General features: G+C 72.9%; 57 protein-coding genes and 2 pseudogenes (2 of these 59 running past the window's edge). 31 read left to right on the forward strand and 28 right to left on the reverse strand.

Annotation, left to right across the window (positions count from 1 at the left end):
- The 3 genes from ACJ6WD_RS08810 to ACJ6WD_RS08820 form a co-directional block, all read left to right on the forward strand.
- Window positions 1-82, forward strand: partial view of a TetR/AcrR family transcriptional regulator gene (locus ACJ6WD_RS08810; protein WP_233655546.1) — the final stretch only. 485 nt of this gene lie to the left of the window's left edge; 82 of the gene's 567 nt are visible here — the last part of the coding sequence; its start codon lies beyond the left edge, outside the window; its stop codon occupies window positions 80-82.
- 358 nt (window positions 83-440) lie between these two features.
- Window positions 441-683 (forward strand): hypothetical protein, encoded by a 243-nt coding sequence (locus ACJ6WD_RS08815; RefSeq protein ID WP_233655545.1) that lies wholly within the window; start codon window positions 441-443, stop codon window positions 681-683.
- A complete protein-coding gene (locus ACJ6WD_RS08820; RefSeq protein WP_233655544.1) occupies window positions 676-1773 on the forward strand; it encodes a PleD family two-component system response regulator in 1098 nt (365 codons plus the stop codon). The genes ACJ6WD_RS08815 and ACJ6WD_RS08820 overlap by 8 nt, the downstream gene beginning before the upstream one ends.
- Window positions 1774-1913: 140 nt before the next feature.
- On the opposite strand, the gene ACJ6WD_RS08825 is transcribed toward ACJ6WD_RS08820, so the two are convergent.
- The 3 genes from ACJ6WD_RS08825 to ACJ6WD_RS08835 all read right to left on the reverse strand — a co-directional run bounded on the left by ACJ6WD_RS08825 (window position 1914) and on the right by ACJ6WD_RS08835 (window position 8577).
- Window positions 1914-3077 carry a ferritin-like protein gene (locus tag ACJ6WD_RS08825; RefSeq protein WP_331248256.1) on the reverse strand — a complete coding sequence of 388 codons (1164 nt, stop codon included), beginning with the start codon at window positions 3075-3077 and terminating at the stop codon, window positions 1914-1916.
- A gap of 496 nt (window positions 3078-3573) precedes the next feature.
- A complete protein-coding gene (locus ACJ6WD_RS08830) occupies window positions 3574-6513 on the reverse strand; it encodes an AfsR/SARP family transcriptional regulator (RefSeq protein ID WP_407615446.1) in 2940 nt (979 codons plus the stop codon).
- 192 nt (window positions 6514-6705) lie between these two features.
- Window positions 6706-8577 carry a transketolase gene (locus ACJ6WD_RS08835; RefSeq protein WP_407615447.1) on the reverse strand — a complete coding sequence of 624 codons (1872 nt, stop codon included), beginning with the start codon at window positions 8575-8577 and terminating at the stop codon, window positions 6706-6708.
- Here ACJ6WD_RS08835 and ACJ6WD_RS08840 point away from each other — a divergent pair.
- Window positions 8576-9031 (forward strand): annotated as a pseudogene (locus tag ACJ6WD_RS08840) (acetate--CoA ligase family protein); the annotation flags it as partial. The gene ACJ6WD_RS08835 and the pseudogene ACJ6WD_RS08840 overlap by 2 nt on opposite strands.
- A 16-nt stretch (window positions 9032-9047) precedes the next feature.
- Here the strand turns inward: ACJ6WD_RS08840 and ACJ6WD_RS08845 are convergent.
- The 3 genes and pseudogenes from ACJ6WD_RS08845 to ACJ6WD_RS08855 all read right to left on the reverse strand — a co-directional run bounded on the left by ACJ6WD_RS08845 (window position 9048) and on the right by ACJ6WD_RS08855 (window position 10731).
- Window positions 9048-9577 (reverse strand): annotated as a pseudogene (locus tag ACJ6WD_RS08845) (universal stress protein).
- Between the two features lie 213 nt (window positions 9578-9790).
- Window positions 9791-10576: a GNAT family N-acetyltransferase gene (locus tag ACJ6WD_RS08850; protein ID WP_407615448.1), complete on the reverse strand. Its 786-nt coding sequence runs from the start codon at window positions 10574-10576 to the stop codon at window positions 9791-9793.
- Window positions 10573-10731 (reverse strand): hypothetical protein, encoded by a 159-nt coding sequence (locus tag ACJ6WD_RS08855; RefSeq protein WP_407615449.1) that lies wholly within the window; start codon window positions 10729-10731, stop codon window positions 10573-10575. The genes ACJ6WD_RS08850 and ACJ6WD_RS08855 overlap by 4 nt, the downstream gene beginning before the upstream one ends.
- 509 nt (window positions 10732-11240) lie before the next feature.
- Between ACJ6WD_RS08855 and ACJ6WD_RS08860 the strand changes: the two genes are divergently transcribed.
- The 4 genes from ACJ6WD_RS08860 to ACJ6WD_RS08875 all read left to right on the forward strand — a co-directional run bounded on the left by ACJ6WD_RS08860 (window position 11241) and on the right by ACJ6WD_RS08875 (window position 15366).
- Complete coding sequence (locus ACJ6WD_RS08860; RefSeq protein ID WP_407615450.1) at window positions 11241-12524, forward strand: cytochrome P450; 1284 nt, start codon at window positions 11241-11243, stop codon at window positions 12522-12524.
- Window positions 12525-12775: 251 nt separating this feature from the next.
- Window positions 12776-13450, forward strand: a complete 675-nt coding sequence (locus tag ACJ6WD_RS08865) for an HdeD family acid-resistance protein (protein WP_233655537.1) — start codon at window positions 12776-12778, stop codon at window positions 13448-13450.
- Between the two features lie 266 nt (window positions 13451-13716).
- Window positions 13717-14382 (forward strand): endonuclease, encoded by a 666-nt coding sequence (locus tag ACJ6WD_RS08870; protein ID WP_407615451.1) that lies wholly within the window; start codon window positions 13717-13719, stop codon window positions 14380-14382.
- A 213-nt stretch (window positions 14383-14595) separates the two neighbouring features.
- Complete coding sequence (locus ACJ6WD_RS08875; protein WP_407615452.1) at window positions 14596-15366, forward strand: maleylpyruvate isomerase N-terminal domain-containing protein; 771 nt, start codon at window positions 14596-14598, stop codon at window positions 15364-15366.
- 43 nt (window positions 15367-15409) lie between these two features.
- Here ACJ6WD_RS08875 and ACJ6WD_RS08880 read toward each other — a convergent pair whose 3' ends face one another.
- Window positions 15410-16030, reverse strand: coding sequence for a DNA polymerase ligase N-terminal domain-containing protein (locus tag ACJ6WD_RS08880; protein WP_233655534.1), 621 nt, complete (start codon window positions 16028-16030; stop codon window positions 15410-15412).
- 103 nt (window positions 16031-16133) lie between these two features.
- A complete protein-coding gene (locus tag ACJ6WD_RS08885) occupies window positions 16134-16646 on the reverse strand; it encodes a MarR family transcriptional regulator (protein WP_331248248.1) in 513 nt (170 codons plus the stop codon).
- A gap of 63 nt (window positions 16647-16709) precedes the next feature.
- Between ACJ6WD_RS08885 and ACJ6WD_RS08890 the strand changes: the two genes are divergently transcribed.
- Entirely contained in the window at window positions 16710-17717 is a 1008-nt protein-coding gene (locus tag ACJ6WD_RS08890) for an amidohydrolase family protein (RefSeq protein WP_407615453.1), read from the forward strand.
- 54 nt (window positions 17718-17771) lie between these two features.
- Here the strand turns inward: ACJ6WD_RS08890 and ACJ6WD_RS08895 are convergent, their stop codons facing one another.
- Window positions 17772-18092: a hypothetical protein gene (locus tag ACJ6WD_RS08895; protein WP_044371826.1), complete on the reverse strand. Its 321-nt coding sequence runs from the start codon at window positions 18090-18092 to the stop codon at window positions 17772-17774.
- Between the two features lie 271 nt (window positions 18093-18363).
- On the opposite strand from ACJ6WD_RS08895, the gene ACJ6WD_RS08900 reads away from it, so the two are divergent.
- From ACJ6WD_RS08900 to ACJ6WD_RS08925, 6 genes are all read left to right on the forward strand, one after another.
- Window positions 18364-18726 (forward strand): VOC family protein, encoded by a 363-nt coding sequence (locus ACJ6WD_RS08900; protein WP_376436942.1) that lies wholly within the window; start codon window positions 18364-18366, stop codon window positions 18724-18726.
- 259 nt (window positions 18727-18985) lie between these two features.
- Window positions 18986-19312, forward strand: a complete 327-nt coding sequence (locus ACJ6WD_RS08905) for a plasmid stabilization protein (protein ID WP_331248246.1) — start codon at window positions 18986-18988, stop codon at window positions 19310-19312.
- A gap of 357 nt (window positions 19313-19669) precedes the next feature.
- A complete protein-coding gene (locus ACJ6WD_RS08910) occupies window positions 19670-20365 on the forward strand; it encodes a response regulator (protein WP_407615454.1) in 696 nt (231 codons plus the stop codon).
- A gap of 46 nt (window positions 20366-20411) precedes the next feature.
- Complete coding sequence (locus ACJ6WD_RS08915; protein ID WP_407615455.1) at window positions 20412-21473, forward strand: sensor histidine kinase; 1062 nt, start codon at window positions 20412-20414, stop codon at window positions 21471-21473.
- A gap of 203 nt (window positions 21474-21676) precedes the next feature.
- Window positions 21677-22270, forward strand: coding sequence for a hypothetical protein (locus ACJ6WD_RS08920; protein ID WP_331248244.1), 594 nt, complete (start codon window positions 21677-21679; stop codon window positions 22268-22270).
- 36 nt (window positions 22271-22306) lie between these two features.
- Window positions 22307-22702, forward strand: a complete 396-nt coding sequence (locus ACJ6WD_RS08925; RefSeq protein ID WP_016576121.1) for a hypothetical protein — start codon at window positions 22307-22309, stop codon at window positions 22700-22702.
- 233 nt (window positions 22703-22935) lie between these two features.
- Here the strand turns inward: ACJ6WD_RS08925 and ACJ6WD_RS08930 are convergent, their stop codons facing one another.
- The gene (locus ACJ6WD_RS08930; RefSeq protein ID WP_233655525.1) at window positions 22936-24084 is read right to left on the reverse strand and encodes an MFS transporter; all 1149 of its coding nucleotides are present in this window, start codon (window positions 24082-24084) and stop codon (window positions 22936-22938) included.
- 364 nt (window positions 24085-24448) lie between these two features.
- Here ACJ6WD_RS08930 and ACJ6WD_RS08935 point away from each other — a divergent pair, with 364 nt between their 5' ends.
- On the forward strand, window positions 24449-25372 hold the full coding sequence (locus tag ACJ6WD_RS08935) for a LysR family transcriptional regulator (protein WP_407615456.1): 924 nt from the start codon (window positions 24449-24451) through the stop codon (window positions 25370-25372).
- A 143-nt stretch (window positions 25373-25515) separates the two neighbouring features.
- Here the strand turns inward: ACJ6WD_RS08935 and ACJ6WD_RS08940 are convergent, their stop codons facing one another.
- The 4 genes from ACJ6WD_RS08940 to ACJ6WD_RS08955 form a co-directional block, all read right to left on the reverse strand.
- On the reverse strand, window positions 25516-25755 hold the full coding sequence (locus ACJ6WD_RS08940; RefSeq protein WP_233655523.1) for a hypothetical protein: 240 nt from the start codon (window positions 25753-25755) through the stop codon (window positions 25516-25518).
- 454 nt (window positions 25756-26209) lie between these two features.
- Entirely contained in the window at window positions 26210-26914 is a 705-nt protein-coding gene (locus tag ACJ6WD_RS08945; protein ID WP_233655522.1) for a nucleotidyltransferase domain-containing protein, read from the reverse strand.
- Window positions 26915-27062: 148 nt separating this feature from the next.
- Window positions 27063-27824, reverse strand: a complete 762-nt coding sequence (locus tag ACJ6WD_RS08950; RefSeq protein WP_233655521.1) for a pirin-like bicupin family protein — start codon at window positions 27822-27824, stop codon at window positions 27063-27065.
- 291 nt (window positions 27825-28115) lie between these two features.
- Window positions 28116-29051, reverse strand: a complete 936-nt coding sequence (locus ACJ6WD_RS08955; RefSeq protein WP_233655520.1) for a pentapeptide repeat-containing protein — start codon at window positions 29049-29051, stop codon at window positions 28116-28118.
- A gap of 309 nt (window positions 29052-29360) precedes the next feature.
- On the opposite strand from ACJ6WD_RS08955, the gene ACJ6WD_RS08960 reads away from it, so the two are divergent.
- Window positions 29361-30053 (forward strand): haloacid dehalogenase type II, encoded by a 693-nt coding sequence (locus ACJ6WD_RS08960; RefSeq protein WP_331248239.1) that lies wholly within the window; start codon window positions 29361-29363, stop codon window positions 30051-30053.
- A gap of 54 nt (window positions 30054-30107) precedes the next feature.
- Here the strand turns inward: ACJ6WD_RS08960 and ACJ6WD_RS08965 are convergent, their stop codons facing one another.
- Window positions 30108-31124 (reverse strand): hypothetical protein, encoded by a 1017-nt coding sequence (locus ACJ6WD_RS08965; protein WP_331248238.1) that lies wholly within the window; start codon window positions 31122-31124, stop codon window positions 30108-30110.
- A 294-nt stretch (window positions 31125-31418) separates the two neighbouring features.
- Between ACJ6WD_RS08965 and ACJ6WD_RS08970 the strand changes: the two genes are divergently transcribed.
- Entirely contained in the window at window positions 31419-32345 is a 927-nt protein-coding gene (locus ACJ6WD_RS08970; RefSeq protein WP_233655517.1) for a D-alanyl-D-alanine carboxypeptidase family protein, read from the forward strand.
- A 339-nt stretch (window positions 32346-32684) separates the two neighbouring features.
- Here ACJ6WD_RS08970 and ACJ6WD_RS08975 read toward each other — a convergent pair whose 3' ends face one another.
- The 6 genes from ACJ6WD_RS08975 to ACJ6WD_RS09000 form a co-directional block, all read right to left on the reverse strand.
- Complete coding sequence (locus ACJ6WD_RS08975; RefSeq protein WP_331248236.1) at window positions 32685-33263, reverse strand: fasciclin domain-containing protein; 579 nt, start codon at window positions 33261-33263, stop codon at window positions 32685-32687.
- 445 nt (window positions 33264-33708) lie between these two features.
- Window positions 33709-34071 carry a hypothetical protein gene (locus tag ACJ6WD_RS08980; RefSeq protein ID WP_016573249.1) on the reverse strand — a complete coding sequence of 121 codons (363 nt, stop codon included), beginning with the start codon at window positions 34069-34071 and terminating at the stop codon, window positions 33709-33711.
- A 74-nt stretch (window positions 34072-34145) separates the two neighbouring features.
- Window positions 34146-34724, reverse strand: coding sequence for a hypothetical protein (locus ACJ6WD_RS08985; protein ID WP_407615457.1), 579 nt, complete (start codon window positions 34722-34724; stop codon window positions 34146-34148).
- Window positions 34708-35652, reverse strand: a complete 945-nt coding sequence (locus tag ACJ6WD_RS08990; protein ID WP_407615458.1) for a DUF6286 domain-containing protein — start codon at window positions 35650-35652, stop codon at window positions 34708-34710. The genes ACJ6WD_RS08985 and ACJ6WD_RS08990 overlap by 17 nt, the downstream gene beginning before the upstream one ends.
- The gene (locus tag ACJ6WD_RS08995; RefSeq protein ID WP_038516319.1) at window positions 35649-35834 is read right to left on the reverse strand and encodes a hypothetical protein; all 186 of its coding nucleotides are present in this window, start codon (window positions 35832-35834) and stop codon (window positions 35649-35651) included. Before ACJ6WD_RS08995 ends, ACJ6WD_RS08990 begins: the two co-directional genes overlap by 4 nt.
- A 60-nt stretch (window positions 35835-35894) precedes the next feature.
- The gene (locus ACJ6WD_RS09000) at window positions 35895-36389 is read right to left on the reverse strand and encodes an Asp23/Gls24 family envelope stress response protein (RefSeq protein ID WP_016573245.1); all 495 of its coding nucleotides are present in this window, start codon (window positions 36387-36389) and stop codon (window positions 35895-35897) included.
- 172 nt (window positions 36390-36561) lie between these two features.
- Here ACJ6WD_RS09000 and ACJ6WD_RS09005 point away from each other — a divergent pair, with 172 nt between their 5' ends.
- The 6 genes from ACJ6WD_RS09005 to ACJ6WD_RS09030 all read left to right on the forward strand — a co-directional run bounded on the left by ACJ6WD_RS09005 (window position 36562) and on the right by ACJ6WD_RS09030 (window position 42175).
- Entirely contained in the window at window positions 36562-37143 is a 582-nt protein-coding gene (locus tag ACJ6WD_RS09005; RefSeq protein ID WP_407615459.1) for an RNA polymerase sigma factor, read from the forward strand.
- A complete protein-coding gene (locus ACJ6WD_RS09010) occupies window positions 37134-37787 on the forward strand; it encodes an Asp23/Gls24 family envelope stress response protein (protein WP_331248232.1) in 654 nt (217 codons plus the stop codon). The genes ACJ6WD_RS09005 and ACJ6WD_RS09010 overlap by 10 nt, the downstream gene beginning before the upstream one ends.
- The gene (locus ACJ6WD_RS09015) at window positions 37784-38125 is read left to right on the forward strand and encodes a hypothetical protein (protein ID WP_038516312.1); all 342 of its coding nucleotides are present in this window, start codon (window positions 37784-37786) and stop codon (window positions 38123-38125) included. The genes ACJ6WD_RS09010 and ACJ6WD_RS09015 overlap by 4 nt, the downstream gene beginning before the upstream one ends.
- A 556-nt stretch (window positions 38126-38681) precedes the next feature.
- Entirely contained in the window at window positions 38682-39518 is an 837-nt protein-coding gene (locus ACJ6WD_RS09020; protein WP_376436913.1) for a tRNA-dependent cyclodipeptide synthase, read from the forward strand.
- Window positions 39515-40813 carry a cytochrome P450 gene (locus tag ACJ6WD_RS09025; RefSeq protein WP_407615460.1) on the forward strand — a complete coding sequence of 433 codons (1299 nt, stop codon included), beginning with the start codon at window positions 39515-39517 and terminating at the stop codon, window positions 40811-40813. Before ACJ6WD_RS09020 ends, ACJ6WD_RS09025 begins: the two co-directional genes overlap by 4 nt.
- A 237-nt stretch (window positions 40814-41050) precedes the next feature.
- Window positions 41051-42175: an MFS transporter gene (locus ACJ6WD_RS09030; protein ID WP_233656212.1), complete on the forward strand. Its 1125-nt coding sequence runs from the start codon at window positions 41051-41053 to the stop codon at window positions 42173-42175.
- A gap of 66 nt (window positions 42176-42241) precedes the next feature.
- On the opposite strand, the gene ACJ6WD_RS09035 is transcribed toward ACJ6WD_RS09030, so the two are convergent.
- A complete protein-coding gene (locus ACJ6WD_RS09035; protein WP_407615461.1) occupies window positions 42242-42826 on the reverse strand; it encodes a helix-turn-helix domain-containing protein in 585 nt (194 codons plus the stop codon).
- A 118-nt stretch (window positions 42827-42944) separates the two neighbouring features.
- Between ACJ6WD_RS09035 and ACJ6WD_RS09040 the strand changes: the two genes are divergently transcribed.
- The 3 genes from ACJ6WD_RS09040 to ACJ6WD_RS09050 all read left to right on the forward strand — a co-directional run bounded on the left by ACJ6WD_RS09040 (window position 42945) and on the right by ACJ6WD_RS09050 (window position 46077).
- Window positions 42945-43781 carry an EamA family transporter gene (locus ACJ6WD_RS09040; protein ID WP_376446455.1) on the forward strand — a complete coding sequence of 279 codons (837 nt, stop codon included), beginning with the start codon at window positions 42945-42947 and terminating at the stop codon, window positions 43779-43781.
- Between the two features lie 75 nt (window positions 43782-43856).
- Window positions 43857-44567, forward strand: coding sequence for a B3/4 domain-containing protein (locus ACJ6WD_RS09045; RefSeq protein ID WP_407615462.1), 711 nt, complete (start codon window positions 43857-43859; stop codon window positions 44565-44567).
- Between the two features lie 370 nt (window positions 44568-44937).
- Window positions 44938-46077, forward strand: a complete 1140-nt coding sequence (locus tag ACJ6WD_RS09050; RefSeq protein ID WP_407615463.1) for an aromatic acid exporter family protein — start codon at window positions 44938-44940, stop codon at window positions 46075-46077.
- A 38-nt stretch (window positions 46078-46115) separates the two neighbouring features.
- Here the strand turns inward: ACJ6WD_RS09050 and ACJ6WD_RS09055 are convergent, their stop codons facing one another.
- Both ACJ6WD_RS09055 and ACJ6WD_RS09060 read right to left on the reverse strand, forming a co-directional pair.
- Window positions 46116-47561 carry a carboxylesterase/lipase family protein gene (locus ACJ6WD_RS09055; RefSeq protein ID WP_407615464.1) on the reverse strand — a complete coding sequence of 482 codons (1446 nt, stop codon included), beginning with the start codon at window positions 47559-47561 and terminating at the stop codon, window positions 46116-46118.
- A 55-nt stretch (window positions 47562-47616) separates the two neighbouring features.
- The gene (locus ACJ6WD_RS09060) at window positions 47617-48519 is read right to left on the reverse strand and encodes an MBL fold metallo-hydrolase (protein ID WP_376436892.1); all 903 of its coding nucleotides are present in this window, start codon (window positions 48517-48519) and stop codon (window positions 47617-47619) included.
- Window positions 48520-48676: 157 nt separating this feature from the next.
- Here ACJ6WD_RS09060 and ACJ6WD_RS09065 point away from each other — a divergent pair, with 157 nt between their 5' ends.
- Window positions 48677-49522, forward strand: a complete 846-nt coding sequence (locus ACJ6WD_RS09065; RefSeq protein WP_407615465.1) for a helix-turn-helix domain-containing protein — start codon at window positions 48677-48679, stop codon at window positions 49520-49522.
- 96 nt (window positions 49523-49618) lie between these two features.
- On the opposite strand, the gene ACJ6WD_RS09070 is transcribed toward ACJ6WD_RS09065, so the two are convergent.
- On the reverse strand, window positions 49619-50401 hold the full coding sequence (locus ACJ6WD_RS09070) for a DUF899 family protein (RefSeq protein ID WP_407615466.1): 783 nt from the start codon (window positions 50399-50401) through the stop codon (window positions 49619-49621).
- 241 nt (window positions 50402-50642) lie between these two features.
- On the opposite strand from ACJ6WD_RS09070, the gene ACJ6WD_RS09075 reads away from it, so the two are divergent.
- On the forward strand, window positions 50643-50981 hold the full coding sequence (locus ACJ6WD_RS09075) for a DUF4333 domain-containing protein (RefSeq protein WP_376436883.1): 339 nt from the start codon (window positions 50643-50645) through the stop codon (window positions 50979-50981).
- Window positions 50982-51084: 103 nt separating this feature from the next.
- On the opposite strand, the gene mdlC is transcribed toward ACJ6WD_RS09075, so the two are convergent.
- Window positions 51085-52683, reverse strand: coding sequence for a benzoylformate decarboxylase (mdlC, locus tag ACJ6WD_RS09080; protein ID WP_407615467.1), 1599 nt, complete (start codon window positions 52681-52683; stop codon window positions 51085-51087).
- Window positions 52684-52879: 196 nt separating this feature from the next.
- On the reverse strand, window positions 52880-53635 hold the full coding sequence (locus tag ACJ6WD_RS09085; protein WP_407615468.1) for an alpha/beta fold hydrolase: 756 nt from the start codon (window positions 53633-53635) through the stop codon (window positions 52880-52882).
- Between the two features lie 228 nt (window positions 53636-53863).
- Here ACJ6WD_RS09085 and ACJ6WD_RS09090 point away from each other — a divergent pair, with 228 nt between their 5' ends.
- The gene (locus ACJ6WD_RS09090; RefSeq protein ID WP_407615469.1) at window positions 53864-54379 is read left to right on the forward strand and encodes a 2,4'-dihydroxyacetophenone dioxygenase family protein; all 516 of its coding nucleotides are present in this window, start codon (window positions 53864-53866) and stop codon (window positions 54377-54379) included.
- A 28-nt stretch (window positions 54380-54407) separates the two neighbouring features.
- Complete coding sequence (locus ACJ6WD_RS09095; protein WP_407615470.1) at window positions 54408-54692, forward strand: VOC family protein; 285 nt, start codon at window positions 54408-54410, stop codon at window positions 54690-54692.
- A gap of 72 nt (window positions 54693-54764) precedes the next feature.
- On the opposite strand, the gene ACJ6WD_RS09100 is transcribed toward ACJ6WD_RS09095, so the two are convergent.
- Window positions 54765-54794, reverse strand: the final stretch of a protein-coding gene (locus tag ACJ6WD_RS09100; protein ID WP_407615471.1) for a PIG-L deacetylase family protein. Its footprint extends 747 nt past the window's final position; only the last 30 of its 777 coding nucleotides appear in the window; the start codon falls outside the window, past its right edge — the gene reads right to left on this strand; the stop codon is at window positions 54765-54767.

Below are 54794 nucleotides of genomic sequence, written 5' to 3' on the forward strand. Positions count from 1 at the left end.
CGAAGAGGGCGGCGAAGAAGACTTGACGCACCTCATCCGCGAGTTGCTCGCCGAACTCAAGGCCGTGACCGCGGGCGCCTGACCCCGCCGTCGCGTCGAAGTTCCCCCGCGCCGCCCGGTCGTGGAGCGGCCCCCGCGCTCCACGACGCCGGACGCCGTCGACGCGGACGCGCGGCGCGGGCCCGCAGCGAGCGTCAACACCGCGCCCACCGCCACCTGGGCGTTGCCGCAACGCCACCACCGGCAGGGCGCCCCCGATCTGCGCAGGTGACGCGTTGCGGGGGGTGTCGTACGACACCGCAACGGGGACCGGCCGTTGCCGTTTCTTCGGTTGCCTGGCGCAACGGGTTCACCGGGCGCCATTGTGTGGCGCAGGGCGAGGCGGCCCACCCCGGGCCCGCCGCCCCCGACCGCCCTGTGGCGGATGAAGGAGGGCAGGCATGGATCGTTCGCTTGTGTCGGTGCGGGCGGCACTGGTGCTGTTGCTCGCGGCGCTGGCCGGAGTCGGCGTCGGCCTGTTATCGGTGCTGGCCGGCGACGGAACGGCGCGCGGCATCCTCGCCGGGCTCGCCGCCGCCGGAACGGCCCTGCCGCTGTGCAACCGGGTCATCGCCCCGGATGCCGCCACCGGGCGACCGGTGGCGGGCACGGAACGGGTGAACGGCGGAAGCATCCGTGGGTGAGCTGCGCCCGCTCGGTGAGCACCTGACGCCGGAGTCCCGGGCGTTGGCCGTCGCACTGCGGGAGCTGTTCGAGGGCCTGGAGGTCTCGGTGCGCCGCTATGCCGCCCGCCGGGTGCGCGACGCCGGCACGTTCTCCCGCTACCTCGGCGGTTCCCGCATCCCGCCGTGGGAGGTGGTGATGGACCTCTTCACCGACGTCGCCGAGCACCGCGGTATGGCCGCCACCCCGGACGCCATCGAACTGGTGAGGCGGCTGCACCGGACGGCGGTGGAAACCAACGGTTCGCCCCGGCACGCGGTCGAGGTGCTCGAACAGCAGCTCGCCGAGGCCGACCGCGTCTCGCGCCGCTCGACCGCCCGCGGCGACGCGCTGGGTGACGCCCTGCTGGACCGCAAGCACCGCATCGCCGACCTGGAGGTGCGCCTGAACCAACTGGAAGCCGAATGGAGCGCGGAACGACAGCGGGCCGAACGCCTGGCCGCGGCCAACCCCGACGTCACGGAGCTGCTGCACGAACGCGACCAGCTGCACGACGAGGTGACCCGGCTGTCCGCCCAGTTGCACGAGGCGCAAAAGCGGCGCGACGAGGCCGAACAACGCTGCGCCCTCCTGGAACGCCAGTTGGACGCGGTCGAAAACGTGCAACAGGCCGCCGTCGCCGTCTCACCCGTGGTGCCTCGGGCCATGCCCAAGGTCCTCATCGTCGATGACCAGCCCGACAACCTGCTGGCCATGACGGCCGTCCTGTCCACCCTCGACCAGGAACTGGTCGCCGTCCCCTCGGGCCGCGAAGCCCTCAAGGCCCTGCTCGACCACGACGACTTCGCCGTGATCATCATGGACGTCCAGATGCCGGACATGGACGGCTACGAAACCGCCGCCCACATCAAACGACGCCCCCGCACCCACGACGTGCCCATCGTCTTCCTCACCGCCATGGGCACCGACCCCGAGCACTCCGCGCGCGGATACGCCGCCGGCGCCGTCGACTACATCGGCAAGCCCTTCGACCCGTGGGTCCTGCGCGCCAAGGTCGCCGTCTTCACCGGCATCTACCTCGAACAGCGACGCCTCGCCGGCGGCCGGTGACGGCCGAGCGGACCGCCGAGCGGACCGCCGAGCGGACCGCCGAGCGGACCGCCGAGCGGACCGCCGGGCCGGCGCCCCGCCCTCCGCACGGCAACGCCCGGTGCCGCAGCCGGTGCGACACGGGCGCTGCGCGACACCGGTCAGAGGGCGCGCCGGTCCGGGAACGGCCGGAACTCGGGACCGTAGGTACCCGGGGCGTCGGGACGCTCGATCTCCATCAGCTCCACCGCGGGAGTCCCCAGCCCGTGCATGGCGTGCACCGCCGTGCCCAGGGCACGGTGGCCGCCGCCGTCCCAGGCGCGTTCCAGGGAGCTGAGCACGGCGTGGAAGTTGGCGTCGAAGCGGTGCAGCAGGCGCCGCACGTGCTCCGGCGGACGGTGCCAGCCCCCCTCCGGCACCCGCGCCATGGGGCGGGTCTCCGGGAACGGTACGGGCGCGCCGGTGAACCGCCACCTGCCCCGGTCCTTGCGCAACCGCCGGCCGTGGTAGATCTCGCCGAAGGCGTAGTAGTGGGCCGGATGGTCGTCCTCGAACGTGTCGGACGGGGAACTGGCGGTGCCCTCGCCCTGTTCCTTGATCATCTCCATGGCCCACTCGACGTCGTCGAGGTTCGCGACGGGCCGCAGCACGTCCGATCCGATGTGCTTGGACAGCTGCCCCCGCGTGGACAGTTCGGGATCCACGCTGCGGAACGCCCTCTGCAGCTCGCTGTAGAAGACCCCCACGCTGAGGGAGTTGTCCAGACGTTGCGCGAGCGGGGCCTCCGGCTCCTCGATCGCCATCATCACGTCGCGCACGAACGCCTTGCTGAGCCCCGCAAGGTACACGGTCACATCGGCGCGCACACCGCCGGGCAGCGGGCCGGGATAGTCGGGTGCGGCGTCCCTGACCCTCGGCCGTCCGCCCACCGCGACCAACAGGTTGCACACCAGGCCCAAGTGGAACATCTCGTCGCCGACGATGCGCCGGATCAGACGGGCGGCCTCGCTGCGTCGGTCCTTGATGGACCACCAGGCGCACAAGTAGGGCGGGATGGTGGCCAGTTCGAGCGCCACGGCTGCCTGGAGCGAGTCCCGGATCCAGGCCACCCCGCGGGCCTCCTGGGGAACGGCGAGGAGGCGCCCCACGGTGCCGGAGCCCGGACCGGGAGCGATGGGCCGCCCGTCCACCGGGAGTTCGGCGGCCTGCGCCGCACCGGCGGCCGCGACCGGTGTGGCGGCCGCGACGGCGGCCGATGCCAGGAAGCTCCGGCGTTTGAAGCGGTTGTCCGTCAGCGCGTCCGGAACATCCCTCGCGTCAGTCACCGTTGCCTCCGCTCACAACCATGGTCCGCCTCGACGTCATTGCCTGGGGCTCTCAACCAGTTCGCGAAGGTAGCAGCCGCCACCACCGTTCCCGGGGCGCATGGCGTCGGCGAGTGCCTCCACCACCCTGTCGGGCCAATCGACGGCAGACGGGGCACAGCCTGATCTCCGCTGCGGGCGATCGCCGGACCGACCGCTCCTGCGGCAGACACCGCCCCGCCGCGCCCGCGGCACCCCGAGCCGGACGAGTCGAGGCCCGCCCGCGCCTGCGCCACCCCGCACATCGCCGCCGCGCGCGGTCCCGACGGCCGCACCACCAGCGAAGTCATCGCCGTGTCATCGCGATGTCAACGGTCACCGTTAGCGTCGCTGACGTCCGATGGAGAAAGCCCCGAGACGTTGAGGGAGCCAGGCCGATGCCGAGCGGGAGCAGGCCGACACGGGCCGTCGTGACGGCCCGGCCGACGGCGTGCGGCCGGGCCGATTCCGTCGCGGGCTAGGAGTCCGGCCCCTGTGCGTCCCGTTGGCGGCGAATGCCGTCCAGGAAGGAGGAGATCCGCGCACGGTTGGCGCCGGCATCGGGCAGGGCCACCGACCGCTCGAAGAACTCGCGCGACCCGGCGAGGTCTTCCGCCGCGACGTCGTTCCAGACCAGCCGGGTGTGAAGCGCCTCGGACGCCGCGTCGAACTGCCCGTTCAACGCCCCGCGCGCCAGCCGGCCGAGGTCGGCCGCCCGCTCCACGTTGCCCAGGCACGCCTCGGCGGTGCTCGACTTCCCGAGGACGGCCGCGTAGAGCGGCACGTCCCGCAGACGGACGGCCAGGTCCGCGGCCCGGCGCAACGCGTCGACGGCGTCCCGGGTGCGGCCGAGGTCGAGATGGAGGATTCCCAGGCGGAGCAGCGTCTTGCCGAGCAGCCGCGGGCTTTCGACCCGCTCGGCGAGGACGATCGCCTCGGTGTAGCACGCGTACGCCCGGTCGTGCTCACCCAGCTGGTGGTGCATGTCGCCGACGGTCGCCGTGACCACGGCCGTGAGCCATTCGTCGTCCAACTTCGCCACGATCTCGGCGACTTCGGCGAAGTGGCCCATGGAATCGGTGACCTGGCCCTGGAGGTTGGCGAACGTTGCGAGGTTGCCCAGGGCTCTGGCCTGTTCCAGCAGGTCGCCGGAGCTGCGGCTGATCTCCAGGGCCTGCGTCAGCCAGGGGTGGGCCTGGGCGTACCGGCCCTGCAGGCCGTACAGCATTCCCAGGCAGGTGCGGAGTTCGGAGGCCATCCGTCGGTCGGCGACCACGGTGACCAGGGGCAGTACCGTCTCCAGGGTGGTGCGGCACTCGTGGAACCGGCCCTGCCGGGTGAGGTAGTCGAACAGCCCCTCGGCGAGCCAACAGGCTTCGTCCGGCTTGCCCACGCCCACCGCGTGCCCGACCACGTCGACCAGCTCGGCACCCACCGCGTCCAGCCAGTTCGTCGCCTCCTCCCAGTCGGCGAACGGCGCGCTCCCCGGCGTCGGACCGGTCGGGAAGGCGGACGGCCCCCAGTCGCTCGAACGCCGGGCGGCGGCCACGTACAACCGGAACACCCCCTCCCGGACCGCCGCGACCTCCGCGGGGAACCCGGCCGCGACCCGTCGCGCGTACACCGCGACCAGGTCGTGCAAGCGGTAGCGGTCGGCCGCCACCTGCTGGACGAGGCTCGCATCGACCAGGCCCGTCAGGACGTGCTCGGCCTCCGGCCGCGTCCAGTCGAGCATCGCGGCCAACGCCACCGCGTCGACCTCCACGGTGGGCGACAGTCCCAGGGCCCGGAACGCACGCTGTGCGGCGACCGGCAGTTGGTCGTAGGAGAGCTGGAACGCGGCCTCCACGCTGCGGTCCTCGACGGAGAGTTCGCCGAGCCGCCGCTCGTCGTCCGCCAACCGGTCCACCAGGGAGCGCAGCGCCCACGACGGACGGTTCTGCAGCCGCGCGCCGGCGATCCGCAGGGCCAGCGGCAGCTGGTCGCACAGGCCGGCCAGCCGGCGGATCGCGCCGTCCTCGTGCGGGGCCCCCGAGCCGCCCACGATGCGGCTGAGCAGCCCCACCGCGTCGTCCATGTCGAGCGGCGCCAGCGAGACCCTGCGGTCCACGTCCAAGCCGGTCAGCCGCTGACGACTGGTCACCAGCAGCATGCTGCCGGGGCCGGCGGGCAGCAGCGGACGCACCTGTTCGGCGCCGGACGCGTCGTCGAGCACCAGGAGCAGCCGCAGGCCAGCGGTGGCCGTCCGCCAGGAGGCGGCCAACTCGTCCAGGTCCTCGCAGTCCTCGCCCTCGTCGGCGCCGACCGCCCGCAACAACCGGCGCAGCACCCGCTGCGGACCCGACGCCCCGCGATCCTCGCGGTACCCGTGCAGGTCGACGAAGAGGCAGCCGTCCGGATACCGCTCCCGGCCCGCCCGGGCCGCGCGCACCACCAGCGCGGTCTTGCCGACCCCGGCCATGCCGTCCACCGCGCGGACCGTCACGCCCCCCTCGTCGGCCGCCGGCGCGCCGAGCAGCGCGAGCTCCCGGTCCCGACCGATGAAGTTCCCCACGCCGACCGGAAGTTCGTTGCGCACGCGGCGTTCCCGTCGGGCGCCGACGGGGTGCGCAGCCTGCGGACGCCGGTGCTCCGGCCGTACGGCGGTGCCGATCAGCTGCGCGTCGTCGCCGCGCAGCACCGCCTCGTGCACCTGCCGCAGTTCGGCGCCCGGCTCCGCCCCCTGGTCCGCCACCAGACGACGGCGCACCTTGGCGAAGACCTCCAGGGCGTCGGCCTGCCGATTGCCGACGTACAGGGCGCGCATCAACAGGGCGGCCAGCGCCTCGTGGTACGGGTGCGCCTCCGTCAGCGCGAACAGTTCGCCGATCGCGGCGACCTGCCGGCCCAGGCGCAGCTCGCAGTCCACCTTGTCCTGGACCAGGGCCAGGCGGTACTCCGTCAGTCGCAGTCGTTCCCCTTGCGCGAACGGCCCGGGAATCCCGGCCAGCGGCTCGCCGCGGAACAGTTCCAGCGACCGGGACCAGGCATCCGCCGCGGCCTCCGGATCGCCGCCGTCCCGCGCCGCCGTCGCCTCGGCGGCGAGGTCCGTCATGCGTGCCGCGTCCACCCACACGTCCCGCGGGACGAAGCGGTAGCCCCCGCGGTCCGTGAGGATCACGGAATCCGTCGGGCCGCCGCCGGCGCCGTCCAGGCACTTGCGCAGTCGGTGGACGTAGACCGGCAGGACCTTCGCGCCGGTCCCGGGCTGTTCCGTGCCCCACACTCCGTCGAGGAGCTGCTGTCGGCTGGCCGTCGTGCCGGGGCGGAGCAACAACGCCGCGAGCAGCGCCTGTTCACGCACCGGGCCGAGGGCCAGCGGCACGTCGCCGCGCCATGCCTGGAGCGGGCCGAGGAGAGCCAATCGAAGCTGCTGCACGGCCGTGTGTACCCCCACCCGTCGAAGACCCGCAGGGGAGTATAAGCCGCTGATGACGGCCCTCCGGCCCGGCCTCCACGAGGCTGCACAACGTGTGCGCGCGGTGAATTTCCCGCCCGGACCGCGCACCGACGCCGCCGGTGGCGCGAGGCACCGCTGAGGGCCGCCGCGCGCCACCGGCGCCGTGCGGGACTACGACCGCAGCAGGGCCCGCGCGGCCCGGGCGACGTGGGCGTGGGAGATGCCGGCCGCGTCGAGGAGCTCGTCGGTGGTGCCGGAGCCCGGCAGGTCGGTGACCGCGAGATGGGCGAAGGCGGGATGGTCGCCGGTGGCGGCGAGCGACGACAGGACGGCCTCTCCGATCCCGCCCTCGGGGTGGTGGTCCTCGACGACGACCAGGGCGCCGGTCTCCCGGGCGGCGCGCGCGAGGGCGTCGGCGTCGAGGGGCTTGACGGAGTACAGGTCGATGACGCGGGCCTCGACGCCGTCGGCGGCGAGGCGTTCGGCGGCGGTCCGGCAGGCGTGCAGGGTGACGCCGGCGCCGATCAGGGTGACCTGGTCCCTTTCGCTGTGGCGGAGGGTCTTGGAACCGCCCACCGGGAACGCCTCGTCGCTGCCGTAGAGGACCGGGTAGGCGCCGCGGGTGGTGCGCAGGTAGGAGATGCCGTCGAGATCGGCCATGGTCGCGGTCAGGGCCGCCGCGGAGGTGGCGTCGCTGGGGTACAGGACGGTCGAACCGTGGACCGCGCGCATCATGGCGAGGTCCTCGAGACCCATCTGGGAGGGGCCGTCGGCGCCGATCTCGACGCCGCAGTGGGTGCCGCACAGCGCCATCGTGATTTGGGAGACGGCGGCCATGCGGATGAAGTCGTGGGCGCGGGTCAGGAACGCGGCGAAGGTGGTGGCGTAGGGGCGGTAGCCGCGCACGGCCATGCCGACGGCGTCGGCGATCATCTGCTGTTCGGCGATGTAGGTCTGGAAGTACCGCTCGGGGTGGGCCTTCGCGAAGTCCTCGGCGTGGGTGGAGTTGCCGACCTCGGCGTCCAGGGCGACGACGTTCGGCCGGACGCCGACGGCGGCCAGCGCCCGGCCGAACGCGACGCGGGTGGCGACGGCGTCGCCGACGTCGAAGCGGGGCAACTCGACGGGGCCGCTCGACGGCACGGGGGCGGGCACCGCGTCCGGCGGTTGGGGGCCGCGCACGCACAGGTGACGGATGCCGCCCAGCTCGGCCACGGCCCGCTCGGCCAGGTCCTTGGGCAGCGCCTTCCCGTGCCACCCCTCCTTGTCGGCCACCTCGGCCACGCCGCGGCCCTTGACGGTCCTGGCGACGATCACGGTGGGGGCCAGGCCGTCCGCCGCCGTGGTCAGCGCCTGGTCGATCTCCGCCACGTCGTGCCCGTCGATCACCAGCGCCCGGCACCCGAACGCCTCCACCCGGCGGGCGTAGGCGGCGGTGTCCCACTCCAGCTCGGTGGGCCCGCTCTGGCCGAGCCGGTTGACGTCGATGAGCACGGTGAAGTTGGCCAACCGGTGCTGCCCGGCCTTGTCGAGGGCCTCCCACACGGACCCCTCGGCCATCTCGCTGTCCCCGCACAGCACCCACACCCGGTAGGGCTCCTTCTCCAGGTCCCGGCCGGCCAGCGCGATACCCACGCCGTAGGCGATGCCCTGCCCGAGGGACCCGGTGGCCAGGTCCACCCAGGGCAGCACGGGAGTGGGGTGGCCTTGGAGACGGTGGCCGAACCGGCGGTACGTCGTCATCAACTCGTCGTCGGTGACGGCACCGGCGGCCTTGAACATCGCGTACAGCAGCGGAGAGGCGTGCCCCTTGGAGAAGACCAGGTGGTCGCCGGCCGGATTGTCGGGCGCGTCCCAGTCGTAGTGCAGGTGACGGGTCATCAGGACGGCCATCAGATCGGCCGCGGACAGGCTTGAGGTGGGGTGTCCGGAGCCGGCGGCGGTGCTGGCGCGCACCGAGTCCACGCGCAGCTGCTGCGCGAGTTCGAAGACGTCGGGCAGGTCGCTCTCCGGCCCGAGCGTGGTGGTCTGCGCTGCGGTCATGAGGGGGCCTTTCGTGGACGGCCGGTGGGCGCCGGGTGGGTGCCGCCGGTTGGGGTTTCGGGGTGGCCGATCAGCGTCCGGGCAGGGTAACCGCGCCCTTGGCCAGGGATCGGGCAGGAGCGCGCCCTTGGGCGATCCGTTCGAACGCGCCGACGGGCCCGCGGTCCGCCGGCCCCGGCCGGTCGGCGGGCGGGCGGGCCGGAGGGTCGTCTTCGGAACCGCCCGCACCACCACCGCTTTCCCGGCCGACCACGCCGCCCGCCTCGCACCCCTCACCGACACCGACATCGACGAACTGCTCACCGCGCCCCGCTGCGCACCCGCGCCGTTCCGCCACCGAGGCGCCGCACCGGTCGGCCCGGCCGCCCTGAAGGACCTCCTGGCCCGGCTCTCACAGATGGCCGACGACCTGCCCGAACTCGCCGAGGCCGAACGCACCCCGCTGCTCGCCCGACCGGACGGGCTCCGGCTCAGCGGCTCTCCGTCAACCCCTCGGTCCGCAAGGGCAGGTTCCAGGCGTTGCGGCGGTGCACGGCGTGCAGCGTGCGGTGAAGTGGAGACGGCGGCACGGCCAGCACCGGGCAGCAGCAGCGTGCGAGGCAGTACCGCCCTACGGACGGCCACATCGCGCGGTGCAGCCGGCCGCGCGGACCGGCCCCGACGACCAGCAGGTCCTCGACCCGGTCGGCGACCGCCACCAGGCCGCCCCCGGTTTGCCGCACACCACGATCCGCTCCAACGGCACACCGGGCCCGGCGCTGCCGAACGCGTCGTCGAGGGCTTCGGTGAGCCGGTCGACCGCCATGCTGCGCCAGGCAGCGGTGGACGTCGGCACGGGCCCGCCGCGGTGCGGGATGTTGCCGCCCGGCGGCTCCCAGGCCAGTACGGCGCACAAGTCGGCGTCCCTGACGCGGGCCTCGGCAGCGGCCCGATGCAGAGCGGTCAGACTTCCCAGCGAACCGCTCACGCCCACCACGACGCGCCCGCCCGGCCTGCTCATCGGTCAGCTCCCCATTCCTCGTCCCGCGGCACGTCCACGTGTGCCACGGCTCTCCGCGACACGGAAACCCGCGCCACGTCCTCACCGCTCCATCGAAAGCGCGGCAGCGCGGCCGGCGCGGGGTCGTTGGCGCTTCTCTTGCGCGAGCAGGGGCATCCCTGACGCTTCCTTGACCGTTCCCCTGTGCCAGCGAGCCGCCGCCGGCACCGCCGCTCAGCCGACCAGCCCGACCGCGGGCCGAACCGGCTGCCCGACGGCGTAGTGCACGTACTCGTCCGCCAGGCGAAAGCCGGCCGTCCAGGCCAGCAGGCGACTGGCGCGGTTGTCACGGGAGCAGGTCCAACTCGGCAGGTGTCCGCGCGCAGTGATGTCCCGGCACAGTGCGGTGACGCAGGCGAGGGCGAGCCGCTGCCGGCGGTGCGCCGGCAGCGTCACACAGGCGATGTCCTCGTACATGGTTCCGCGGAAGTACGTACAGGCGACGGCGACGAGGCCCCCGTCCCGGAACGCACCCCAACAGTGTCCGGAGGCGGCCAGTTCCACCGGACCACCCCAACTGGCATGGACCCAGGAGACGTCCACGCCCGGTGCGTTCAGCGCGCCCAGCACCTCGGCGTCCTGCGCGACCAGCCGGCGCACCGCCACGCCACGCGGCGGGCGCACAACTGCCTGGGGTTCGCGCAACAGATACACCATGCGCTCCCAGGGCACCAGCAGGTCGAACGCGCTGCCCAGCAGGGGCAGGAAACGGGCGGGTGCCTGGGCGTAGTGCGCGGCGAACCTGGCCAGTGCGAGCGGCGCGAGCGCCGTGGGGTCGCCCCGGAACAGCACGTGGTCGGCACAGGCAACCACCACGGCACGCGGGTCGTGCGCCCGGTCGGCCCACCAGTGACCGGTGCCGGTGAGGAGCGCGTGTTCCGCCAGCGCGATCGCGCCGGGAGGACCATCCGCCAACCAGGCGTTCGGGTCCGGAAGCTGACGGGACGAAAGTCCGATCACAGGAGTTCCTCATGGGTGTCGCGCAGCGCGCGGACCAGCCCGCCGGACGGAACGGGGTTCGCCCGGGCGTGGTGGCCGATGCGCTGGTCGCATGGCCCGAACGGGCCGTAGGGGCTGGTTCGGGTGGGTTGGGTGAGACTGGCGTGCCGACTCACGCGGTGTCGCATGGCGCACCGGCCGCGATCGGCGGCTCGTCAGCGAACCGGACGGCCTCAACCGCCCAGTTGGGGCGAACGGCAGGCCGTTCCCGCACGGAACGCGGGGCGAGGACGCCGCCGCGGTCGCCCACGACGTCCCGCAGGGCCGCGGGACGGGTGTCAGCAGGCCCTGGACGTCCTCAGGCGACGCGCAGCGCGCCGCGGACCCTGGGGATGGGGCGGGTGATCGAAAAGAAGCCGGACACCGTTCACAGCCCCATCGAAGGCCATGCACCAGCGGCCCGCAACAAGCGCCCGCCCCTCTTGACGCACCCCTGATGAACTGTGGTTTCGCCGGCCCGGGGAGCGGACCGGCGGGTCGGGGGCGAGCCCGGCGCCCACCCGTCCCAGGGGCGGACGACACCGGATCACCCGCCGATGCCGGCCTCCCCGGCCCACCCGCACCGACTCTGCCGCCCACTCCACAGCGACACCAGCCTCCCCTAATCTGCTCCTGAGACGGCGTCATGACCGGCCAGTCGAAAAGGAGTCACCAGGTGGAGGACATCGCCCCCGTCGGGCCGCCGCACCGCATGGATCCTGCCGGCGGCTGCCCGCACGCCGACAACGCCCGACTGCTCGCGCGCGGTGCCGTCGCGCCCGTGGTGCTGCCCGGGGAGATCGAGGGGATGGCCGTGCTCGGGCAGGCGGCGCTCAAGGAGTTCCTCGGCCACCCCGACGTCGCCAAGGACGCCAGGCACTTCACCGCCCTGAGCGAGGGCGGGATCCCCGAGGGCTGGCCGTTGCGGACCTTCGCGACGGTGCGGAGCATGACCACCGCGGACGGCGAGGATCACCGGCGTCTGCGGTCGCTGGTGAGTCACTCCTTCACGGCCCGGAGGGTGGCCGAACTCCAGCCCCGTGTAGAGGAGTTGACGGATTCCCTGCTCGACGACCTGGCCGGGGCCGCCCGGGCCGATGGGGGAGTCGCCGACCTGCGCCGTCACTTCGCACTGCCGTTGCCGATGGGGGTCATCAGCGAACTGCTCGGCGTGGACCTCGCCCACCGCGACCGGCTCCACGAGCTGTCCGTGGAGGTCGTGACCACCGACATCGGGTCACAGCGGGCGATCGCCGCCAACCACGAGTTCGCCGCCGTCATCGGCGAGTTCGTCGCCGCCAAGGCCCGACACCCCGGGGACGACCTCACCAGTGCGCTCATCGCCGCCCGGGACGACGACGGCGACCAGCTGAGCGGGCCGGAGCTGATCGGCACGCTCCTGCTGATGATCGTCGCGGGGCACGACACCACACTGAACCTGATCACCAACGCCGTACGGGCCCTGTGCGGCCACCGCGACCAACTGGAGCTCGCGCTCAGCGAGCGGGTGACCTGGGGCGACGTGGTCGAGGAGACGTTGCGGTGGGACGCGCCCGTCAGCTGCTTCCCGTTCCGCTATCCCGTGCGGGACCTGACCCTGGACGGAACGGTCATCCCGAAGGGCACCCCGGTGCTCGCCGGTTACTCCGCCGCCGGGCGGGACCCGGCCGCCCACGGCCCGGACGCCGACCGCTTCGACGCCACCCGGCCCGCTCGGCCCGACGCGGTGCGCCACCTCTCGCTCGGGCACGGCGCCCACTACTGCCTGGGAGCACCGCTGGCCCGTCTGGAGGCGGAAACCGCACTCCAGCGGCTCTTCCGCCGTTTCCCCGATCTGGAACTCGCCGTCCCCGAAGAGGCGTTGCCCCGTCACGCCGGCTTCGTCGCCAACAGCGTGGGCTCACTTCCCGTACGGCTCTGGCCGTCCTGAACTCCAGAGTCCCGCGGAACGGCGCGCGGCGCCTGCCCCGGCCGCCCGGCGTCACGACGATGGGTGCCTGGAGTCACGACCACGGTCCGGAGTCGCGCGGGCACGCTGCGCCCTCCGGCGGGGCGCCCGGACACCGCGAGTGGGGGCTTCCATGCCTGGGACGGCCTTCCCCGCGAGCGGTACGGGGCCGATGGGGTGACGATGGACATGACGTGACCCGACCGTGCTGGTCCATGAGAAAGGTGGGCGGCATGACATCACCCTCAGCATCTTCGGGCAACAGCCAGCCCCACGCCCAACCAACCGGCCCCGCTGGCGAAGCGCTGGGCGCCATGGTGAACCTCGGCTGGCAGGCCCTGCTGACCATCGGCCTGGCGTCGATCGCCCTCGGCGTCGTCGTCCTGGCCTGGCCGGGCCGGACCCTGCACGTCGTCGGAGTCGTCTTCGGCATCTTCCTGGTGGTCAGCGGCGTCTTCCAACTGGCCGCGGCGTTCGGCGTGCACGTGCCCGGACACCTGCGTGCCCTGAACTTCATCACGGGCGCGCTCTCCCTCCTGCTCGGACTCATCTGCTTCCGCGGCACGCTTCAGTCGATCCTGCTGCTCGCCCTCTGGATCGGCTTCGGCTGGTTGTTGCGCGGCATCATGATGACGGCGGCCGCGGGATCGTCCCCCGAGATGCCCGCGCGTGGTTGGCAGCTCTTCCTCGGCATCATCACCCTGCTGGCAGGCATCGTGCTGATCGTCTCGCCGTTCGGATCGATCGCCGCCCTGACCGTGGTCGTGGGCATCATGGCCATCGTCCTGGGGGCCGTCGAAGTCGTCCACGCCATCCAACTGCGCATGACGGCCGGTCGACTCACCCGGGGCACGACCACCAAGCACCGGCGGTCCCTGTTCCACGCACACCCCCACCCCCAACACTGACATCCCGCAGCACGGGCCGGACGTACCGCGTCAGCGGACGCCCGGCCTGCGCTGTGCACGCCCAGGCGTTCCAGCCCGGGGCGGCCCGCGCCCTGACGGGACATGACGCGTCGCGCGGGATCACCCGGGAGAGCCGGCGCCGGGCTCGCGGCGCCGCGGACTGGCGGAGGCGGGCCGCGGGTCAGGGGCCGGGCCGCGAGCGGGTCCCGGCGTCGGTGGGGTGGGGGGGCGGGCGGAAGGTCCGGCACACTGCGTGGAGGGCGGCAATGAGCGGCACATCCGGTACCCGCCAACGGGAACTCGTCCGGGTCCTGCTGGAACGCCACGGCGAGACGTACGCGGCGGAGAGCGGCATCCTCCTGCGGAACACCCCGCAGCCGCACTACCAACTCGCGGTGCTGGCCGATCTGCTCGGCACCCGCATGCGCGCATCGGTCGCCGTGGCCACGCTGCGGGCACTGCGCGACGCGGGACTGAGCACCCCGCGCCGCATGCGCGATGCCACCTGGCAGCAGCGCGTGGACGCCCTCGACGCGGGCGGGTACCGACGCTACGACGAGAGCACCGCCACCCGACTCGGCGAGGGTGCGGAACTGCTCCTGGACAGGTACGGCGGCGATCTGCGGCGGATGCGGGAGACGGCCGCCGGCGACGCCGACGCACTGCGCCGGCTGCTCCGGGAACTGCCGGGCGTCGGCCCCACCGGATCCGCGATCTTCCTGCGCGAAGTGCAGGGCGTCTGGTCGGAGTACGCCCCGTTCCTCGACCCCAAGGCCGTGCAGGGCGCGGACCGGCTGGGGCTGCCGGACGATCCGGGAAAGCTCGCGCGACTGGTCCCTGAGGGGCGGGCCGCCGCGTTCGCCTCCGCCCTGGTGCGCGTCGCGCTGGACCGGACGATCGCCGAAGAGGTGCGGGCGGCGGCGCCCCGCTGACCGGTCGGCCCGTGCCCGCCCGCGCCGGAGCGTCGCGCGTCCGTCGCCACCACCTCGGACGACCAGCACGGCGAGCAACGCCATCCCGGCCAGGAACCATGCGCGTCGTCGCGCACATGCCGCACTCCGCACTCCGCGCACCACGGCACGGCACCGGTGCCCTGTCCGACGCGGGTGGTTTGCCCAGGGCTCCCGTCCGGATACCCATGGCCCATGATCCCCTCAAAGGTCGACGACACCCTGCCGGAACTGGCGCCGTTCCTCCACGCCGTCCAGGCACGTAGGCCCGACGACGGCACCTGGTGCGAGGCGTGGACGGTGCGCGACGTCCTGGCCCACCAAACGGGCAACGCCGAGGAACTGGCCCGGGTCCTCGGGGCGTTCCTCGCCGGCACACCGGTGGCGACCCGGGGCTTCGAACGGGAGGAGCCCTACCGGCGGATGTCCGACGCCGACCTGTGGGCGGCGTTCATCGCCGGCTGCGAACGGCTCACCGAGGTCGCCGCGGCCGCCGCACGGGACCTCTCGCCGGACACGGAGGTGGAGTGGACCGGCCGGGTCGTGAAGGTGCCCTTCTTCGCGGAGCACCTTCGAGAGGAACTCATCCTGCACCGCTGGGACCTGACCGGCGACGACCGCACCGCCGTGCAGGCGCTCAGCGAGCCGTGGATGACGGAGCACAGCGTGGTGTCGGTCGGTCGACCGTTGCTGAAACGGGGCCGCACCGGTCTCGACCTGGGCCCCGCGGGCCGGGTCGAGGGGCGCCTGCGCACGCCGGGCACGGCCGACGTCGTCGTGGTGGCCGACGCGGACGGCGCCCGCATCCGGCTCGCCGCCCCCGAAGGGCCCGCCACGATCGAGAGCGACGCGGCCGTACGCGTCCTGCTGCTGTGGGGACGGCGCCCCGCCGATCCGGCGCGCTGGCACAGCACAGCCGGCCCCGACACCCTGCGCAGGGTGCGGACCCTGCTGGGCGGCTACTGAGACGACGATCCCCACGCGGCCGGCGCGGCCCGCCACTCGCGCGCTAGCGGTCTGCCGCGCCCCCGGCCGCCTCCGCGACCACGCGTCCGAGGGTCCGACCACTGAGCACGGACCGGGCCCGTCGGGCGTCGGGCGCGCCGTGGTCCCCGGCCCGCTCGTCGTTCTCCTTGACCAGCAGCCAGGCTTCCCGCTCTCCGGCGCCACCGCCGCGGAACCGGGTGAGCGCGTAGCCGCCGTGCAGCTTGCTCCCGTCGAGCCAGAAGGAGGCGTGGCCGCGCTCCAGGGCTTCGCCGAAGGTGCGGCCGCGGTCCTTGCGCCCCGGCAACGGGCGGTAGCTGCCCTCGTCCCAGACGATCACGGCGCCCGCGCCGTACTCGCCCGCCGGGATGACGCCTTCGAACTCCCGGTACTCCAGCGGATGGTCCTCCGTGGGCATCGCCAACCGCTTGTCGTGCGGATCGGCGGACGGGCCCTTCGGCACGGACCAGGACTTCAGTACGCCGTCGACCTCCAGCCGGAAGTCGAAGTGCAGGGTGCTGGCGTCGTGGATCTGCACCACGAAGTGCGGTGCGTCCTCGGAGGGGGCCCGCCCGCCCCGCGGCTCGCCGGTCCGGTCGAAGTGCCGCCTGCCCCGGTACGTGGTCAGCGCGTCGTCGCCGCTCACGGTCCGCCCGCCTCCCATCGGATGCCGGATGTCGTGCCGCACCTCCACTGTGGCGCGCGCCGGATCGCGCCGCACGCGCACCCGGACCCGTGCCGGCCCGGGCCTACCGGTTCGGTCCGGGCATCGAGTCGGTGATCAGCTCGGCGAGTTCGTGCAGCTGCGTCGTGAGGACGCGGCGCTCCTCGGGCGTGAACCGGGACAGGGCGCGCGACTGCCGGGCCCGCAGCTCGGTGCGCATGGCGGCGAGCCGGCCGGCGCCGTCCTCGGTGAGGCGGATCAGGACCTGGCGTTCGTCCAGGTCGGAGCGGCGCCGGGTGACCACGCCGGTGGCTTCGAGCTGCTTGAGCATCCGGGTCGCGGTCGGCACGCTGACGTCGGCGTGGGAGGCGAGCCTGCTGACGGTCAGCCCCTCGCTCCGGACGTCGTCGGCCAGCGGGTCGAGGAGCGCCAGCTGCGCCATGGACAGCCCGGCCGAGGACCGCCCGACGGTGGCGGTCCGCGACCGCCGCATGGCATAGAAGAGCTGGTCAGCGGCGCGCGCCAGCTCCTCGACGCCCCTTTCGTCGGGGGTGGGGGCCCGGTCGTCCACGACCTCGTGCTTGCTTGCCTCTCGCATGATTGTTAGCTTACTCAATGAAATGCTTAGCAAGCTAACAACTAGAGAGCTAAGGAGCTGGCGATGAACTTCCCCGCCCGCATCGACGTCCACCAGCACATCGTCCCGCCGGTCTGGGCCGACGCCCTCGCCGCGCGCGGCCTGGACTCCGGCGGCTGGGCCGTCCCCGCCTGGAGCGCCGACAGCGCCCTCGCGATGATGGACCAGCAGGGCATCGCCACCGGCGTGCTCTCGGTCACCGCGCCCGGCGTCCACCTCGACGGCGAAGGCGACGCCGACGCCCGAGACCCCGCCCGCGCCGTCAACGAGTACACCGCCGAACTCGCCAAGGACCGCCCGGACCGCTTCGGCCACTTCGCCAGCGTCCCCCTGCCCGACGCCGACGCCGCCGTCGCCGAGGCCGTGCACGCGCTCGACGTCCTGGCCGCCGACGGGGTCGTGCTGATGTCCAACGCCCACGGCCGCTACCTCGGCGACCCCGACTTCGAGACGCTGTGGGCCGAACTCGACCGGCGCCACGCCAACGTCTTCGTCCACCCCGCGCAGCCCCCGATGCCGCTGCTCCCCGGCACCCCGGCCCCCCTGGCGGACTTCGTCTTCGACACCACCCGCACCGCCCTCAACCTGGTGCTCAACGGCGTCATGAACCGCTACCCGAACGTCCGGGTGATCCTCTCCCACGGCGGTGGCTTCCTGCCCTACGCCGCCTACCGCTTCTCCGGCCTGGCTCCGCTCGCCGTGGACCCGGACCGCGACTCCGACGCCGTGCTGCGCGACCTCAAGCGCTTCTACTTCGACACCGCGCTGTCCGCCAGCCCCAGCGCCCTGCCCGCCCTGCTCGCCTTCGCCGAACCCGGCCACGTCCTCTACGGCAGTGACTGGCCCTTCGCACCCCAAGAAGCGGGCACCTACTACAACACCTACCTGGAGACCTACCCCGACTACGCCCCCGGCCAGGCCGACGCCATCAACCGGACCAACGCCGAAGCGCTCTTCCCGCGCCTGGCCGGCCGCACCGGCACCGTCAACGCACCGGCGGGCGACGGCCACACGACGCCACCCGGTCGGTGAAGCCGTGGCGACGGGCCCCACCGGCCACGTCGCCACCACTTCGCGGAACCCGTCCTAGTGCGGATTGAAGATGACGCTGGCGAAGCGCGCGCCCGCCGGCGCGGCCTGTCCCGGGGCGAGCTGCGTGAAGTGGCCCCGGCAGCGCTTGCCGTTGTAGACCGCGAGCGGCTTCTTCGTCGCGTTGCGCGCGCCGCGCGCCGTCTGGCTCATGTCGAGGCACTTGTTTTCCGGCGGGTTCTTCAGCGCGTACGTCTTGCCGTTGGGCCCCACCCACGCGAACGAGCCGCTCGCGGCGGCCGCCACACCAGCAGGGAGGGAGAGGGCCAGAGCAAAACTACTGACACCGAGGGCAATGCGGTGGAACGGGCGCATCATTGTCCTTTCGCGGACAGGGGCGACAATTGACACCCGGACCAACGGCCGAGCCGCGGAGAAGGAAACGGTCTGCCCCGCGGTGTCGCCGGGAGGCGCGGAACGGGCGGAAGTCGAAGCCGGTCCCGCCCGCCCGCAGTTCGGCGATCCGGCGCTCGTGGTCCGAACCGTTCGCCGAGGGGTTGGCGGGCGGTTCCGATGAAGTCAGGATGGATGGCCCGATCTGTGCCCGGGGCCGTGAGTTCGTCGCGCTTGCCGTCGAGAAGGAGAAGCCATGCTCGTGGCTGTCGACCATGTGCAGCTCGCCGCCCCGCCCGGCAGCGAGGACCGGTTGCGGAGGTACTACGGGGACGTGCTCGGCATGACGGAGGTCCCCAAGCCCCCGGCCCTCGCGGCGCGCGGCGGCTGCTGGTTCCAGGCCGGCCCGGTCCAGCTCCACCTGGGCATCGAGGCGGATTTCCGGCCAGCGAAGAAGGCCCACCCGGGGCTGCGCGTGACCGGGATCGAGGAGTACGCCGCCCGCCTGGAGGCACGCGGTGCCCAGGTCGTCTGGGACGAGGACCTGCCGGGCCACAAGCGCTTCTACTCCGAGGACCCCGTGGGCAACCGGCTCGAATTCCTGGAGACGGCGCGGTAGGTGGTAGGCGGTAGGTCGGGGGGCTCTGAGGGCAGGGCGCCGGAGGGGCCTGGTCGAGCCGCCGGTCGCGGTGACGCCCTAGCCTCGGACCGCGCCGACATCACGCGAGGTGAGCAGCCGAGTGCGCCTGGACGTCCCGGCCCCGCATCGCGCCCGGCGGCAGAACGGGGTGAACTGGAGAGGAGCGGCCGGCTTCGCGCGGTGTCCGCGCACCGCCGCGTCGAAGCGGCACGCACCGCCATCGATGAGGGGAGGCACCATGCCGGCAGGTTCGAGCAGGAAACGCGAGCGGCAGTACGAGCACATCAAGGAGCAGGCCGAAGAGCGCGGCATGCCCGAAAGGCGTGCGAAGGAGATCGCCGCGCGCACCGTGAACAAGGAACGTGCCCGCGCCGGAGAAGCCAAGACCGCCAGCCGGACGTCCCTCCGGGACCCCAAGTCCGCCTACGAACGAGGCGGCGAACGCAGTCACCGCGGTGCGCAGGGCCCCACGAAGGACCAGCTGTACGAAGAGGCCAAGAAGAAGAACATCGAGGGCCGCTCCCACATGAACAAGGAAGAACTCCGCAAGGCGGTCGGTCGGTGAGGCGCGCGTAGCCGACTGCCGGGCCGCCGCCCAACGATCGAGCCGGCCCGGCCTGCCGACCTTGGGGCGCGCTGGCACGCCTGTGGCCTCGGTCCCGGTGCGTCGTCCTGTCGTCCTGCGCTCATACCCACCCCACTTCGGTGTACGGGCGGCCGGGTCCCACCATCGCCAGGCCAGGCACTTGTCCGGCGCACGAGCCCGCAGGCGCGCCGCAGACGTATCTGCCGGGAGTTCGACCAGTAGGGAACCGGCCGGGGTGTGACTTGGTGGGGGTAAGGCGTGCAGAACGGTCGGTTAACCTGAATCCGTTATTCCGGAATTCATGGGGGCGGCGGGACTTTGACCAGGGTGGACGTCATGGTCGTCGATGATGAACCGTTGATGCGCGGCGGTCTTCAGCGCATCTTGGAAACCGACGAGAACATCCGTGTCTGTGCGACGTGCGACGGGGGCGAAGCAGTGGCCGCCGCGCTGCGGCATCGCCCGGACGTGGCGCTGGTCGACATCCACATGCCCGATGTCGACGGGGTCGCCGTGCTGGAGGAGCTGCGTGCCTTGGCGGAGCCGCCGCTCGTGGCCATGCTGACGGGGTTCGGCAGCGACGCCAACGTCGTGCGGGCGCTGGCCGCGGGGGCGTCGGGCTTCTTGCTCAAGGACCGGGCGTTGGACGAGTTGATTCCCGGTGTCCACCTCCTGGCCGCGGGCGGCAGCGCCCTGTCCGCACGGGTCACGCGCGCCATCCACGCGGCTCCACGGCCCGCGCAGGCGGCGGTGAGTGCCGCCGCTCCGGGGTACGCGGCCCTGACCGAGCGGGAGCGCGAGGTGTTCTGGCTGTTGCCCACGGGGGCGTCGAACGAGGAGATCGGTCGGCGGCTCTTCCTCAGCAAGACGACGGTGCGCGACCACGTCAGCGCCATTTTGGCCAAGCTCGGCGTGGCCAACCGGATCCAGGCGGCGGTGCTCGCGCAAAGCCTGGACGCCCGCGTCCCGGAGCAGTCGCGGGGCCAGGCAGGTGCGACGCCGTCCGCCCCGGCTGGCGCGTCGCAGGGGTAGTGGTGCGGCGATGAGGCGTCCGCCGAGGTGGTTGGTGGAAGGGGCCGTGCTCGGTTCCGCCACGGTGGAACTGTTCACCGTGGTCGACGAGGTCGGTGTGGGGGCACGGTGCACGTACCTGTTGGCCGTGGCGTTGCTGACGGTGCGCCGGCGCTGGCCGCTGGCGGCCGTGCTCGCCGCCCTTCCGGCCGCCGTCACCGGCTACCTGTGGCTCGCGCCGATGTTCGCGCTGAGCACGGCGGCCGCGGTGCTCGGCAACCGGCTGGTGGTGTACGCCTGCGCACTGCTGATGTTCCTCGTCGCCGCGATCCCGTGGTGTGAGGAGATCCGGGACTGGTCGATGTCCCACTGGGTGACGGCCTTGCTGGGACCGGGGCTCTTCAGCGCCGGACCCTTGGCGCTGGGGCGGCTGGCCCGGATCAGGGGGGAACTGTCGCTGCGGGTGCGGGAACTCACCGAAAGCCGGGAGCGCGAGCGGCTGCTCGTGGCGCAGGAAGCCGTGGCCGCCGAACGGGCGCGCCTGGCCCGGGAGATGCACGACGCGGTGTCCCACCACGTCAACCTCATCTCCGTCGAGGCCGGGGTGCTCTCCCTCACCGCCGACCACGCCGATGCGCGACAAGCCGGGCAACGGATCAGTGCGTTGAGTTCCACCACTCTCGACGAGTTGCGGGACATGCTCGGCGTCCTGCGCAGTCCGAGCGAGCCGGAACCGTCGCCCGGCCTGGCCGAACTGCCGGCGCTGATCGCGTCCAGCGGGCTCGACGTGAACCTGGACTCCCGGCTGCCGTCGGACGCCCGTTGGTCCGCCGCGACAGAACTCGCCGCGTACCGGACGGTGCAGGAGTCGTTGACCAACGCCGCCAAGCACGCTCCGGGCTCCCGCGTCACGGTCACGCTCACCGCGACGGCCGGCGCCGACCGCCCGGTGGGGGAGTTGACCGTCGAGGTCCACAACGGCCCTCCGGCGACGGGCGCCACATCCGCGCCGGGCGGCGCGGGCCACGGTCTGGTGGGGCTGCGGGAGCGGGCGGCCCTGCTCGGCGGCACGGTGACCGCGGAACGGACCGACGACGGCGGCCACCTCGTGCGGGCGTGCCTGCCGTGACCCCCGACGGGTGTCGGGGCCCCGACACCCGTCCGAACAAAACGGACGGCGCGGCGTTTTTGCGGAGGAAGGCGTCGGATTCCGCCTTGTTACGTGAACGTGGCGACAGTGACAATCACCATCGCCGCCCGGAGGTACGGGTCGAAACGAACTCTCCGGGCGGCGATACGACAACGCACAGCACCATCAGAGAGGGCACACGCGTGTCTGCCTCCATATTGTCCCGCACCGCCCTGCGCCGCATGGCCGTGACCGTGGCCGGCGTCACCGCCGCCAGCATCTTCGCGACCACCGCGACCGCACACGCCGCGGAGGCCCAGTCCCACCAGGCGCCGCGCCCGGTCACGGCCGCGGACGTCGCCGACGACATCCCGTTCGACGACGCGTCGATCGACGCGTTCGCCAACATCCTGCGCATCATCGACGAGATCCCCGAGTCCGTCCTGGCCCAGGGGCAGGACGCCACCGTGAAGTGGCTGGAGGAGCACGCCGGCATCAAGGCGGTCGAGGCCGCCGGTCCGGTCCTGTACGCCTTCAACCTGGCCGGTTGCTCGCGCGGCATCCTGCTCGCGGTCGGCTCGAACATCTTCGCCATCGCCAAGGTCTACAAGGTCAAGAAGGCCATCGACAAGCTCGGTGGCATCAACAAGGTCATCACCAAGATCCGCTCGAAGAAGAAGGCGGGCAAGACCTTCAAGAAGGGGATCATGGAGGTCTTCGAGGAAGCCGGCGGCGGCCTCGGCGGCATCGCCGCGGAGATCCTCGGCATCGACGGCGTCGTCAAGAACTGCTGGTAGTCGCCGGCCGTCCGGCCGGAACCGAGGAGGGCTCACATGATGACCATGGCAACGGCGGCGTCCATCCTGCGCTGGGGATTCCTCGTCGCGGGGATGTCCGTGCTGATCGCATTCTCCGTGACGGCCGTGCGCCGTTGGCGCGCCGGCTCACGCTTCGGCGAACTGACCGACGTGATGGAACGCGAGTGGTTCAGCGCCGGGAAGGTGTTCTTCGCGGTGCTGGCGGGGGCGGCCGGCTCGTGGGCCGCGGCCTACGTGGGGGGAACCCGCAGTCCGCTCACCGAAACCGTCCCGATCGTCTTCCCCCTCGGCCTCGTCGCGGCCTTCGTGGTCTGCCGGTACGCCGGGCGGGGTGGCAACCCCCTGCGCGTGAAGGTGCTCGCACTGCTCCTGGCCCCGCTGGCGCTGGGAACCGTCATGACCGGGTGGTGACCGTTCACCAGGTCACCACCTGAGGTCCGACCACCTTCCGCCCGCATTCGCCGGCCCCCGCGCAACCGTCCGGGGGCCGGCGAACGGCGTTTCGCCACGCGATGTGGAGGCGGGTGAGCGGCGAGCCGACGGTACGGGCGCCGGCGCCGGCCCCACCAGGCCGGGGCCTGCCGCGCCGTAACCGCCCCCTCCCGGCCCAGGCGCCGCCGGGCCGTTCACGGTCAGGCGACGCCTCAAGGCTGTTGGGCGCCGCCGCCGGTCGTGCGTCTGGTGGCCGCCCAGACGAGGCTGAGCAGCAGGGCCAGGGCGGCACCCAACACGCACACCCCGTCCCAGCCGGCCTGGGCGTGCGCCGCGCCGGCCAGCGCCGAACCGACTGCGCCACCGATGAAGTAGCACGTCATGTAGGCGGAGGTGATGCGGCCGCGGGCCTCGGGGCGCAGGGCGTAGATCAGTGACTGGTTGGTGATGTGCACCCCTTGGTGGGCGAGGTCCAGCAGCACGATGCCGATGATCAGCGCGGCGAGGAGGTGCGCGCCCAGGGCCAGGGCCCACCACGAGCCGAGCAGGAGCAGTGCACTGACGACCGTGGTCAGGGTGGTGCGGCCGCGGTCGGCCAGCCGTCCGGCGGCCTGGGCGGCGACGGCACCGGCCGCACCGGCCAGTCCCAACAGGCCGATCTCGCTGTCGGACCAGCGGTAGTCGGGCCCGGACAGCAGGAAGGCCAGGGCCGTCCACAACACACTGAAACAGGCGAACGCCAGCATGCCGATGGCCGAGCGGGCGCGCAGCACCGGTTCCTCGATCAGCAGGCGGCCGGTGGACCGGAGCAGTTGCCCGTAGCGCAGGCCCGCGCCGCCACGGTACTGCGGAAGCACACGGTGCAGCGTTGCGGTCAGTACGAGCATCGCGCACGCGGCGACCCAGTACACGGTGCGCCATCCGCCGACGGAGGCGAGCGCCCCGGAGGCGGTGCGGGCCAACAGCATGCCCAGGACCAGTCCGGTCATCACCGTCCCGACGGTTCGGCCGCGCTGCTCGGGCAGGGCCAGGTCCGCGGCGAACGGCACCAGGATCTGGGCCGTCACCGACAGCAGGCCGGTCAACGTGGTGCCGATCAGCAGCAGTGCGGTGTTGGGCGCGATCGCCGTCAGCGCGAGCGAGAACGCCGTGGCCAGGGTGAGTGCGCAGACCAGTCGACGCCGTTCGAGCAGATCGCCCAGCGGCAGCACGAGGACCAGTCCGAGGACGTACCCGACCTGGGCGGCGGTGACCACGAGCGAGGCGGCCGCCGACGACAGGCTCAGGTCGTGGGCGATGGTGTCCAACAGTGGTTGGGCGTAGTAGTTGCTGGCCACGCACAGTCCCACGGCCACGGACATCACCAGGAGGGTGCGGCGCCCGGGCCTGCCGGGGCCCGCGGCGCCAACTTCCTTGTGCGGTGCGGTGGTTCCGTCAGCTGGGGAAGTTGGGGAAGCGGGGGAGGAGGGGGGCGGACTTGCGGAGGATGCCACGGGCGGGGCACTCCCTTCCAGCGGTTCTCGTCCGCGGGCCCCGGTGCCGTCCCGATCGAGGAGTCGGACGACGGTGGTTGGCCGGCGGCCGGTCGGCAGACGATGTGGTGGGCGAGTGGGCGAGTGGGCGAGTGGGGGGCGGTGGGCGCCTTGCCCGTTCATGCTGTCCACCCTGGTCGCATGCGTCCAACAGACAGTTGTCATGCAGGCCATCTCGGATCAAGATGCCTGGATGGAACTCCGTCAGCTCACCTACGCCGTCGCCGTCGCGGACACCGGCAGTTTCACCCGTGCCGCGCAGCGCTGTTTCGTCGTGCAGTCCGCGCTCAGCCACCAGATCGCCCGGCTGGAGGAGGAGTTGGGTACCCGGCTGTTCGAGCGCGGCAGTCGTGGCGTCCGGGTCACGGCGGCCGGTGAGGTGTTCCTGGGGCCGGCCCGCGAAGCGTTGGCCGCGGTGGAACGTGCCCGCGGCGAAGTGGTCGCCCTCGGGAGTCAGCTCCGGGGCACGCTGAACATCGGCACCATCACCCCGCTCGCCGCGGTGGACCTGCCGGACCTGCTGGCCACCTACCAGGAGCGGCATCCGGCGGTGCGCGTCACCTTGCGCACCCGGCTGGTGAGCGACCTGCTGGAACAGGTGCGTGACCACAGCTGCGACCTCGTGTTCGTCGACGCCAACGCACCGGAACCCCCACGGGGGCTGATCGCCCGCAACCTCGCCCACGAGGACCTCGTCGCCATCGTCGCGGCCGACCATCCCCTGGCCGCAGCCGCCGAGGTCGCCCCGGCACAACTGGCCGCAGGCACCATGGTCGACATGCCACCGGGCTCGGGGATCCGCCGCCACAACGACGCCGCGTTCGCCGCGGCCGGCGTCACCCGCAAGGTCGCCTTCGAGGCCGACGCCATGACCTTGCTGGAACCCCTCGTGGCCCGCGGACTGGGCACCGCGCTGGTGTCCGCCGCCTCCGCCGCCCGCATGCCCACCGTGCGGAGCGTGCCGGTGACGGGCGTTCCACCTCGCGTGATCCAAGCGCTGTGGAAGCCCTCCGGTGCCTCGCCGGCCGCCAGGGCCTTCGTTGGGCTCCTGCGCGAACGGACCCCGGACGCCCTCCCTGAGGAGGATGGTCGGCCTGGGGCGGGCCCGACGGGCTGAGGCGGCGAATGGCTGTTCGGTACGTCTCCTCGGCCAGGAACGGAACGGGTTCGCCACGTGTCTGGGGCGGCCGTTTCGGGGACGCCGCCGCGCCCGATGTGGGACGAGGTCCCCGCCGGTGCAGGCATGGCACCGGCGGGGACTCAGGGCGCGACGCCGAGACCCGTGGGTGTGCGGTGCGGGTCGGGTGCCGTCGTCGCGGGGGCCGTGGAGACCGGCCGAGGGGACTGTTGCTGCTGCGGGGCGTCGTGGACGTGGGTGCCGATCCAGTAGCCGACCAGTAGGCCGAGGACGAGCAGGACCTTGTGCCGGTTGGCCTTCCACCCGGTGGGGCGGGCGGGCTCGGTGAGCACGCCCAGGACGGTCGGGGTCTGTATGGGCATCATCAACTCCCTTCGCTGGTTGGTGGGTTGGCCGGGCGACCGGCCCGTGATCTCGGAGTCGACTGGTGTTCTCGCAGCCGACCGGTGCCGAGGGACGGGGTGCCCGGGAGGGGTCGGTGTGGTGGTGGGTGGGCGTGCTGGAGTTCGACGGCGGCGGCGGGCCCGGGGTGGGGCATCTCGTGCGGTCCGGGTGCTGGCGATGACGACCCGGAGGCCGGTGGTTCGGCAGCTGCCCATGCCAATCTGCCTGGGGGAGAAGGCGATCGACAACTGGTTTATGGCCGGCCGAGGACGTCAGCGGGCTGCTGCAGCACGGCAGCGCGCGGCGTTGCCGGCCGGATGGGGCGGTGCCGCAGGGTGTGGCCGTCGGCGAGTGCGGTTGTCGACCGGGCGATGGTGGGCCTGCCGCAGGACGAGGTATGGGGCGGCCGCACGGGGTGCGTTACGGCCTGGGTCACGGCCTGCGCGGGTCGGTCACCCGGTAGCCGTCGCGCAACGGTCCGCCCGCGCCGTCGAGGACTTCCCGGGCGACGCCGGCCAGCCGTGGGGGAGCGGTGAGCGAGTGGGCCAGGCGATCGGCCAGTACCGGGTCGTGGTCGCGCAGTTCGCGCAGCAGCCACTTCCCGCTGCCCTGCCAGTGCCGGCCCGCGAGCAGGGCCAGCAGCGCCGTCTTGTTCAGGACGCGGCTGGCGATGAAGGCGAGCTCGGCCGGGTCGTCGGCGCCGGCCAAGTCGTCGAGGAGGTCGGTGAGTTCGTAGCGGTGGGCTTCGAGTTCGGCGACGGTCGCGGCGGTCGGGCCGTCGGCCAGGCGTCGGCGCATCTCGGTCTGGAGGCGGTGTCCCAGTCCGGTGCGGTCGCTCACGAGCGTCCCCTCGGCGATCAGCCGGGGAATCCCCGGCCAGCGGCGGGCAAGATTGTCGGCGCAGTAGGCCGCCAACGTCTCCTCGTCGTGGACCAGGACCTCCACCGGCCATCCCTCCCAGGACAACGAGTGACGGTGGGGGTTCTCCAACGGACCGGTCACGACGACCATGTCCAGGTCGGACGTCCTGGTCCGCCGCTCGGTGAGCACGCTTCCGCCCACGAGCACCGTGAGCGCGTCGGGGAAGAGGTGCTGAGCGAGTCCGTGCGCGGCGGCTACGGGTTCCGTTCGCGTCATGTCCACCTCCACGAGTGCACCGGCTGCTTGCGGCTCCACCCTGGCACGGGGCGGCCGATGGCGTGGGGAGTTCGGTGCGGCCCGGACGCTGGGGCGTAGGGCGGGCGGGCCCGGCCGTCGTGCGTGCCGTCGCCCGCCCGCCCCTCGCTCACTTCATCGCGATGGCGGCGTCCATCTCCCACATGAGGACCTCCGCGCCGTCCGGGCCGGCGGTGATGCGCTGCCCCTCGGCGCGCGTGATGCGTGCCGCGTCTCCCGTGGCAAGCGGTCCGCCGCCCTCCAACTCGACGCTGCCCCGGGCGACGAAGAGGTGGGCGAACGGAGCGGTGGCGATCTGGAGGGTCTCACCGGAGCGCATGCGGCTGACGTGCAGGGCCGCGTGCTTCTGGCGGATGCCGATCGCCCGCTGGTCGGCGTGCTGGGACATGCCGGAGGCCAGCGTGCTCCAGCCCCCGCGAGCGAGTTCGTCGTTGATGTCGAGCTGCTCGTAGCCCGGGCGGATTCCGGCCTCGTCGGGGATCACCCACATCTGGAGGAAGTGGACCGGGTCCTCGTGCTCCGGCTTCCCGGTCAGGGTCCACGAGTCGTTCTTCTCGCTGTGCAGGATGCCGGTGCCGGCGCTCATCCGCTGCGCCAGGCCCGGGTAGATCACGCCGTTGTGCCCCTCGGAGTCCTGGTGCACGAGGCTGCCGTCGAGCACCCAGGTGACGATCTCCATGTCCCGGTGCGGATGGGTGTCGAACCCGGTGCCCGGCGCGACGACGTCGTCGTTGGAGACCAGCAGGAGCCCGAAGTGGGTGTTGTCGGGGTTCCAGTGGTGGGAGAACGAGAAGGAGTGGTGGGAGTCCAGCCACCCGGCCTGGGTGTGGAAGCGCTCGTCGGCGCGGCGGACGTCGAGGGTCGAAGCCATGGTGCGGTCCTCTCTGGCTGGTGTGGGCGGTTCGTGACCTGGTGTTCCGCGGGTGAGGCGGGGTGCCTGCGGCCCGGGGAAGGGGACACCTCCCACTTGGTTGAATCATAAATAAAAACGGGAGGCGTGGGTATTCCGGGGCCGCGCGAGCGGCTGCAGCGGCGCGGACGGTAGTCGCCCTGATGCGGAGGGTGAGGGGTCGTTCTGGTGTGATCACGGACCGGCCGGCTCGCGCCCGAGCGCACGCTCCGGGGTGCGCGGGCGCGAGCCTCCGTCTCGCCTCGTGGGTCGTCAGGCGGGCGGCGCCGTCGGTGGGGGAGGAGAGGCCGATGAGCCCTGTTGGTCGGTCCAGGCGGCGCAGTCGGCGAGGCGCGCCCTGATCCACGGGTCGGCCGCCAGGTCCGGCGGCAGCAGGGTCCCTTCGTCGAGCACGGAGCCGGACAGCTGCTCGGCGGTCACGCCGCGGGTGTCCGTCAGGTCGGAACCGCTGAGATCCGTGCCGACCAGCGACGTTCCGCCCCCCAGATGGGCGCCGCGCAAATCGGCGTTGGCGATCGCCGCGCCGTCGAGAAGGGCTCCGGCGAGCATCGACAGGCGGAGATCGGCGCCGTTCAGGATGGCGCCGCGCAGGTCGACTCCGCGCAGGTCGGCCCGGCGGAGGTCGGCCCAGGTCAGGTACGCGCGGGCGAGGCGGGGCGGGGCGTCGAAGTCGAAGCTGCGCATCATCAGCCCGACGAGGGCGGTTCGGCGGAGGTCCACCCGGCGGGCCTCCGCGCGCTCGGGCCTGCGGGCGAGGACCTCCATCGCCGCCCTGATGTCGGCACGCGGTTCCGTGCCGAACGGCGGGGGAGTTCCCTGCTGCCCGGCGCCCCCTTCCGGGGCCGGTTCGTCCGCGCGGCGGGCGCGCTCACGGACGAACGCGGAGAGCACCGACACGACGGTGGCGTGTTCCGGCGGCGACTCCGCCATGACCTGCTCCAGGCCGTACACCGCCCCCAGGCGCTCTTCCAGCTTGTCGGACGCCAACTGCCCGATGGCCGTGCTGAATCGGCCGGTGACCTGGCCGCGCCGCGACAGGTGGTACGTGCGGGCCGTGTATCCGAAGCCGAGCAGGACCGCCGCTCCGCCCGCGGCGGTCAGGACGGTTTGGCGCACCGCGTTGAGCGCATCGGCCTGCTCCTTGCCGCTGAGGTTGCGCACCGTGCCGCCGGCCACGAGCCACGACACCGGCCCGAGCATGACGAGGATGAAACCGAGCACCGCCGGGAGCCCCAAGGCCAGCCCCGTCGCGGCTTGATGACGGCGAACCCAGCGCGTGCAGGCCCGTATGCCACTTCTGGCGCGTTCATGAGATCTCACAGCAGGCCATCCCATCGCATCACGGTGGCGGTTCACCAGCTCGTGCGGTGTGGTGAGTTGAGGGCCGGATTGCCGCTGGGCGAGGTGTACGTTACATCACCTCCTTGACCGGTGACGCGATGCGTGACAGGGTCGTCACCCGCTGAGCTGGTGATGCCTGGATCGCGAGGAGTGCACATGGCCGGGAGCCACGCCATCGAGGTCGTCGTCTTCGACGTCCTCGGAACGCTGGTCGACGAACCCGGCGGACTGCGCACGGCGATTCGCCGAGCCGTGCCGGCCGCTGACGATGCGTCGGTCGGCGAGCTGCTCGCCGTGTGGCAACAGCACGTGGAGCGCGAACAGCGCTGCATCACGCAGGGTCACCGGGCGTACGCCAACACCCAGATCATCGACGCGGAAGCGGCCCAACGCGTCGCCGACGAGGCCGGAATCACCGATCGGGCAACCATCGCCGCACTGTCCACCGCCGGTCAGCGCCTGCCTGCCTGGGCCGACTCCGTCGCCGGCCTCGAACGGCTCGGTCAGCACCTCCCCGTGGTCGGGCTCTCCAACGCCGGCCACGCCGCCCTGCTGCGCCTCAACGCGGGCGCCGGGCTGCGCTGGCACCAAGCCTTGTCCGCGGAATCCGCCCGGACCTACAAGCCGGCCCCCGAGGTCTACCAGCTCGCCATCGACGCCGCCGGATGCCCACCGGAGCGCATCCTCATGGTGGCCGCCCATGCCTGGGACCTCCGCGGAGCCCAGGCGAAGGGCCTGCGGACCGCCTACGTCCAGCGACCGGTCGGCGACCCACCGACGCGCTCCGACGCCTTCGACTGGCGCGTCGACGGGCTGGACGAACTGGTCACCGCACTGACGGCGAGGTAGCCGTACGGGGACTGGAGACCGGCCGCAACCGGCGAGGGGCGGCGCAGGGTCCGCTCACCCGACCTCCGCAGCGCGGCCCTGCGACCGGACCCGTACCGTCGCCGCGCCGAGCAGGACCAGGGCCGCCGCGCCGAAGACCACATTGCCGGTCAACGCCGTGTCGTACGGGACGTCCATCTCCCGCGCATGCGTGAAGCCCAGCCAGACGTAGGTCAGCACCGCGCCGGCGGTCAGCGCCAGCCGGTGGGGCGGACCCCAGCCGGGGGTGCGCGACCAGCGGGCGCACAGCCAACCGACGCCCGCCGCCAGGACGCACCAGAGGGCCACCGCCACCCACGGCGACACGCTGTCGGGGAGCAGGAAGTCGCGGGCCCAGTACGCGCTGCCGGCCGCGAAGGCCACGGTGCCCACCAGCCACGGGACGGGCGTGGCGGCGTCCCGCGGCGGCGGCCGGAGCCGGCCCAGCGCGAAGGCCGCGGCGATCAGCACGACGATGACGACGCAGGCCCCGCCGAACTGGGCGCCCGACGCCAGGAACTTGCCGCTCTCGTACTGCTCGACGGCGAGGAACGTCGAACCCGCCACGAAGACCGCACCGGTCAGCGCCAACCCCGGACGACCGAGCCACGGCCGGGTCCGGTCCGCGCCGAACGCCTCGACCAGCGCGATCGGAACGCAGATGCTCCAGACGGTGTGCATCGACAGCACGTCCTGCAACAGGGCGGCGCTCGTACCGAGCCAGGACACCTGCGTGTCCGCGTACGCCAGACCCATGTCGACGCCGCCGTAGTGCGGGTTCCACAGCATCTGGTCGATCGGCCCCTCCTCCACCAGCGCGTACGCCGCGGCGAGCAGCACCATCGTCGGCCAGCCGCAGCCGGCCCGTCTTGCTCCCTCGCGGATCAGCAGCGCGCCGCACCCGTACATCGGCGCCAGCATCAGCACCGCGGGCAGTGCCGTGATCGGCTGGTTGCCGAGGAGGTACTCACCCACCAACGGAGCGAGCAGCACCAGGGCCGACGCCAGAAGCAGCCCATGGCGAGGGCGAGTCGTGGGTGTCGGGAAAGCCATGTCGTCCAGAGTACGGACGGGATCGGCCCCGACGCAGGGCGATATGCGTACAACGCTCCCGTCCCGCACGGCCTCGTCCGGCCACCCGCGCACCGCAAGCCACCACGACCTCGACGCAGGGGAGACGATCCCATCGGGTGCAACGGCGCCGCGAGAGGAAAGATCGGTGCCAGACGCGGGGGTGACGGACCCGATCCGCCACCCGTGACGTTTGATGGCGGAGACACGCAATTCAACTGCCGCTCCCGGTACCCATGGTGCGGGAAGCGGCAGTCCGCACATGGAGCACACTCTTTGACTGTCGGAACTCTCACCAAGCGCGCAGTTGCCCTCGCGGGCGGCACCCTGCTCGCCCTCTCCCCGCTGACCGCTCAGGCTGCGACCCCCACCCAGCCGGAGCCGCAGCCGACCCTCGCCGCCAAGGGCGCCTCGTTGGTGGACGACACCAGCGGCAACACGCTCTTCGCCAAGGACGCGGACACGGTCCGTCCCATAGCCAGCACGGCGAAGATCATGGCCGCGTCGGTCGTGCTCGACACCACGGGCGTCGACCTGGAGCGCCAGGTCCCCGTGCAGCAGGCGTACCGGGACTACGTCACCCAGCACGGATCCAGCACCGCGGACCTGCAGACCGGCGACAAGGTCACCGTGCGCCAGCTGCTGTACGCGACCCTCCTGCCCTCTGGCGCGGACGCCGCCTACGCGCTCGCCGACACCTTCGGCACCGGTACCACCAGCGCCGAGCGCACCACCTCGTTCCTCTCGAAGATGAACACGAAGGCCGGTGAACTCCACCTGTCCAAGACGAAGTTCACCTCCTTCGACGGCGGCGGCTCCGACTCCAGCACCCCCACCGAGCTGGCCGAGTTGGCCCAGCACGCCATGAAGAACGACACCTTCCGCACCATCGTCAAGACCAAGGAGTACAAGGGGGAAGCGCCCGCCGCCAACGGCCGCACCCGCTACTACACCTGGACCAACACCAACCAGCTGCTCGGTTCGTACGACGGCGTCATCGGAATCAAGACCGGGACGACCACTCCGGCAGGCGACTGCCTGGTCTTCGCGGCCACCCGCAACGGCAGGACCCTCGTCGGCACCGTGCTGAACAGCGCCGACCGGTACGCCGACGCGGCGAAGTTGCTGGACTACGGGTTCGGTACGAGCACGGCGAAGAGCATGAAGCTGCGCGCGCTCCCGACGCACGCCCAGCGCGACTGATCCGTCCCCACGACCCCCGCGCGGCGTGCGGTCGCCACGGTGACCGCACGCCGCGCGGGGCGATCCGCACGTGATGCGTCGACTGACGTGCGTACAGAAGGCGGTCCGCCGACCCGGGTTACCCGCGGATCGACCGCCTCGCCACACCGCTCCTCGGCCCTACGCGATGAGTTGGACCACGGGGAGGTTGGATGCCCACCGACCGAGGTGCGCCGAGGAGGGGAGTCACCCGCCGCTCGCTTCCGTGGGCGGCGGGACGGGAACGCGGTGCGCGACAGGCAGCAGGGGCGGCGCGGCCACGCCCCCGAGAGTCGTGACCCCGCCGCCCCAGGGGAGCCGTCACTTGGGAGGCGTCAGCACGTGGTCGATGAGGTACACGGTCGCGTTCGCCGTCTTGAGGTTCCCGCAGGTGACCTGGGCGGTGTGGTTGACGGTGTACGTCGAGCCGGAGACCTGGGTGGTCAGTTCGCCGCCCTCAAGGGTCTTGAACTTCCCGTTCGGGAACTGCTTGGGCGTGATCTGCTCGCCGACCACGTGGTAGGTGAGCACCTTCTTCAACTCCTGCTTGTTGCCCAGGAGTTTGGCCAGATCGGCCTTCGAGATCTTGGAGAACGCCTTGTTGGTCGGGGCGAAGACCGTCAGGTGCTTGCCGTGGTTGAGGGTGTCGACGAGCCCCGCCTTCTTCAACGCCGTGACCAGCGTCGACAGGGAGGAGTTCTGCTCCGCGCCGGTCACCACCGGTTTGTCGGCCAGGGACTGGGCGCTGCCCGGCCCGCTGTGGGGCAGTGCGGAGCACTGCGAGCCGACGGTGTCGGCTGGCGGAGAGGCGGCGGCCGGTGTCGCGGCGGCGGCCCAGCACAGGGGCAGGGCGGTCGCCGTCGCGATGGTGAGGGCGGTACGGATGCGGTGGGTGCTCATGAAGAACCTCCTCCGGCCCCGCGCTCCGATGCTGATCACCACTGGTATGGGGTGCACAGAAGCAGCTCGGAAGGATGGTGGGGAAGTCGGGTCGTCGCGCATGCCGGCGCGGTGCGGACTCGTGTGCCGCGCAACACCGCGGGCGACGTCGATGCCTCGGGCGGGGCCGTTGCCCTGTGGGCGAAGTGCCCGGAACAAGTGATCTGTTTCACAACAGGCTAGCACGGGTGCGCGAACGGGGTCCGGCGAGGCCCCAGGGCCTGGGGGACGGGCTGGCGGCGCCACGGGGCGCCATGCAGAGGCGCGCGGCCCGATGCAGTGGACGGCCGCGCGCCGCGGCCGGCGGGATTCCGTAGCGACCACCTGCGTGCCTGCGTGCCTGCCGCCTCCGTCGACGGTGTGCGCCCACCCGCGGACAGACACCGGGCACCTGCACCGGCCTTCGCTACGGCCGCTCCTCGCTCTGTCCGCAGAGCCACGTCAGCGCCACGTGCACCCCCTCCACGTAGTCGTGCGCCGCGCTGCCCGGTGACAGGCTCTCCAACCGCACGGCCGCCGCATCGGACTCGGCCGTCAAGTACGGCATCGCGAAGTCGGTTTCCAGGGGCCCACCGGTCACCGGCCCGGTGGTCTCGACACCGAGAGCCCACCGGCAGGCCGCCAGGAACCCCTGCGCCAGGCGCGCCTGGCGGGTTTCGCCGGGCGGGAGCGCTTCGAGCTCGGCGCACACTTTCTTGAGTTCGGACCGGGGCCGCGCTCCCACGAGTGCGTCGCCTTCGGCCGGTGGGGGTTGCTCGTCACGTGTCATGAGGCGTTCCTCGGGCTCGGGTCGGACGGGGGAGTGCCGGCCGGTCGGTCACCACCCGCTGTGCGTACGGAAGTTCAGCGTAGGCGGCGCGGCTGGTGCGCGCTTCGATCGAGGTGGACGTGGGCGGTGAGGCGGCGGGGCCGGGCCGCGTGCCGCGCCGGTGCGAGGACGGTGCGGGCGAACTCGTCCAGCACACGGGACGGTTGGGCGTCCGGGACGAGGCGGAGCCGCACCCGTGCGTGCAGCCGGTCCTTGCGGGCCGTCATCCGGACGTGTGCCCGCGCCACTCCGGTCACCGCGGCCGTCTGCTCGCCGAGGACCTCGGACAGGGCGCGGGTACGCAGGCTGACGCCAGCCTGGCGGAGCGGTAGGCGTCGGGCCTGCGCCGAACGGAACTGCCAGGCGCACCAGGCCAGACAGAGCACCGTCGCCATCGCGCTCGCGGCGAGCAGCACGGTGGTCCACGGCACGCCGCCCGGTGACGGGACCCCGCCGTCCAGCAGGTGCGCCGGGGACGTCGCCGCGGCCCAGCCGTCGGGGAGCCGGTCGCGCAGCGCGGAGTGCGTCGCGACGGCCCACAGCCCACCGGCCACCACGGCTGTGGCCAGGAGGCCGAGGAGCGTGCGGTTGACGACGTTACGGATGTGCGGCACGGTACGCCACCTCCGGTTCCTCGGTGGCCGTCGGATCGGTTTCGGGGCGCCGCCAGGCGGCCGTGGGGCGCACCCGGACCCGCAGGCGGCGGGGCCGAGCCAGACCACAGGCGGCGACCGCGTCCCGGGCCACGGACTCGACCTCGTCCCGGGATGCCACGGGGTCGCCGAAGGCGAGCCGAGCCCGCACCATTAGGCGCCGGCGGCCGACGGCGACACGCACCGCCCCGATGCCGGACACCCGGGCCACGGCGCCGCCCACCACGGCCGCGACCGCGCGCCGGGTGAGCACCGCCCCGGTGCCGGGGGCGGGTGGCGTCAAGGGGAGGCCACGGCGACGACCGGGCGCCAACGCCGCCCACAGCAGGACGGCACCCAGCACCACCCCGGCCGCGCCCGCGGCCAGCACGAGCCCGTCACCGGGGGAGGACAGCCACGTCACGACCCGGGCGCCCCAGCCGGCCCCGTGGTGCGGCGCCACGGTGCGGACGACGAGGTCCGCGCATCCGAGCGCGCTGACCGCGGCCCCCGCCAACGCCACGACCGCGGCCGGCAGTCGCCGCTCGGACCACGGGCCGCGGGCCGGCTGCCGCCGCGGGGCGTCGACATCGGATGCTTTCGTCAACGAGACGGCCCGGCGCGGCCGCAAGCCGCTCAGACCCACGTCGGCGCCGACGGTCAACCCCGTCAACTCCCGGGTGCGCGCCGTGACGTGGCCGTGGACGTCCGCGCCGGCCTCGTCCAGGGGCACCGGGTACGGGGCCGTGACGCGCAGCGTCACCTCGGCGTGACCGCCGCGGACGGCGGCCCGGGCGCCGGTCACCTCGATCCGCTCGCCGGGCAACGCCTCGGTGGCGGCCCGGGCGGCGATGGCACGCACCGCCCGGTCGCCGATCCGCGTCGTGCCCCGCTCGCCGGCCGCCGTCACCGGTTCCTCCAGCCGCCCTGGCCCAGGAACTCCCGCAGGTCGGTCCCGTCGTCCAGCAGGCGCCCCAGTACGTACCCGATCGCACCGAGCGCGGCGACCAGGAGGAACGCCCCGAATCCGCCGAACCAGGCGGCGAACGCCAGGGCCATCCCCGTCATCAGGCCCACCGTCGCTCTGTTCACCACTGACCTCATTCCCCTCGTGGAACCGTCCCGGACCCCGTGCGTGACGCCGTGTCACCGCTACTCGACGCGGGTCTCCCCGGCGGGCTGGGCGTCGTCGTCCTCGGGGAGGTGGACGTCGTTGACGGCGACGTTGACCTCCACGACCTCCAGTCCGGTGATGCGTTCCACCGCCGCGATGACGTTCTCCCGCACGTCGCGGGCCACGTCGGTCAGGGGCACGCCGTACTCCACGACCAGGTCCAGGTCGATGGCGGTCTGGCGCTCGCCGACCTCGACCTTCACGCCCCGCCCCACGTTGGGCCGGCCGCCCGGCACGCGGTCACGGACCGCACCGAGCGTCCGGGAGAGTCCACCGCCCATGTCGTGCACGCCGGGGATCTCCCGGGCCGCCATACCCGCGATCTTGACGACCACCACGTCGGCGATGGAGGTCTTGCCGCGGGAGGCGGCCGGTTCGCCCGCGCCGGTCGCGCCGTTGACGGTGGTGATGCCCGACGGCTGCCGGGCGGTGTCGTCGGTCTTCGTCACGGAAGCGGTCGCTTGCGTCGGCATGTGTCCTCCTGCTGTCTCCGGTCGTTTGCTGTCACAGGGTTGGACCCCGTGCCCGGAGGCGTGTGACGCGCATTCCCCGGATTTTTTTCTTCACGTCGGCACGGCCCTTCGGCGTCACACATCGCCCGTGAGACGTGTCCAACCCTCGACGTGTGAAGAAAGGACGTGTTCAGTGCCGGGAGACCCGCGCTCCAGCCAGCCACCGGGCGACCGGGCCCGCCCCGACGACGGGGTGCTGGCCGCCCGGGCGGCAGAGGGCGACGAGGACGCCTTCGAGACCCTGGTCGCCCGCCATGCGCCGGCCCTGCTGCGGCTGGCCGTCCGGTTGCTCGACGGCCGCACGGAGGCGGAGGACGCCGTTCAGGACGCCTTCGTCAGCGCGTGGCGCCGCCTGCCGGACTTCCAGGGACGAGCCGCCTTCGGCACCTGGATGTACCGGATCGTCACCAACCGCTGCCTGAACCTGCTGCGGGCCCGACGACCACTCACCGACCTGGACGCGGTCGCCGAGCCGACCGCGCCCGACCATCACTCCCCGGCCCGCGCCGCCGAATCGCGCGCCGCGGCCAAAGACCTGTCCTCGGCGCTGTCCGCACTCTCCGCCGAGCAACGCGTGTGCTGGATCCTGCGCGAAGTGGACGGACTGACCTACGACGAGATCGCGGAAACGGTGGGCATCAGCGGGCAGGCCGCCCGGGCCCGCGTGTTCCGCGCCCGACGGTGCCTGACGGAGGCGATGCGCGCATGGCGATGAACGATCCTGCCGGCCCCCACCGGGTCGGCCGGCCCGCCCCCGAACCCGACGACGAGCACCTGCCCTGCGGACGGCTGCTCTCCGAAGCCTGGGCCGCACGCGACACCCCGACCCCCGACCCCCACGACCGGACCTGCCCGCACTGCGCGGCGGCCCGGGACGAACTCGACCGGCTCGGCGACCTGGTGCGCGGCCTGCCCGCCCACCACGCGCCCGCCCCGCAGGACACCGCAGCGCTCACCGAGCGTGTGATGGACGTGGTCCGCCTCGAACTGCGGCCGGGGCGGACGCTGCCGTTGGGCGCCCCCGACGAGGACGCCTGGATCGTGGAAGCCGCCGCCGCCAAGACGTTGCGCACGGCCGCCGAGACCGTCGCGGGCGTTCAGGCCGGTTCCTGCCGCATCGCACCCGCGGGCGGGCCAACTGGACGTGGCGCGACCGGCCCCACCGGGACGGCGCGCGGGCCGGTCGACATCCGCATCGAGGTTCTCGTGCCGTTCGAGAGCGACCTGTTGGAGCTTGCCTCCCGTGTTCGCGACCGGATCCTGGAAGCCGCCGACGTCGAACTCGGCCTGCCGGTCGCCGCCGTGGACGTCCGCGTCGCCGACGTCTACGGGCCCCACACGGACGGAGAAGCACCGTGAGCCACCGCACCGCGCGCGAAGACCTCGCGGCAGCGATCGCCGACGCCGTCCTCCAGGTGCCGGGCGTCGCCTTCCTCAAACCCGGCTTGGCGGCGCGCCTCCAAGCCGCCATGCCCTGGCCCGGCCGTTCCAGGACGGCGGGTCAGGCCGGCGCGGTGCGCATCACCCCGCCGGACGCGGCCGGCGGCCCGTTGCACGTGACGGTGGAGGTCGTGGCCCGTCTCGGCCACCGGGCGTTGGACGTCACCCGGGCCGTCCGCACCGCCGCCGAGACGGCGGCGACCGAGGCCCGAGCGGCCCCGGTGTCGGTCCGCGTGACGATCACCAACCGGGTGTGAGCCCCGGTTCGCGCCGCCAGGCGGGCCACCACGGAACGGCGACCGTCGACCGCCGCGGGCCGCTCGGAGCGGTCCGCCGACCGCGTCGCCCGGTGCCCACCATCGCAGCCCTGACCAAGTCGGGCCCCAGCCGGGACGGGGGGCCCGGCTGGGGTACCACTTCGGTTGCCCCGAACACCCCTGCTCACACCCACCACTTCGGCGAACGGACCGGCTTTCGCGGGCAGATCGGTGGCGTCGGGGCCGATGGGGTGGCTCGGATCGTGTGCCTGCCGGGCGGGATCCAGCCTTGCTCACCGCCGGGTGTTCGCCCTCGCCGGCCGAAGCCGGAAGAGGCCGGCCGAGGCGGCGTACGCCTCGCGTTGTGGCCGGTCACAGGCGCCCCGTGCCAGCGCCGCCGTGCCCCTGAAGCGGGTTTCGCGAACCGCCCATAGCTCGTTTGAGTGGACTTATCCGCTCGGTCTGGACGGTCACGCAGCGTGTCAATTTCGATGATTATCATCACCGGCCGTTTCTGGGGCGGGTGCACCTGCTGCACGGGAGAAGCGGGAGAGCCATGGACACGAGCATGGGCGCGGGCGGGGGCGGGGCCAGGGACTTCGGGGCGGACGCCAGAGCCGGCACGGTCGCGGGGCGGCGGGTGCCGCCGGGCTTCACCATCGAGCCGTTCACGGACCGTTGTCGGGAGATCTGGGCCCGGGGCGAGCACGTCCTGATCGGTGTCAGCCCCGGCAACGGCTACTTCAGCGAACAGCGGTTGACCGGCCTGCTGCGGTGGGCGAGCGAGGCGTTCGCCGAGGTGGACCCGATCGTCCCGGACGTCGCGCTCGTCCACACGTACCGCGCCCTCGGCCATCCCGAGGAACGCGCCCGGTCCTACGCGCAGCGCGACACCCGGCGGCTGTGCCGGCGCATCGCGCGTGCCTGGACGGCCAGCGGCGTGCCCGAACACCGCCACCGCATCCGCACGCTCACGGAGTTCACCGGCGACCCCACGTACCGGGCACTGCTCGGCAGGGTGGAGCGGGCGGCGGAGCGGCAGCCGTCGGTGCGGGAGGTGTTCCTGCGGGCGAGCGGCAAGGCGCTGGCATCGCATCTGAAGGGCGCGACGCCGACCCCCGAGCAACTCGCGGAGGGAATGCGCTACTTGATAGCCGAGATGCCACTGTGCATGGACACGCCGGCCATCCTGCGCGTCCCCTCCTCGGTGCACGTCTACCACCAGGTGATCCCCACCGTCCCGCTGGTCTTCGACGAACTGTTCACCACGCCGCTCCAGGCGTACGCGGTGGTCCGCCCCGTCCTCCCCGGGCCGCCGCCGTCCGCCCCGTCCAGACGATCCGGGCAACTGCCGCCCGTCGGGCCGCTGACCGGGGTGGTGACGGGCCCATGACCACCACCGACGCGCACCCGCCCACCTCGCGCACCGCTGCCGAGGGCCCGCCCGCCTTCCCGTTCGACGACTGGGGACAGCAGATCTCGCCCGCCTACGCCCGGCTGCGCGAAGCTCCCGCCCCGGCCTGCCGGGTCGTGACGGTGACGGGCGACCAGGTCTGGCTGGTCACGCGCTACGACCTCGCCCGACGGCTCCTCACCGACCCCCGGCTCAGCCTGACCGCCGCCCTGGAAGCCGACGCTCCGCGGCAGGAGCCGCTCCGGCCGCGCGCCACGGGCGCCAGGGGCGACGGCATGGCCACGCTCCAGGAGAGGGGGTTGCGCGGCATCCTGGCCGACGCCCTGAGTCCGCGCGCGATCCGGGCCCACCACGCCTGGACGCGCCTCCGGGCCCGCGCCCTGTTCGACGAGTTGTCGGAGCAGGGGCCTCCCGCCGACCTCCAGCAGGGGCTGGCCCGGCCACTGACCTTCGCGGTGGCCCGCCGGGTCCTCCTCGGCGAACTCACCGAGGACGAGGGGCAGGTGCTCAACGCCTGGTGCGACACGGTCCTGGTATGGCGGGAGCGCACCCGCGACGAGATCCAGGCCGCCCTCGACGCCATGTACGGGTTCTTCCTGCGGCGCGCACCGGAACTGGCCGCCGCACCGGGCTCCGACGTCGTCAAACGGGCCGCCGCGGCCCGTACCCGGGACGGCGGCCGGCTCGGCGCCGACGGGCTCGCCGAAGTCGCCAACCTGATGTTGATCGCCGGCTACCGGACGGCCGCGAGCTTCGTGGCCAACGCGCTGGTGATGATGCTGTCCCACCCCACGGCCCTGGCGGCCCTGCGCGACCGGCCCGCGCTGCTGCCGTCCATGGTGGAGGAGGTGTTGCGCCACACGCCGATGTCGACGGGCGGGGTGAAGCGGGTGGCGACCGACGACGTGCCGCTCGACGGCCTGACGATCAAGGCCGGGGAGTGCGTGTTGGTCTCCCTGGAGTCCGGCAACCACGACCCGCACGCCTACCCCGAACCGGACCGCTTCGCCCCCGACCGCTTCGCCGCCGACCGCGGTCCCGTTGACGGCACGTCGTCCGAAGCCGGAATCCCGCGCCCCCGCCCCCACCTCGGCTTCGGCCACGGCAAGCACCACTGCCCCGGCAACGCCCTGGCCAGGATGCAGATCGCCGTCGTCCTTCAGACCCTGGCCGACCACGCCCCGACGCTCCGTCTGGCCGTGCCGGCCGGGGAACTGCGCTGGCGCCCCGACGTGGCCTTCCGCATCCCCGAGACGATCCCCGTCACCTGGTGACCCGCCCCTCGTGGTCACGCCCTGCCCGGGGCCGTGTCCGGCGGCCGGTCAGGTGCCATGGTGCAGCGCGGGGCCTGGCCGCGACGCCTGATGGGGTTGCGACGCGGCCCGCGGGGCCGGTGAAGTAGCGCTATGGAAGGTGCCACCGAGCAGGCGCGACAGGCGGCGGCGGGTACGGGCCGCGCCCTCACGGGGCGTTCGGCCGCATGGCGCGGACCGGCGGTGCTCGGGGCCCTGATGCTGGCCGCCTTCACCTTCAACACGGCGGAGAACCTGCCGGTCGGTCTCCTGGAACTCATCTCCGGCAGCCTCGGGGTGTCGCTGTCCGCGGTCGGCCTCCTGGTCACCGGCTACGCCGCGACGGTCGCGGTCGCGTCCGTGCCGCTCGCCCATGTCACACGGGCCGCGCCCCGACGCCATGTGCTCACGGGCCTGCTGGCCGTGCTCGTGGTGTCCAGTCTGGCCGCGGCGCTGGCGACCTCGTACGGTCTGCTGCTCGTGGCGCGGCTGCTGACCGCGCTCGCCCAGGCGTTGTTCTGGGCCGTGATGGGGCCCGTCGCGGTGGGCCTGTTCGCGCCCGACGTCCGTGGGCGGGTGGTCGGGGCGCTGTCCGTCGCCGGGTCGCTCGCCCTCGTGCTCGGGGTTCCCGCCGGCACCTGGCTGGGGCAGCGGAGCGCCTGGCAGGTGCCCCTCGCCGCGCTGGCGGTCCTGGGCCTGCTGTCCCTGGTGACGATCGCCGTGCTGCTGCCGACCGCGCCGGCGGACGAAGCACCCGCGGCCTACGGGACCAGCCCCGACGCCCGCCGGTTCGGGACCGTGCTGGCCACCGGAACGCTCTCCGCCACGGGGGCGTTCACCGGTTACACCTATCTCGTGGAGTTCCTCGACGACGTGAGCGGGTTCGCACCGAGCACCGTGGGCGCGCTGCTGGTGGCGTTCGGCGTCGCGTGCCTGGTGGGGGTGAGCATCACCGGGGCACTGCTGGACCGCCACCCGCGCGCCGCGCTGACGGGCGCCGTGGCCACGCAGGCGGCGGCCATGCTCGGTCTGTACGCGGCCGGTTCCCGTCCGGTGGCGGCGGTGGCGTTCCTGGCGCTCATGGGCGGTGCGCTCGGGCCGGTGTTCATGGCCACCCAGCACGCGATGCTGCAGTGCGCACCCGGCCGCACGGACCTCGCCCTCGCGGCCAACTCCGGTTGCTACAACGTCGGCATCGCCGCGGGCGCCGCGCTCGGGGGACTGATCCTCCCGCTGGCCGACGTGCGGAACACCTTCCTCGCCGGTGGGCTGCTGACGGCCGCGGCGTGCGCGGTGCTGTTCGGCGGACGGTTCCTGGGCGACGACCGCGATCGTGCCGCGTAGGGCGGACCGCGACGCTCGCGGCCCGTGTCGGGTCGCCGGCCCTCGGGCGCTCCCGGCCTCCGGCGGTCAGGGAGTGGAGCCCGGGGCCGGCGGGATGTGCACGGTCATGATCAGGTGGCAGGTCTCGGTGCCCGCGCCGCGGTAGGTGTGGGGGGCGTCGCCGTCGAAGGTGGCGGTCTGCCCGGCTTCGACCGGGTGCTCGGTTCCGTCGACGGTGAGGGTCATCCGGCCGGCGGTGACGCTGACGGTCTCGACGACGCCGGCCTGGTGCGGGTGACTGGGGTACTCCTCGTCCGGCTCCAGTGCCCAGCGCCAGATCTCGACGGGGGCCGCTCCCGAGGTGGTCAGCATGAGCCGGGCCTGGCTGCCCCGCTTCCCGGCCCACAGGGGCATGACGGCGTCGGCGGACACCACGCGGACCCGGCCCTCGGCGGGTCCTTCCAACAGTGCGGAGACCGAGACGCCGAGGGTGTCGGCGAGGCGGATCAGGGTGGCGAAGTTCGGGTTGCCCTGCGCCTTCTCCAGCCCGACCAGGGCGCCCTTGCTGACCTTGGCGCGGCGGCCCAGTTCGTCGAGGGACAGACCCGCGCGGGTGCGTGCGGCTCTGACGTTGTGCGCGAGCGTGCGCAGGGCTGCCTCTGCCTCGGGCACGTGATCACCGTCCTGACGGAGTAGGGCACTGGAATAGACCGCCCGGTCGTTTGGTTGACAACGGGCGGTCGTTTCATTGTACGTTCGAGTCGTTCCATTGTGAAAGTAAGGAAGTGCCGTGATCGCTCTGCTGCTGGCCCTGGGCAGCTCTCTCGCCTACGGATGCGCCGATTTCCTCGGCGGCCTGGGTGCCCGCAAGGCGCACGTACTGCGCACCGTGCTCGTCGCCGCTCCGGCCAGCCTCGCGGTCGAGCTGGCGCTGTGGCCGATCCTGGGCGCCTCGTTCACCGGGGCCAGCATCGGGTGGGGTGTCGCGTCCGGCGTCGCCTCCGCCGTGGCGTTCGTCCTGCTCTACAGGACACTCGCGATCGGCCCGATGAACGTGCTCTCGCCGGTCACCGCGCTGGTGTCCGCGGCCCTGCCGGTCACGGTCGGCCTGCTCCAGGGCGAGCACCTGGGCCTGGCCGGCCTCGTGGGTCTGCCGCTCGCGCTGGTGGCGGTGGTCCTGGTCAGCGCCGGACACGGCGCGGGCGCGGTGCGGCCGTCCCGGACGGCGCTGTCGCTGGCCCTGGGCGCGGGGGCGGCCATCGCGCTGCAACTCGTCTTCCTGCACCAGGCACCCGCCGACAGCGGCGTGGCACCGCTGATCGTCGGGCGAGCGGTCTCCTCGACGGTCACCCTGATCGCGGCCGCCGCGCTGTACCGCCGGCTGGGCCCGGAAAGGCCGGCCTACGCGATATCGGCGACCGCGGGCGTCCTGGACTCGCTGGCGAACCTGTTGTTCCTGCTCGCCGCCCGCAGCGGTGACCTCACGGTCGTCGCCGTGATCACCGCCCTGTACCCGGCCGGCACGGTCCTGCTCGCCCGTGGCGTCCTCGCCGAGCGCATCCACCGCAGCCAACTCGTCGGCCTGGGCACCGCGGCCGTCGCCGTCAGCCTCCTCGCCCTCACCTGAGCCGCGGCACCCTCCCACCCCGGAAGCCCTGAGCCGCCCGCCCGCCGCCCCCACGCACGAACAGGACCTCACCGCATGCCCGAATTCCGCCTCGGCGCCGCCGTCGCCGACGCCTTCCCCGACACCCTCATAGCCCTGATCACCGCCACCGGCCTGCGCGGAAACGAACCCTGGCCGCACACCGCCACCGCTCTCGACGACCTGGAGCGACAACTCGCGGACGGTGCCTGGCAGCCGGCCGACGAGACCGATCCCCGCATCGAGTCCTGGCACACCGCCTACCGATCCTTCGGCACCAACCCCCGCCGCATCCGCCCCAGCGTCGACGCCCTCGGCCGCCGCATGGCGAAAAGGGGCGCCCTGCCGCGCATCAATCCCGCCGTCGACTCCTACAACTGCGTCTCGGTCCGCCACGGACTGCCCGCCGGCGCGTTCGACCTCGACCACGTCACCGGCGCCCTCGTCGACATCCGCCACGCCGACGGCACCGAGTCCTTCACCCCGCTCGGCGAACCCGACGCCGTCGAGGTCCCCAAGCCCGGCGAGATCGTCTACGCCGACGCCACCGGCGTCCTGACCCGCCACTGGAACCATCGCGACGCCCACCGCACCCGCGTCACCGAAGACTCCACGCGCGTCATCTTCGTCCTCGAAACCCTCCAGGCCACCCGCGACGGCGACCTCCTCAAGGCCGCCGCCGAGGAACTCCGGGGCCTGCTCGACCCGCACGCCCAGCAGACCGCCGTGCAGTACCTGAGCCCGGCACGGCCCCGGGCGGCCGTCTGACACCCGTCACCGCGTCACCGGTGGGTCAGGCGCTCCCGGAGCCTTCGGGGCGGAGCTGTCCCTCGGCGCCGGCGACGTCACCGCCGACGGGCGCCCCGACCTGATCGCCCCGGCGCGAACGGCACGTACGTCTACCGCTCGACCGGCTCGCCGACGGCTCCGTTCAGTCGGCAGGCGACCACCCTGTACGCGGGCGAGGGCGGCAGGTTCGACGCCGTCGTCTGAAGGGCGATGGCGTGCTCGACGCGGGCGCCCCGGGCCGGGGCGCCCGCGCGCGGGGGCTGTGGCTGACGTCACGAGGTCGAAGCGGACAAACGGTGCCATCATCAATGTTGTGCAAGATTCAACTATTCGGTTGGGGTGTGCTCCGGTGACGACGGCAGGGCCGCTGCGCCGCCTCGCCGGCCTGCTCCGCACCAAACGCGCCGACCACGTGGTGCACGGCGCCAAGACCCTCATCGCGGCACTGCTCACCTGGGGCGTCGTGGCTCCCTGGTCCCCCGACGGCCGGCCCTACATGGCGGTCGCCACGGCCCTGCTCATGGTGAACGCCTCCACCGTGTACCAGTCCGTGACCAAGGCCGCGCAAAACGTGGTGGCCAGGGTCGGGGGACTGCTCCTCGCCCTCGCGACGGCCCGACTGCTGGGGCCGACCGCGGGCGCCGTCGCGGTCATCGCGGTGATCGCGGTCCTGGCGGGCCCCCGCCGCACCGCTGACGACCGGCTCCAGATCGCCTCCAGCGCCGTCATCGCACTGGCCGCCACCGCAACCGACCCCATGGGCAGTCTCGTGTCCCCCGCGCTCCAAACGCTCACCGGCGCGGCCGTGGGCATCGCGGTCAACGCCCTCGTCCTGCCGCCGCTCTACCTGAACGAGTCCGACTTCGCCGTGCGCGACCTCGCCCGCTCCATGGGCACGCTGCTGCAGGACATGGGTACCGGCCTCTCCCGGCGACAGCTCGCCTCGAAGGCCCACAACTGGCTGCACCGGGCGCGCAGCCTGGACAAGCGCCTCACCCGGGCAGAGGAACAGGTGCAGCAGGCCACCGAGAGCCTGCGGTGGAACACACGCTGCGTCGCGCACACGCGACGCAAGGAGACGACCTTCGACGACACGTTCAGGGTCTTGCGCGGAGTGTCGATCCAGGTACGCGGAATCGCACGGACCCTCGCCGACAGCGCGCACGACAATCACGCTGATCATCACCTGGGGCAGCAGTTCCTCGACCAGTACGCCGAGACCCTCCGACTGGCGGGAGCGGCCGTCCAGGCATTCGCCGAACCGGCCCCGGCGACCGGCTCACCGGGCACACCCCCTCATGAGCGCCTGCGCGGCGCGATCGACGGCACGCTTGCCTGGCACGACACCATGACCGACATGATCACCCGAGGCACCCTCACCAAGCCGGGTGCCTGGCACACCTACGGCTCACTCATGACCGACGCGGAAAGGCTGCTGGCCGACCTGCAACTCGTCGTCCAGGTCGCGAAGGCCCGGGTAGAGCACTGAATCGCGCCGAGGCGCAACAGAGGGGGAGCCCGTCGGAATCAGCCCCCGACCACCGCGCCACGGCCCTCGTCCCCGGTGAAGCGATGGGTTTCGGACGGGGCCCAACCGGGGTCGCCGGTGCGGGCGAAGGAGACCCAGGCGCCGTGCATACGGGCGGCCAGGCGGGCTGGTGGCGGGGTGGGGCCGAGCAGGCCGTGGGGGCCGTGCAGGGCGGGGAGGTCCAACCTGTCGAAGACGAAGGGCAGTTCCGTGGTGTGGGCCGCGCCGAGTCGCCCGTCGAGGGCCGGTGAGCGCCAGGCGAACGCGTAGGTGTGGGTGGGAGCGGCGCGGTGGGACGCATGGGCCTCGGCAAGGCGGCGGTTGCCGGTGCGGAACAGCGCGTCGCCCAGGAGCGCCGAGCGCAGGCGGCCCGCGTGCGCCCGTGGGTACTTGGCGCGGTACTCCGCCACGAGCGCGGCCGGGTCGGAGTGGATCCGGGCGGCGAGGGCGTGTACGTCCGCGGTCGTCGAGGCGGCCAGGTCGCCCTGCGGCGCGAGGTAGAGGTTGGCTTCCTCGGTGGTGGTGCCGATGAGGAGGGCCACGCCGGTGCCGGCGCCCGCGGCCACCACCTCGGCCGGTTGACGGTCCAGCACCAGGCCGTACGGGCTGAGCCCGAGGAGCGGATCGGTCCGGGTGGCGGTCCGCAGGTCCAGGCCGGTGAGGTGGGGGAGGAGGGCGAGGAGCCGGTCATCGGGAACGGCGGCGAACGCCGTGACGGTCGGCTCGACGCCGAGGGCGCTGGCCGCCGCGCGGGTCACGCGGGCCGCCTGCTCGGGGGAGAACGCGCCCAGGCCGTTGCCGCTCTGGACGATGGCGCGGTGGAAGAGGCCCGCCGCCTCGGGGGTGGCCAGGATGCTGCCGATGAGCGTCGCGCCCGCCGACTGGCCGAAGAGGGTGACGTTGCCGGCGTCGCCGCCGAACGCCGCGATGTTGCGCCGGACCCAGCGCAGGGCGGCCACCACGTCGAGCAGTCCGCGGTTGGGCGGGGCGCCGGGCAGGTCCAGGAAACCCGTGGCGCCCAGGCGGTAGTTGACCGTCACCAGCACCACCCCGTCGCGGGCGAATGCGGTGCCGTCGTAGAGCGCGGCCCGGGTGGAGCCGGCCAGGAAGCCGCCGCCGTGCACGAAGACCATGACGGGACTGCGGCGGGCGTGGGGCGGCGCCCAGACGTTCAGCGTCAGGTGGTCGGCGCCGGGGATCCAGCCGGGGCCGAAGTACGGGGTCATGTCCAGTGCACCGAAGCCGTCCCGACGTGGCTGGGGCGCGGTCGGTCCGGGCCGGGTCGCGTCGCGGACGTCGCGCCAGGGCGGGTGGGGTGTGGGCGCGGCGAAGCGGGCGGCGCCGGTCGGGGGTGCGGCGTACGGGATGCCGAGGAAGGTGTGGGCGGTGGCACCGGCGAGGCCGCGGACGGGGCCTTCGGCGGTGGGGACGAGCGGGTGGGGCATCGACTTCTCCTGTCGTGCGGTGCGGTGGTGGCGGTGTGCGGCACCGCGGGGGCGTTCAGATGCGGGAGAGCGGGGCCCAGTTCTTGAGCGCGAAGCGGTCGCCGTCGCGGATGACTTCGGCGCCGCCGTGCCCGCCGAGGTGCGCCGGCAGGACCAGGGCGTTGGTGTCGGCGGCCCGGCCGAGCAGGCGCCGCCGGGTGGCCCTGGCCAGCTCCGGGTCCTCGCAGAAGCAGCTGTTGGTGTCGGGCTCGACGAACTGCAGCGGCGTGTGCAGCAGGTCGCCGACGAACAGGGCCCGGTCGGTACCGGATTCCAGGGCCAGGACCGCGGAGCCCGGGGTGTGGCCGGGCGCCGGCTCCAACGTGAGGTGGGCGTCGATGCGGTAGCCGTCCTCCCACAGCACCGTGCGGCCGGCCCGGTGCACGGGAGCGACGCTGTCCTCGAAGACGTTCTGGTTGCCGCGGCCCAGTTTGGGGCGGTGGCCGCTCTCGGGGTTCCAGAAGTCGAAGTCGGCCCGCGGTATGAGGTAGGTGGCGTTCGGGAACGTCGGGACCCACTCCCGCCCGTCGAGGCGGGTGTTCCAACCGACGTGGTCCACGTGCAGATGGGTGTTGACCACCACGTCGACGTCCTCCGGTCGGACGCCGGCCCGGGCGAGGTTGGTGAGGAAGTCGGTGTTCAGCTGGCTCCACACCGGGGAGTAGGGCCGCTCCTTGTGGTTGCCGACGCCGGTGTCGACGAGGATCGTGCGGCCCTCGCTGCGCAGCAGCCAGGTCTGCACGGCCGAACGGCAGAGGTCGGTCTGCGGATCCAGGAAGTCGGGCGCCAGCCACGGGGCGTGGCGTTGCCAGGCCCCTTCGGGGCTTTCGGGAAAGAAGGTCTCCGGCGTCATGCCGACCGGACCGACGTACTCCATGACGCGGGTGACGGTGACGTCACCGAGGACGAGGTCGTGCATCTGTGCTCCAAGTGCTCGCTGGTGAGGTGGCCAGCGTGCGGCCCCCGGCCGAGGGGAGCCAGCCCCCACGAAGCCCATCCCCACGGTGCGTGTCCCCGCCCGTGCCTATCCCGGACGGGGACAGGCAGCGCGGCCGACGGCGGGCGATACTGGCCGCATGGGTGTCACCGGTCAACTGGGCGAGTTCCTGCGGGCGCGACGTTCGCGTCTGCGCCCCGAGGACGTGGGCCTGCCCGCGTTTCCCGAGCGCCGGCGGGTGAGCGGACTGCGGCGGGAGGAGATCGCGCACCTGGCCGGGGTGAGCCCGTCGTACTACACGCGCCTGGAACAGGGACACGCGGTCAACGCCTCCGAGGAAGTGCTCAACGCCCTCGCCGGGGCCCTGCACCTCGATCCGTACGAGCGGTCCCATCTGCGGGAGTTGGCCGGCCGCCGCCCCCGTACGTCGTGCCGGCCCGCACCCGAGCGGCTCCACCCGATGAACCGGGCGCTGATCGACTCCCTGCGGGACATGCCGGCGCTGGTCCTCGGCCGGCGGACCGACGTCCTGGCGTGGAACGGCCCGGGGCACGCCCTGCTGGCCGGGCACACCGACCCCAGCGCACCGGAACGTGCCGCGGACCGGCCGAACCTGACCCGGATGCTCTTCCTCGACCCGCACACCCGAGAGCTGTACGCCGACTGGCCGCGCAAGGCACGTGCCGTGGTGGGCAATCTGCGCCTGGTCGCCGGACGGCACCCCGAGGACGCGCTGCTGGCCGGGCTGATCGGCGAACTGTCCATGAAGAGCCCGGAGTTCGCGGAACTGTGGGGAGACCACCGGGTGCGGCCGTGCGAGGGTGAGGGCCACGAACTGCACCATCCGCTGGTGGGTCCGCTAGCCGTCACCCAGCACTCACTGATGCCACCGCACTCGCCGCAGCAGTCCGTGGTCCTCGTCACCGCCGCGACGGGGGACGACGCTGCACGGCACGCACTGGAACTGCTCGCCCGGACCGACTGAGTGGTCCGCCACCGTCCGCCACCCGGCACCTTCTGCCGATGCCGATGCCGATGCCGATGCTGTCGGCATCGGCATCGGCATCGGCGGCACGGCGTGTCAGCCGTGGTGGTCGTGCCGCCCGAGCGTCGTCACCGGCGGCGCGCCGGGACGGGTCCACTGCGGCACGGGGCGGCTGGTCGGCCCCCAGGTCGCGTTCCCGTCCGCGTCCGAGCGCCAGTACCAGCACGGAGTGTGCCCCTCGGGCCAGCCTTCGGGACTGTCCTGCCACGTCTCGCGGCGGCCGTAGGGCGTCATGTCGAGCAGGCTGAAGAAGGCGGCGACGGGCTCGATGCCGCGACCCGTCGTGGAGTAGGTCAGGAACGTGCGGTCGCCGTCGCGCAGGTAGCAGGTGAGGTACCCCATGGGGCCGCCGACCGGGGCGTCCACGCCGCGTACCGAGTACCACGGCTCGGTGTACCCCATGAAGTCGACGAAGGACGCCACCTCGTCCCACCGGCCGGTGGTCAGGATGGCCGACGAGACGCCGCGCGCGTTGAGGTAGACGGCGTCCTTCAGGTGCCAGGCCACGGTGGTGCAGCCCTCGCACTGCCCCTGGTGCGGCGCGCCGTCGTGCCACATGTGCTTGTAGACCACCAGCTCGTCGCGGCCCTGGAACAGGTCCAGGAACGGCACCGGGCCGTTGTCTCCGACGACCTCGACCGTCCCGTCGAACTCCACCATCGGCAGCCGGCGGCGGGCCGCGGCGATGGCGTCGCCCTCCCGGGTGTGGGCCTTCTCGCGGACCAGGAGTTCGGCACGGGCGGCCTGCCAGGTGGCCAGGTCGACCACGGGCGGGCGGCCGGGCAGTTCGCCGGTCGGGTCGTTCGGTGTGCTGGTCATGGTGTCCTCCGTGGTGACTCGTGCCGGGCAGCGTTGTACCGCGTCGCGTGACGCTCACGAGGAAGGACTCGCGGTCCGGTCGGAACTCATCGGTGTTCGGCACTGGTGTTAGCGGGGTGTTAGCGGTGCGCTAGGAGATCAGGGGAGTGTGGGCGTCGTACCGGAGAGCCACCGAGAACCCCGACGGCCCCGCAGGCTCGCGACGAGCTTCCGCACCGCCGTCCGCAACGAGGAGTTGAGCATGAAGCGCATCATCATCGCCCTGGGCGCCGCCGCCGTACTGGCGGCGGGTGTGGTGACCGTGGTGAACATGACCGGCCACGGCTCGGTGGCCACTGCCAGCGGCGCGGGGGCGACGGTGCCGCGGGCGGACGTGGAGGAGCGCGCGGCCAAGGACTTCCCCTACCGCGGAGCCGACCCCGACGCGGTGCACTGCCCGAGCGGACTGCCCGCGAAGAAGGGCGCGATGGTGAGCTGCACCGCCGTCTTCGGCCAGCAGAGCAAGACGATGGAGGTCTCCGCCGACAAGGTCGACGGTGACCAGGTGTCCCTGGGCTTCGGCTTGCTGGAACGGCGCTGACCGGCTGACGGCCGGACCCCGGCACACCTCGCGCGCGACGCGGCGGACCCGGCCCGGCGACCGGCCCGGCGCACCCTGCCGGCGGGCTCCGGCGCCACCCGCATCAAGGCCCGTAGAGCACGCCCTCGGCATCGCCGACGCGCAGGTGGAGGAGGTGCGGGCCGTCGTCGTCGCCGAGCGACGTCAACGCGCGGTCGAGGGCCCCGCCCAGGTCGCGGGGGTGGTCCGCGTACTGTGCCGGGCAGCCGAACGACGTGGCGAGGCCGGTGAAGTCGATGCCGCCGAGGTCGGTGCCGGGCACCGGCGCGATGCCGAGCCGGCGGCCGAGCGCGCGCACCGCGCCGTAGCCGCCGTTGTCGAGCACGACGAAGGTGACGGGGGCCCGGTGCCGGGCCGCCGTCCACAGTGCCTGCACCGAGTACAACGCCGAACCGTCGCCCACGACGCACACCACCCGCTGCCGGTCGGCGAGCGCCCGGCCGACGGCCAGCGGCAGGCCCCAGCCCAGCGCCCCGCTGCCCGTGGTGAGGAACCCGCCCGCCCGGTCCACCGGGACGCGCACGTGCAGCACGTCCCGGTGGCTGGGGGCCTCCTCGACGAGCACCCGGTCGCGGGGCAGGCGCCGGTGCAACTGGTCCAGGACCCACTCGGGCGTGAGGACCTCGCCCGCGCTCGCCGGCGCCGGTCGCGTCCGTGCCCGTGGCGGTTCCCGGTCCGAGCGGGTGACCAGCGCGGTCAGCTCGGTGAGGGCGGGGCGCAGTGTGGTGACCAGGCTCGTGCCCGTGGGCAGCCACGCCGCCTGGGCCGGGTCGCAGTCCAGGTGGAACAGCTCGGTGCCCGGCGCCAACGGGGGACCGTCGTCCGCCACGTGGTACGTGAACAGGGGCGCCCCGAGCGCGACCACGACGTCGTACGGCTCCAGGCGGGCGGCCAACGGGCCGGCGACCGGCGGCAGGAAGCCCTGGAAGAGCGGGTGGGACTCGGGGAACCCGGAGCGGCCGGACAGCGGGCTGATCCAGACGGCCGCGCGGATCCGCTCGGCCAGCGCGACGGCCTCGGGGAGCGCGCCTTCGTCGTCCACGCCGGGGCCGATCACCAGCGCGGGCCGCCCACAGGCGTCGAGGCGGGTGGCGAGCGCGGCGAGCGCGTCCGGGGCGGCGGTGAACCCACCGTGCACCGCCCGGGGCCCGACCGGATCGGCCGCCCGGTCCCAGTCGTCCTCCGGGACGGACACGAAGACCGGCCCGCGCGGAGGCGTCATCGCGATGCGGTGCGCCTCGGCGAGGACGGCCGGCACGTCGGCGGCGCGATCCGGCTGGCGGGCCAACTTCACGTACGGGCGCGGGAACTGATCCGGCGCGTCGGCGCCGAGGAACGGGCGCAACTGGAGCAGGGACCTGGCCTGCTGACCGGCGACGATCACCAACGGCACCCGGTCGCGGTGCGCGTTGAAGACGGCGCCCAGCGCGTGACCGACCCCGCCCGCGGAGTGCAGGCAGACGAACGCGGCCCGCCCCGTGCCCAGGGCGTGGCCCGCGGCCATGGCCACGGCCGAGGACTCCTGCAACCCGAGGACGTAGGTGAAGTCCTCGGGCCAGTCGCGGAACATGCGCAGTTCGGTGGAGCCGGGATTGCCGAACACGGTCGTCATGCCGGTGTCGCGCAGCAACCGGACGACCGCGTCCAGGACCGTTGTCGTCATGCCTTCCTCCCTGCACGGGGCAGCCGCTTCCCGACCGCCGGCGAGCCGGTGTGGAACAGCTGGCCGAGGGCGGCGCGGGCGCTGGCCGGCGCCGCCCGGACGGTGCGCCGGTCGACATGCCATGCGGTGTCGGCCGGCCGCGCCGGATGCCGTGCTCGGTACCCGGCAGCGGCCCTGACGACACCAACGCGGGCGGTCAGGCGCGCAGGAACGCTTCCAGGGCGGTGGCGAAGGCGACGGGCAGTTCGTACATCGGGTAGTGGCCCGAGTTGGCGAGGACCTTCAGCTCGGCCTGCGGGTAGTGGGCCAGCCAGGTCGTCCGCATCGCCTCGGCGTTGATGGCGACATCGTGTTCGCCGAGGAATACCTTCACCGGGAGGGTGCTGCCGGTGATCTTGGCCGCGAAGTCCTGGGTGGTCCAGTCGGCCAGGTACGCGGCGACCGCCTCGGGCCGGGAGCCGGCGACCGAGCGGTCGGTCATGGCGTCCAGCCAGCGGTCGCAGGCGCGGTTGCCGGTGATCATGTCGATGATGGCCCGCCGGTTGGCGGGGTTCTGCGCCGCGCCGTGGAAGAGGTCGTGGGCGTCCCCCTCCAGCGGGTAGGGGCTCGCCGGGACCGGCGCCACCCCGACCAGCTTGCGCACCCGGCGCGGTGCCTCGACGAGCACCCGCTGTGCCGCCTTGCCGCCCATCGAGTGCCCGACCAGCGAGAAGGTGTCCCAGCCCAGTTCGTCGGCGAGGGCGAGGGCGTCCCCGGCGATCTCGGCGAGCGTGAACTGCCCCTGGACGTCCTGTCGGTCGCCGTAGCCGCGGTAGTCGAGGAAGGCGTAGCCGAACTCGCTCGGGTCGAGGTGGTCCAGGAGCTGACTCCAGGACGCGCTGGTGCCGAACCAGTCGTGGAGGACGAGCACCTTGTGCTCGCCGGTGCCGATGGAGCGGTGGCTGATCGTCATACCGAGACCTCCCGTTGGGTCGAGTATCGACCGATTCTTGCCCGACCCGGGCCGCGCTACTCCGCCCTCACCCCCGGTCGGGTGCACCGTGGTGCTGAGGACCGCTCGACGTGCGAACGGCCACCGCCGTGGCCGACCGGCCGGGAAACCACTGTTGCGCCGGGTCGGGAGAGTCGAACATGGGTGTGCGTGCGAGTCCGCCCAGCACCGGCAGGAAGGACCTCAGCCATGACGACCAGTCCGACCCCGGGAGCGGACGGCCTGGCCGCGATCGAAGCCCGGATCGACCGGCGCCGCGACCAGTACGCGCTGCCCGAAGGCCACATCGCGGAGGCGGGCTCACCGTGGCTCCCCTTCGCCCCACAGGTCATGATCAAGCATCTGACGTTCGACATCCGCAGCAACTCCGCCGCGAACGTCCTGTGGGTGCAATCCGGCGGATCGCTGGGCCGCCACCGCCACCGCGGCCCCGTCTCGGGCTACGTGCTCGAAGGCAGCTGGCGCTACCTGGAGTACGACTGGGTCGGCCGACCGGGCGACTTCGTCCGCGAGAGCCCGGGACGCACCCACACCCTGGTCTCCGACGAGGGCATGAAGACCGTCTTCTGGCTGAACGGGCCCGTGGAGTTCCTCGACGACCAGGACGCGGTGACCGAGGTGATCGACGTCTTCTGGTTCATCGACCACTACGAGCGCGGCTGCGCGGAGCAGGGCATCCCGATCAACCGCGCGCTCTACCTCTGACCCCGGCCGTCAGGGACGGACTGCGCGTGTGACACCGCACCCCGCATCCGGCGCCGAGTTCGCTGCCCGCTTCACCGGCGACGACGGGCCGGCCCTCGGCTTCCAACGCGTCGACGACTACCGGGCTCCGCGCTGGCCGGACCAGACCGTGCCCCAACAGGTGCACGTCGACTTCGAGGTCGACGACCTCGACGAAGCCGAGGCGGACCTGTTGGAACTCGGCGCCGGCAAGACAGCGCACCAGCCCAACGAGGGACGGTGGCGGGTCCTGACCGATCCGGCGGGGCATCCGTTCTGCCTGGTCAAAGGGTGATGGGTGGAGGCTCCGCCGAGCGTGCCGCGGCGGCGCACTCGGTGCACAAGCCGCGGTAGGTGGACGGCGCGTTCACCGGAACACCACCTCGAACGACCTGAT

Source organism: Streptomyces sp. VTCC 41912 (genome assembly GCF_045799175.1).
Taxonomy (GTDB): Bacteria; Actinomycetota; Actinomycetes; order Streptomycetales; family Streptomycetaceae; genus Streptomyces; species Streptomyces albulus_C.

Bases quoted from the DNA above. Each gene is read 5' to 3' on its own strand.
- ACJ6WD_RS08815 (WP_233655545.1), top strand. From the start codon at position 441: ATGGATCGTTCGCTTGTGTCGGTGCGGGCGGCACTGGTGCTGTTGCTC.
- ACJ6WD_RS08835 (WP_407615447.1), bottom strand. From the start codon at position 8,577: ATGACCGCAGCGCAGACCACCACGCTCGGGCCGGAGAGCGACCTGCCC.
- ACJ6WD_RS08860 (WP_407615450.1), top strand. From the start codon at position 11,241: ATGACCGGCCAGTCGAAAAGGAGTCACCAGGTGGAGGACATCGCCCCC.
- ACJ6WD_RS08865 (WP_233655537.1), top strand. From the start codon at position 12,776: ATGACATCACCCTCAGCATCTTCGGGCAACAGCCAGCCCCACGCCCAA.
- ACJ6WD_RS08870 (WP_407615451.1), top strand. From the start codon at position 13,717: ATGAGCGGCACATCCGGTACCCGCCAACGGGAACTCGTCCGGGTCCTG.
- ACJ6WD_RS08875 (WP_407615452.1), top strand. From the start codon at position 14,596: ATGATCCCCTCAAAGGTCGACGACACCCTGCCGGAACTGGCGCCGTTC.
- ACJ6WD_RS08885 (WP_331248248.1), bottom strand. From the start codon at position 16,646: ATGCGAGAGGCAAGCAAGCACGAGGTCGTGGACGACCGGGCCCCCACC.
- ACJ6WD_RS08890 (WP_407615453.1), top strand. From the start codon at position 16,710: ATGAACTTCCCCGCCCGCATCGACGTCCACCAGCACATCGTCCCGCCG.
- ACJ6WD_RS08895 (WP_044371826.1), bottom strand. From the start codon at position 18,092: ATGATGCGCCCGTTCCACCGCATTGCCCTCGGTGTCAGTAGTTTTGCT.
- ACJ6WD_RS08900 (WP_376436942.1), top strand. From the start codon at position 18,364: ATGCTCGTGGCTGTCGACCATGTGCAGCTCGCCGCCCCGCCCGGCAGC.
- ACJ6WD_RS08905 (WP_331248246.1), top strand. From the start codon at position 18,986: ATGCCGGCAGGTTCGAGCAGGAAACGCGAGCGGCAGTACGAGCACATC.
- ACJ6WD_RS08910 (WP_407615454.1), top strand. From the start codon at position 19,670: ATGGTCGTCGATGATGAACCGTTGATGCGCGGCGGTCTTCAGCGCATC.
- ACJ6WD_RS08925 (WP_016576121.1), top strand. From the start codon at position 22,307: ATGATGACCATGGCAACGGCGGCGTCCATCCTGCGCTGGGGATTCCTC.
- ACJ6WD_RS08930 (WP_233655525.1), bottom strand. From the start codon at position 24,084: ATGTCCGTGGCCGTGGGACTGTGCGTGGCCAGCAACTACTACGCCCAA.
- ACJ6WD_RS08935 (WP_407615456.1), top strand. From the start codon at position 24,449: ATGGAACTCCGTCAGCTCACCTACGCCGTCGCCGTCGCGGACACCGGC.
- ACJ6WD_RS08940 (WP_233655523.1), bottom strand. From the start codon at position 25,755: ATGCCCATACAGACCCCGACCGTCCTGGGCGTGCTCACCGAGCCCGCC.
- ACJ6WD_RS08945 (WP_233655522.1), bottom strand. From the start codon at position 26,914: ATGACGCGAACGGAACCCGTAGCCGCCGCGCACGGACTCGCTCAGCAC.
- ACJ6WD_RS08950 (WP_233655521.1), bottom strand. From the start codon at position 27,824: ATGGCTTCGACCCTCGACGTCCGCCGCGCCGACGAGCGCTTCCACACC.
- ACJ6WD_RS08960 (WP_331248239.1), top strand. From the start codon at position 29,361: ATGGCCGGGAGCCACGCCATCGAGGTCGTCGTCTTCGACGTCCTCGGA.
- ACJ6WD_RS08965 (WP_331248238.1), bottom strand. From the start codon at position 31,124: ATGGCTTTCCCGACACCCACGACTCGCCCTCGCCATGGGCTGCTTCTG.
- ACJ6WD_RS08975 (WP_331248236.1), bottom strand. From the start codon at position 33,263: ATGAGCACCCACCGCATCCGTACCGCCCTCACCATCGCGACGGCGACC.
- ACJ6WD_RS08980 (WP_016573249.1), bottom strand. From the start codon at position 34,071: ATGACACGTGACGAGCAACCCCCACCGGCCGAAGGCGACGCACTCGTG.
- ACJ6WD_RS09000 (WP_016573245.1), bottom strand. From the start codon at position 36,389: ATGCCGACGCAAGCGACCGCTTCCGTGACGAAGACCGACGACACCGCC.
- ACJ6WD_RS09010 (WP_331248232.1), top strand. From the start codon at position 37,134: ATGGCGATGAACGATCCTGCCGGCCCCCACCGGGTCGGCCGGCCCGCC.
- ACJ6WD_RS09020 (WP_376436913.1), top strand. From the start codon at position 38,682: ATGGACACGAGCATGGGCGCGGGCGGGGGCGGGGCCAGGGACTTCGGG.
- ACJ6WD_RS09025 (WP_407615460.1), top strand. From the start codon at position 39,515: ATGACCACCACCGACGCGCACCCGCCCACCTCGCGCACCGCTGCCGAG.
- ACJ6WD_RS09030 (WP_233656212.1), top strand. From the start codon at position 41,051: ATGCTGGCCGCCTTCACCTTCAACACGGCGGAGAACCTGCCGGTCGGT.
- ACJ6WD_RS09045 (WP_407615462.1), top strand. From the start codon at position 43,857: ATGCCCGAATTCCGCCTCGGCGCCGCCGTCGCCGACGCCTTCCCCGAC.
- ACJ6WD_RS09055 (WP_407615464.1), bottom strand. From the start codon at position 47,561: ATGCCCCACCCGCTCGTCCCCACCGCCGAAGGCCCCGTCCGCGGCCTC.
- ACJ6WD_RS09060 (WP_376436892.1), bottom strand. From the start codon at position 48,519: ATGCACGACCTCGTCCTCGGTGACGTCACCGTCACCCGCGTCATGGAG.
- ACJ6WD_RS09065 (WP_407615465.1), top strand. From the start codon at position 48,677: ATGGGTGTCACCGGTCAACTGGGCGAGTTCCTGCGGGCGCGACGTTCG.
- ACJ6WD_RS09070 (WP_407615466.1), bottom strand. From the start codon at position 50,401: ATGACCAGCACACCGAACGACCCGACCGGCGAACTGCCCGGCCGCCCG.
- ACJ6WD_RS09075 (WP_376436883.1), top strand. From the start codon at position 50,643: ATGAAGCGCATCATCATCGCCCTGGGCGCCGCCGCCGTACTGGCGGCG.
- mdlC (WP_407615467.1), bottom strand. From the start codon at position 52,683: ATGACGACAACGGTCCTGGACGCGGTCGTCCGGTTGCTGCGCGACACC.
- ACJ6WD_RS09085 (WP_407615468.1), bottom strand. From the start codon at position 53,635: ATGACGATCAGCCACCGCTCCATCGGCACCGGCGAGCACAAGGTGCTC.
- ACJ6WD_RS09090 (WP_407615469.1), top strand. From the start codon at position 53,864: ATGACGACCAGTCCGACCCCGGGAGCGGACGGCCTGGCCGCGATCGAA.